Here is a 57,671-nt window from a genome sequence, read left to right as displayed (position 1 = left end):
GGAAAAGCGTGGGGTATCCAAAGAAAGGTATCATTGATAGTCAGGATGATGTGATTCCTGTTGGAGAATCTTCAGCATGGCCTGAATTGGTACAAGGTGTTATTCTGAAGGATTCGGATAATGATGGTATGCCTGATGAATGGGAAAAAAAGTATGGTTTGAATCCGAATGATGCTTCTGACCGAAATGGTAAAACAGTAGATGAGGAAGGAACATATACAAATCTGGAGATGTATATGAATAGCTTGGTACAAAAGATTGTTGAGGAACAGAATAAAGGAGGAGTACAATAAATAAATTTGGTGTATTTTTGTATTATTCCATAAATAAAAATATGAATATGAATTTGATCTTTCGTTGTTTAACCGTTTTATTAACTCTGATCGGAAATGAGGCTGTTTTTGCCTTTTCTGGTATTGGTAACACTCTTGATTTTGGAGAGTTGGCTGCTTTTCCCGGAGCAGAAGGATATGGACGTATGACTACAGGCGGACGTGGAGGTGAAGTGTATATTGTTACTTCTTTAGCAGATGATGGGATGCCTGGCACTTTACGTTATGGTATAGAAAAGTTGGATGGTCCTCGTACTATCATTTTTCAAGTGTCCGGTACAATATTTCTGCATAAAGACCTAAAAATACGGAAAGGGAATTTGACTATTGCGGGACAAACTGCACCGGGAAACGGTATTTGCATAGCGGGTTATCCGGTGACAAATTATGCTAGTAATGTAATTCTCCGTTTTTTACGTTTCCGTATGGGTAATAAAGAATGTGTGCATCCTGACGGTGCAGATGCTTTAGGAGGAAAAGGGGCAAGGAATGTGATTATAGACCATTGCTCTATCAGCTGGTGTACAGATGAATGTGCCTCTTTTTATGAAAATGATGATTTTACTATGCAGTGGTGCATTATTTCTGAAAGTCTTAGATTAGGTGGACATACCAAAGGTCCTCATGGATATGGAGGAATTTGGGGAGGTGAACACTCTTCTTATCACCATAATCTATTAGCCCATCATGATAGCCGGAATCCCCGTTTCGGATTAGGAGCTAAGGTACGTAAGAATGGAGAATGTGATGGTGATTATGTCGATTTTCGCAATAATGTGATCTATAATTGGGGTATGAACAGTTCGTATGGTGGTGAAAGGATGAATATTAATATAGTGAACAATTATTATAAACCTGGTCCTGCAACGGTGACAGGCTCTAAACGTGGACGGATTTTTGCTATAGATGCAACAGAAAATAGGAATGGGGGGTATCTGTGGGGAAAGTATTATATCGATGGTAACGTTGTAGATGGAGGGGCAGATGATAAAAACAGCCAAAAGGCTACAGCTAATAATTGGGAATATGGAGTTTACAATCAATTTTCGAATAATTATAAGAAAGTAGTTACGCAAAAAACTAAAGACTCGATTCGATTGGACAAACCTCATGAATTTGCATCGGTAACAACACATTCTGCTTTCAATGCTTATAAACAAGTGTTGGATTATGCGGGGTGTTCATTGCATCGAGATGATGTGGACGCACGTATTGTGAAGGAAACACGTACGAGAACAGCTGGATATAAAGGTTTGAATGTTCATAATGGGGAAGGAGGTATTTGGAAAAGTGAAGGATATCCGAAACCAGGATTGATAGATAGTCAGGATGATTTGCTCTCGTTAAATACTTCGGAAAATGTTTCCGTATGGCCAGTTCTTTTACAAAGAAGTACCTTGATTGATTCTGATAATGATGGTATGCCTGATGCATGGGAGAGAAAATTCGGATTAAATCCTCATGATGCTTCTGATGGCAATGGAAAAACGATAGATAAATATGGCCAGTATACAAATCTGGAAATGTATATGAATAGTTTGGTGCATGACATTATTGAAAAACAAAATAGCGGTGGAAAGAAGTAATCTGCAAACATCGTATTTAAGAATTATCTTTATCAGGTAAGATACTTTATAGTCAGTTTCACCGGTTTTTATCCGGCATTCATCGGAATTTATACCGGAAATCAACAGAAAAGGCTGTAGAAGCAGTGGGAAATGATGTATCTTTGAACCATTAATCAATTAATAATAGAGACAATGGAAGAGAAACAAAAATTTCCCACTGCTACAGGCTTTTCCGGTAAAATACTGATAGCTTCGCTTTTTATCCTTTCCGGGATTCTGCTGTTTGCCCGTAATATGGGATGGATTACATCTGAAGTCTTCGATATGATCGTGTCCTGGCATTCACTCCTTATTATATTAGGTATATATTCTATGATTCGCCGCCATTTCATCGGTGGAATCATCCTTTTGTTGATAGGTGTGTATTTTTTGATTGGAGGACTTTCATGGTTGCCTGAAAATTCGCAGGCAATGGTATGGCCTATCGCTCTGATAACAGCAGGTGTCTTATTCTTTTTTAAATCCGGCAAGAATAGGCGGGGGCATTGGGCGCATCATCATGCCATGCAACATCGTCAGAAATGGATGAAGATGCATCAGGGACAACCCGGCATGAATTTTGAAAGTGAGCAACAGCAGGCAGAGTCAGTAGATGGTTTTCTACGTGCCGAAAATGTTTGGGGAGCTGCCCGTCACGTAGTGCTTGACGAATTGTTTAAAGGAGCTGTCATTCGCACATCTTTCGGAGGAACGACGATTGATTTGCGCCATACCCATATTGCACCCGGAGAAACATACATCGATTTGGATTGCAGTTGGGGAGGAGTTGAGATATATGTCCCTTCTGACTGGAAAGTCGTGTTTAAATGTAATGCTTTCTTTGGAGGATGTGATGATAAACGTTGGCAGAATGGAAATATAAATAAGGAGAGTGTGTTAGTAATTCGGGGAACACTTTCTTTCGGAGGCTTGGAGGTTAAAGGCTAGCGTATGAAAGCACATCCGATTATAGAATCTCCTTTTCGTTGGATTCCGATGCTGGTGCTGGCATTGATTCTGGTTGCATTCCAGGTAGCTTTGGTCTGTGGATACACCGGAAACGATTATCTTCCCGCTTTGGTAGATGGAATAGTAACGATTGGTTGGCTGGCGGCTATCGCCTATCTGGCATGGTTTGTGGTCGGTCTTGTCTCGTTGTTCCAGACGGATGTAATTATGATTATCGTTGGAAGTCTGCTTTGGCTGGCAGGAAGTTTTATGGTCTGTGACATAATGGTGAGAATTGTAGGAGTGTCCTATGTTCCTTTTGCGCAGACAATCCCTTTCCGGTTATTGTTCGGACTACCGGTTTTAATTGCTATTACTCTATGGTACCGCTTGATAGTCACAAAAGAAGAAGTACAAAATCAGGAACTGGAAAAAGAACTGGCTGTACATCAGGTGAATGTGGCTGAACAGCAGGAAGAATCACCCATTGAATGGATAGATCGTATTACAGTGAAAGACGGCTCCCGGATTCATTTGGTGAAGGCAGACGAAATGATTTACATACAAGCATGTGGAGATTATGTGATGCTGATAACCCCCACAGGCGAATACCTGAAAGAGCAGACCATGAAGTATTTTGAAACTCATCTCTCTCCGGATACATTTGTTCGGGTGCATCGTTCTACGATTGTGAATGTTACGCAGATTTCCCGGGTCGAGCTTTTCGGAAAAGAAACCTATCAGTTATTATTGAAGAATGGAGTGAAACTTCGGGTTAGTCTTTCCGGTTACCGATTATTGAAAGAACGATTGGGGATATAAAATTTGGTCATTTTGATCGTAAAAACTAATTTATCCCCATTATTGGTCAAAAAATGAATATAGATATGAAAGGCTTCCACTACTTTTGTTTCATTATCTAATAATTATGAATGTGGAAATGAAAAGAAAATTAGTTTATGGTTGTCTGCTGATAATGGTTGCGGTAGGAATGATGTCCTTTTCTTATGATATGACCGGAGAGCAGGAGGCAAAGGTTCAGGAAGATAAAGTTGTGGCTTTCCCCGGTGCTGAAGGACACGGCAGATATACGACAGGCGGGCGTGGAGGAAAGGTGTATCATGTGACTTCTTTGGAAGACGATGGTTCACAGGGAACTTTGCGTTGGGCTTTGAAACAAAATGGACCTAAAACCATTGTTTTTGATGTGGCAGGTACCATCCGGTTGAAATCGGAGTTGAGAACAGGCAAAGACAATCTGACTATTGCAGGACAGACTTCTCCCGGTGGCATTTGTCTGGCTGATTATGGCTTTTCCATTAATTCTAATAATGTAATCATCCGTTTTCTTCGTTTCCGTCCCGGAGAGGCAAGTGGAAAAGAACCCGATGGGCTGGGCGGCTGTGATAAGAAAGATATTATGGTAGATCATTGCTCTATCAGTTGGAGTGTGGATGAATGTCTTTCCGTTTATGGAATGGAAAACTCTACAGTGCAATGGTGCATTGCGTCTGAAGCATTAAGAAAAGCAACTCATGTAAAAGGAGCGCATGGATATGGAGGTAACTGGGGAGGACATAAAGCTTCCTACCATCATAATTTGATTGCTCATTGTGAAAGCCGGGTACCGCGTCTGGGACCTCGTCCTTCCACACTGGCTCTTGGCGAATGTGTTGATATTCGCAATAATGTTTTTTATAACTGGGCCGGAAACGGTTGCTATGGCGGAGAGGACCAGCATGTCAATATTGTCAATAACTACTATAAACCCGGACCGGCAACCAAACAAGCCTCCAAACAGGTGCAATATCGCATTGCCAAAGTCGGAGTTTATCCGCAAGCTTACGTCTACATCGATGGAGAACCCAAAAAGAACCTGGCTTTTCAACCATACCTGCAGAAATGGGGAACTTTCTATATTGATGGAAATAAGATAGAAGGTAATAACAAAGTGACTGTCGATAACTGGACGGATGGGATCTATGCCCAACTGAAGAATGATGCAAAAGTAGATTTCCTGTGGACGGAAGAAGCCAAAGAAGCGATTCGCCTGAAAGAACCTCTTGATTTTGGAGTAATCACCACCTATTCGGCTGATAAGGCTTATGAACAAGTGATGAATTTTGCAGGTTGCAGCAATTATCGGGATGAAGTAGATAAACGTATCATCTCTGATACCCGAAAAGGAAAGGCAACTTTCACAGGAGAAGGAAACAAACCCGGATTTATCAATAGCCCCAAAGATACAGGTGATTCTCCCTGGCCGGAACTATCAATAGCAGGTTTTTCGGCACCGGTAGATTCGGACGGTGACGGTATGCCTGACGAGTGGGAAATAAAAAACGGACTTGATCCGAATAATCCTGCAGATGGGAATACAAAAACGAAAGATCCGAATGGACAATATACGAATCTTGAGGTATATTTGAATAGTTTGGTGCAAAATATAGTCAACGCACAGAACAAATAGGTAATCAGCAACTCTCCGTTCAATGCGGTGAATTTAGATGATATGCCCTTCAGGTGTTTGATGATAACACTTGAAGGGCATATCGTTTGGATACATGGCTACACTGGAGGGGCACTTTTTTGCCCCAGTCCGTTTTTTACTCCTTTTCTACTAAATCTTACTCTATCTTCTCTTGCTTAATTCTCAATTTTGCACTGGTGAAAGAACAAAGAATTCACTCTAGCGAAAAACATCATTAATATACAATGAAAATCTAAATAAATGGGAAACATGAAGTCAGCACTTATAATAGCCAATCCTCCTTAGGCTTGCATCTGCCTTTTACAGAAAAAGGGCATAGAATTTTTATTCTTTTAATAATTGTATATCTTTAAATTATATATAAACTAATATTTATGAAACATCTAGCAAGTTTATTTCTTCTGTCATTTCTGCTTTGCTGTTCTTGTTCACAGCAAATGGATGATGAATGGAAACCGAATGAACAACTTCCCAATGTGCCCGAAACCCATCCGGTGGGCGTTTCTTTCAGTAGGGCTAGTCTTGAAACTTTTGCCGAATATGGAATTACCGAGGTCGGTGTTTATGTGTACCTGCAAGATTCCATGGTGTATGGTAAAAATCTCCCTTTAAATGATGGATCTTTAAAAGTAGACCTTCCTTTAGGAGAAAATCTGCAAACCTTTATTGTGGCAAATGCCGATCACCTGGTAGATACAGATAGTCTTTCTAAAGTGGTGGTTTATCAGGATGCATACGCTCAAAAACCGGTTTATATTTCGGAAGTGGTAGGTTTTACTTCAGATAACTCGATCTGTTCGCTGAATGTAGAGTTGAAGCGTTTGGTAGGACAAGCAGTCTTCCAGCCGAAAGAGACGGAAGAAGAATTGAATGCAATCACCCGTTTTGACCAGTTGAATGTTACTTTTACGAATGTAGCAATAGGCTATAAAGTAAAAAGCAAAGAATGTATTACAGAAAATGTAACCATCTCCACTAATCTCTCTACCGGCTTTGGCGCTTCGGTTTATTCGTTTCCCACAGTGAATGGAGATTCCAGAACATCTATCGATGTGGTATATCTGAAAGGAGGCGAGGAGGTGAATCGTATTATCAGTCCTCTCGATACCGGTATAGGCTTTGAGTCTTCCAAGCGTTCTACCGTACATATGAAAATTACGGATGAGAATTACCTGGATGAGCCGTGGCCTTCGGTACGCGCAATGGTGTATAAAGGTATATCCACTCAACCGTTTACAATAGAAGTTTCAGAATTTTAAAAACAGGAGTTATATGAGAAATATATTCTATTCGCTGACAGGATTCATACTCCTGTTGGGAATAACAGCTTGTTCGGAAGAAGAACGATACGCCACCTCGGTAGTAAAAGAGATAGAACTGTTTCTGGATGACCAGCCATGGGCTGTGAACACTGGTGCATCTAACAAACCTCTGTTTATCTATACGGCTGATGGTGAGTATGTAGCCAATTATTCGTCGCTTTATCGTTTTCAGTTGCCTAATGGAAGTTATAACATAATTTCCACTACACAATCCGATTCTATTCCCAGCCCGAGGAATCTGAATGACATTGTGATACATCAGGATCCGACTGCTAAAACAAAGTATGCTATTTCAGCACCGGTGACATACAAATCTCCATTTAACGAACCACTAAGCGTGCGTATGTACAATCGTACAGGTGTACTTCGTCTGAAGTCTACCGATCGTAAATCGGATAAGAGCTATTCGAAATTGCGCGCAGTTGTTTCTTCACCCATTTCGGGTTATAAACTTTCGGACGCGACTTTTGTAAAAACTCCGATAAACGTACAACGTGAGAAGGAAACGACTACTGGCGGAGTGAATTACACCGATGACTTTGTCTTGTTTCAAACTCAAAGTGAAGGCGAACAAGTATCCGTGCGTATCGACTATCTGGATAAAAACAATACAGTGGTTCAATCTAAAGCTATTGATGGAGCATTTTCCATCTTGCCCGACGATACAGTGCAAGTGGCATTTGCGTTGAACAACGTAGACGAACCGGTCATACAAGATTACACGGTAACGATTGCTTCGGAAGGCTGGAACGAAGAAGACATCAATCCGGAAGCTCCGATGAGAATTCCTGACGGATACAGATATGTAAGTCCGGAAGAGAACCTTGAATCAATCTGTAAATCAATGCTGGCGGATGCTTCTGTGGATGAGGTGAAACTTTTCCTGAAAGCAGGTGCTACCTATAAATTAGGTACACAGACCGAAATACCGAAGGCCCTCTACATCATGGGACAGGCACCGGGTGATGGTGAAGAATTAGCATTTATGGAAATGGGCAACATGAGTATCAACTGTCCTGATGCCATTATTGAAGCCTTCCACTTCGAGAATCTGAAAATAAAGGTGACAACTTCCGATTTCTTTAAGTTTAAAAACCAAGCTTTCCATGTATCTACTATCTCTTGGAAGAACTGTGAAATCAGCGATTTGGTACGTACAATGTGGTATCAGGAAGTAAACGCTGCACAGAAACAGATTGCCGATCATATTGTGATTGAAAATTGTCGTTTCTTAGGCTTGAATTCCGGTGGAAGTGGCCTGTTCGGTCTTTCTACCAAGCAGGACGCGCCGGTACACAACTTTGTGTTCAAGAATTCTACGTTCCATGCCAACAATCTCACAAGAGCTTTGATAACCGGCTTGGGTAGTATGACAGGCGAACTGAATGTGACAATAGAGAATTGTACATTTGTGAGTATGGCTCCTGCTGCAATGACCTTCTTCGACTTAAATCCGAAGAATACCTCTTCATTCCACTTGGTTGTCCGTAATAATCTCTTTAGTGGTGTTTGTGAAGCCGGTCAGGGAACCTGGTTTACTACAAGAAACGTCACAAGCAAGACTTTCGAGAATAACTATCGCACCAATGGCTTTGTCGTGGCTAATTGGGGAGTCGATGCTGCTGAAATGCCAGTAGAAACAACTCTCCCGATGGAAACACTCTTCAAAGATGTGGCTGGTAGAGACTTCACGATCACCGATAAAAACTCCGAAGTATATACCAACGGAATCGGTGACCCGCATTGGATTAAATAATCAATAGAGTATTAACAATATAAAGATATAAAACATGAGATATTTTCTATTCATATTGTTGGCCGGATTGTTGAGCGCATGTAGTTCGGATGACGAATCCAATGCGGCTGCGACAGCTGCCAAACTGGAAGTGTCGAAGAATGAGGTGAAGTTGAGCAATGTGGACGGTTCGTTTACAATCAACGTAACGGCTACCTCTGCATGGACTGCCGAAGTGACCTCGACAGACGGCTGGTTGAGTATATCAAAGAACTCTGGAGAGGGAAATGGTGATCTCCGCTTGTTTTTCACTAAGAATACAGATGGTCCTAAACGTACAGGGACAGTAAAAGTGTCCATGTCGGGCGCAGGTTCTGCATTGGAACAGGAGATTAGCGTAGAGCAATTGGGGGCCGATCCTGATATATTGTTCGATTGTTCATCCGACCCTTTGTCATTCAGAGAAGGTACATTTACCTGTAAGGTAGTGGCAAATGTGGAATGGGAATTGGAGATAGCAGAAGAATACAACTGGATTAAGTTGCAGGAAACAACTCCCAGAACTCGCAGTTTTGTGACAGACGAAGTAACATTTGCTGTAGATGCCAATACGAACAAAACCAGAACAGCTGTCCTGGTATTCAAATCCGTAGGAGACTATACTTTGCAACGCGTTCTGAAAGTAACCCAAGACGGTGTAAGCGGTGCGGTGACTATAGAGCAGGATGAGTATATCATTCCTTATAAATGTCGTACGCTGGTTATCTCGGCTCCGCAAGGAGAAAATCCGGTGGATTATGATGCTGTAATATCCGAAACTTGGATTACACAGGACAAGAGAAACTCTACGGCCGATGAAGTCGTATTGAATATACAAGATAATGAAACAGCCTTCCCACGTACGGCAACGGTAGAAATGTTGGATAAAGTGATTACCATCTTCCAATATGGCAAACCTGATACAAGCATCGGTGACGACCATTCTACTTCTATATTGGCTTTCCCGGGTGCCGAAGGCGGCGGACGTTTTACGACCGGTGGCCGTGGTGGAGAAATCTATCGTGTGACAACGCTGGCAGATTATAACAAAAACGAAACTCCTATTGAGGGCAGTTTGCGCTACGGAATTGAAAAGTCCAATCAACCGCGTACCATCATCTTTGATGTATCCGGTATCATCGAATTGAAAAGAGGATTGTATTTGAACGAATTTCCTAATTTGAGTATCATCGGTCAGACTGCACCGGGTGACGGTATCACGCTGAAGAATTACAACTTCACCTTCAATCTCGCTAAAGACCCGGCTCTAGGTGCAGGCTCCAGCCTGAATGCTGTTGTTCGTTTCTTGCGTTGCCGTCCGGGCGATCAGTTTGCTGATTATGGAGAAGATGCTATTGGCGGACGTTATTTCAAAGATGCCATTATCGATCACATTACAGCCGGATGGAGCGTGGATGAGACACTGACTTTCTATGGTGTGCAGAACTTTACCGCACAGTGGTGTATTGCTTCCGAAAGTATGAACCTGTCTAACCATGCTAAGGGTGCCCATGGATATGGTGCTATGTTTAGTGGCGACAATGCTTCGTTCCACCACATACTGTTAGCGCATCACGGTAGCCGCTGTCCGCGTATCTCCGATTTGTCCGCTCCCGGTACACAGGAATCTTATGACTTTACCGGATATTTTGATGTACGTAATAACGTCTACTACAACTGGAGTGGAAGAGGACAGGGCAGTTATGGCGGAAAGTATGCTGCTTTCAATCTAACCAACTGCTATTATAAACCAGGACCCGCTACCGGAACAAACAATCGTTCTTATCGTATCCTGTCAAGTGACCCTACTGCCAGAGCTTATATCAATGGCAACTATGTATTGGGAAATACTGGTGTTACGACTGATAACTGGACAGAAGGCGTTTGGAGTCAATTTGACTCCTCATTGGGTACGGTTCCTGAAGCGGAAAAGCAAGCTATGAAGATGGCAGATTACCAACCTTACAGCAAACTGACCAATCATACGGCTGAACAGGCTTACGATAAAGTGCTCGAATATGCCGGAGCTTCTTTGCGCAGAGATGTGATAGACCAGCGTGTAGTCCGCGAAGTGAAGAATGGTACTTACACCTATATAGGTTCCAAGCCCGAAGAAGATGGTAAAGCCAAACAACCGGGTATCATTGATACGGTATCAGATACCGAAGGTTACATTGATGTGAAATCATTGAAACCCTGGCCCGATACGGATGGTGACGGTATTCCTGATATTTGGGAAGAAGCTTACGGGCTGGACCCTAACGATCCGAGTGATGCACAAAAGATCAGTTCGTCAGTTGATCCTAACGGACGCTATCCGAACATCGAAGTTTATTTCCACAACCTGGTTCAGCATATCATTTACTATCAGAACCAAGGCGGAATAGTGATGGAAAAGAAATAAGGGTGTGGAGCAAATAAATCTATTTACAATAAAAGCATAGAATGATGAATAAAATAATCATAAACATATTTATCCTGCTGTGGGTAGCGGTGGGTGCTATGGCACAGACTGCTACTGTGACCGGTACGGTGACCGACGACATGGGGCCGGTGATTGGTGCCACAGTAACGGTGCAAGGCACTTCGGTAGGTGCCACGACCGATTTGGACGGTAAATTTACATTGACTGGCGTGTCCAATGTAGCCAAGGCCGTGTTGATAGTTCGCTATGTAGGTATGGAAGAAGCAAAAGAACCGTTGAAAGGACGTACCTCGAACATTAATATCCACATGAAAGAAGCTGTCGGAATGTTGGACGACGTAGTCGTAATCGGCTATGGAACGCAGAAAAGAGGTAACCTGACCGGTTCTATCGCCAGCGTATCCGGCAAGATATTGGAGAAAGTACAAACTACTTCTGCTGCCGAAGCTATCGTTGGTAAACTGCCGGGCGTACAGGTGACGGCTGTAGACGGCTCGCCGGATGCTGAAATCAAGATTTTGGTGCGTGGTGGCGGTTCTATCACACAGGATAACAGTCCGCTTATCATATTGGACGGATTTGAAGTGGGCAGCCTGAACGATGTTCCTCCTACCGATATTGAATCTATCGAGGTGTTGAAAGATGCGGCCTCTACGGCCATCTATGGTGCACGCGGTGCGAACGGTGTTATTTTGGTGACAACCAAACGTCCTGTTGAAGGACGGGTTGTCATTAGTCTGAACACTTATGTGCAGACCAAAGAACTTTCTAACAAACTGGATGTGATGGACCCTTACGAATTTGTACTGATGCAATACGAAAATGCGCGTCAGAAAAGTTCGAACCCTACTGCTTTCAATAATAAGTATGGACATGCTTATGAACACTATATCTATCAGGGTAATGCCGGAACTGACTGGCAAGACGAAGTGTTTGGTTCCAATCCGGTGGCTAAATATGTAGACCTTAGTGTGAATGGTGGTACGGATAAAGCCAAATATAAAATTTCCTTTATCCATCAGGATCAGCCAAGTGTGATGGTAGGCAACGGATTGAAGCAAAACAATATGAATGCCTCTTTCAGCTTCAAGCCTTTTAAATTCCTGACGTTGGAATATCGTACGCGTTTGTTGCATAAGGAAGTAGATGGTTCCGGTACGGAGGGGGTCAGCTTGCTTACAGCTTTGCGCGAAGCTCCTACTACTGGCTTGGATGAGTACATGACGCTTCCTGAAGACGATACATACTTTGATCCCGACCAACTGGAAGAGGTGACTCGTTTCAATCCGAAAGAAGAATCGGAAAGAAATTATAAAAAGAGAATCAACAAGTCGCTCAACACAATGGGAGCCGTGACTTGGGATATTATGAAAGGTATGACCTTCCGCAGCGAATTCGGTTTCGAAAATAACTCTGAAGAACAACGCCGTTTCTGGGGTATGGAGACTAGTAAAGCTCGTAGCAACAATAACCAGCCGGTGGCGGAATGGAGCATGAAACAAGGTACCAAATGGCAGCTTACTAACGTGTGGAACTACAACTTTATGCTAAAAGATGTACATGATATCCGTCTGATGTTGGGACAGGAAATCAAGCATAACCAGACTACTACCAAAACTTACTCTACCCGCTTTTTCCCGGAAAATATTACGGCAGAAAAGGTCTTTGATAATTTGTCGCTAGGTACTCCTTACGAGAACTCCTCGTCAGCGGCCTCTCCCTCGCGTATTTCTTCATTCTTTGGCCGTATCAACTATGGCTATAATGATAAATACCTCGCTACGGTAACGCTACGTGCCGATGGCTCTTCCAAATTTGCCAAAGGTAACCGCTGGGGATTCTTCCCGGCAGGAGCGTTGGCATGGCGTATCTCTAACGAGGACTTTTTGAAAGATAGTCAGGTCGTATCCAACTTAAAGTTGAGATTAAGCTACGGTTCTTCCGGTAACGACCGCATCGATGCCGACCTTTATCAGAAATTGTATGGGGTAAGCAGTTCTCGTCCTGCCGGATGGGGAGAAGTCAGCCACTATTACTATAACTTTTATAACTCTAAATATGTGTACAATCCTGATGTGAAATGGGAAACCACCATCACACGTAACATTGGTCTTGATTTCGGCTTCTTTAAAGAACGCCTTAGCGGTACGATTGATGTGTATTGGAATACGGTCAAAGATTTGCTGGTACCTTCGGATATTCCAGGTTACACAGGTTACACTAAACTGATGACCAATGTGGGACAGACATCCAATCGGGGTATAGAACTTCAACTGAATGCCTGGCTGGTAGAGACGAAAGATTTCTCACTGAACGCCACCTTTAATATCGGCCATAACAAAAATAAGATTGACAAACTGGCAAGTGGTGAAAAAGAATGGATTCTCACTTCGGGCTGGCGAAATGATGTGGTGAACTCGGATGATTATCGTGCCTATGTGGGTGGTACCAGTGGTTTGATTTACGGTTATGTCAATGACGGATTCTATACCGTAGCCGATTTTGAATCCTTCGACTCCAAATCAAGAACATGGAAACTGAAAGACGGTGTGGTAGACTCAAGTCCATTGTCCGACACACCGCGTCCCGGTAATGCCAAGTTCAAGAAACTCACTGCGGTAGATCCCAACAGCACCAATCCTTATCAGTTGACAGAAGCCGACCGTACCGTTATTGGTAACACCACTCCGAAATTCTCGGGAGGTTTTGGCTTGAATGCTACTTATAAAGGATTCGACATGAGTATGTTCTTCAACTTTATGTATGATTTTGATGTACTGAATGCCAACAAAATCATGCTAACCACGTGGGCGGACAATAAAGAGAACAACTTCCTGATGGACATCGCTTCGGATAAACGCTGGCGTAACTTCGACGACATGGGTAATGAGATCCGTTATAGTCCGGAAGTACTGGCAGAATTCAATAAGAATGCTACCATGTGGAATCCCACTTCCATCGGACGCCCCATCTGTATGTCGTATGCCGTGGAAGACGGTTCGTTCCTGCGTCTTAATTCAGCTACCCTCGGTTACACCTTACCAAGTGTCTGGACGAAGAAAGTAGGTTTGAGTAAAGTACGTTTCTACGTATCGGGCAATAATCTGTTTACCCTCACCGGATATAGTGGTTATGATCCCGAGGTGAACATCGCTACCGGTTTGACACCCAATATTGATTATAACCGTTATCCGCGTAGCCGCACCTATACATTTGGCGCACAGTTGACTTTTTAATTGAAATCTATAAAATGAAAGAACAATGAATAAGAAACTAATATACTCACTCATTGCCGGAACTCTGTTCACTTTGACGTCTTGCGATGATTTTCTTGATGTGCAGCCCGGCTCCGGTTTTACTCCCGAGTACATATTTTCCAGCGAATCGGAGATGAAAGCGTTGATGACTCGTATCTACTCTTCCATGACGGAAGACGGGTTATACGGAAGTAACCTTGCCAGCGGTTTGAATACGAATACTGATGTGGAAATGAGTTCATTCAAGAACAACACTGTCAGTACCAATGGCTCGGATATCGGCTGTTTTGATTCCCGTCCCACTTGGTCGGTGTTGAACTCCACCTGGAATAATCTCTATTATGCTATCAATTATGCCAACGACTTTTTGCAGGCTGTGCAGGAGTCACCGTTGTTTTCTGATAAAGTAGCAGGTGATACTCCCTCCGAAATACAACAGATGTATGGAGAAGTGAAAACGCTTCGTGCCATGCTCTATCTGGACTTGATCCGTACATGGGGAGATGTCGTGTTTGTAACCAAACCAACGGAAGCGACCGATGATTTCTTCAGCTTGGGTACTACCGACCGCAATGTCATTCTGGAATATCTGATCGACGACTTGATAGCTGTAGAACCGATGATGAAATATGCAGTCGATTTGGATTATGGTGTAGAACGTGCTTCACGCGAATATTGCCAAGCGCTTATTGGACAGTTGGCTCTTTATCGCGGTGGTTGGACTCTTCGTGCCGACAAAGAGGATGTGACTCATGTAGGTTACATGGAACGTGGCGATAACTTTGAGCATTATTATGAAATTGCCGTCACTTATCTGGGAAAGGTAATCAAGGAAAGCAAACACGACCTTACTCAAAGTTTTGAAAGCTTATGGGTGAATGAGTGTAACTGGAAGACAGCCAACAACGATGATGTATTGTTTGCTGTTCCGATGCTGGAAAGTGTCACCAGCCGTTATGGTTATAACATCGGTGTTACCATTGCGGAAGGTAAGCACTCATACGGTAGTGCCCGCAACTATGTGACTTTCTGCGGTACTTACGTCTATTCATTTGATAAAGATGATTTGCGTCGCAATATGACTTGTGTACCTTATAAATATGATAAAGACCTGAATCAGGAAATTGATATGGGAGTGACCGGTATGGGTGCCGGGAAATGGTCCAAGCTCTATATGCAGTCTCCGCTGGGTGCTTCCAGTGGTTCCAATACCGGTATCAACAGCGTACGTATGCGTTTTGCAGATGTACTGTTGATGTATGCAGAAGCAGTGAACGAAATCTACGGACCACGTGACGATGCCAAAGAAGCACTGAAACGTGTTCGTCGCCGTGCTTTCGATCCGGCTCAATGGACGGAGAAAGTAGAAAGTTATGTAGAGAGTCTGACTAACGAAACAGACTTCTTCCAAGCTGTCATGGATGAGCGTAAATGGGAATTTGGTGGTGAAGGTATTCGTAAATACGATCTTGCACGTTGGAATAAGTACGGTGAAGTCATCTATAATCTTTATAATGAAATGACTAATTGGGGACTGGTAGCTAACGGGGCTTACGTGCCGGGTATTGAGAAAGTACCATCTAACATCTATTACAAACAAGTAACGGATCCCGAACATTCTGATCGGAAGGTATTGGATATTGTAGGTATTGACGAATATGGTCCGGGTGTAGGTCGCCCTGCCGGTTACACGGTATTGGAGTATGCGTTGGGATGGAGAGTGTTGAACAAAGAAACACAGCTTTATGAAACATTGGATGCCATTTCATGGAGTTTCCGTGGATTTATCAACAAGAACAACGATCAATTAGTGAAACCTACCGATCCTGTGAGATACTTGTGTCCTTATCCGGCAAAGGTCATAACAGACCATCGCGGATTGATTCGGAACTATTATGGATACTAATCAGTAAAAAGATAAACGTTATGATAAAGTTATTACGAAAACTTGCAACGGCTATGCTGCCCGCATTCCTTTGCGGTACCCTGTTCATAGGCTGCGAGGCAGATGATAAATATACGAAAGTGGACGACCTGTTCCAGCCCCGGTTTGTATTGGAGAAACCGGAGGTGAAAGCAAACTCTGTGACATTGGTATGGTATCAAGTGAACGATGCTATCTCTTATACGGTACAACTGCATCAGGATCAATATTACACCAGCTTGTTTATGGAGATAGAAACCACTGATCCTTATGTGTTTATTGATGATATTCCTTACGGAACTACTTTCTATATTCGTGTACGCAGCAATGCTGCCAAAACTACCAACAACTCACAATGGAGCTACGTTAGTGCTTCTACTGAAGCTCGTCCGGAGTATGCCAGGCTGGTGGAAGATGTATCTAAAACCGAGATTACGGAATCATCCGCTATCATTCGCTGGAAGAAAGACAACAAACAGAACCCGGTGGATAGTATAAGCATTATGCCTATGATGAATACGACTCTGCCCGGCGTTAGCCGCTATCTGACCATTGAAGAGATGATGCAGGGATATGCTGAAGTGGATGGATTGACCAAGAATACATTATATGCCGTCAATCTGTATGATACCAGTAAACCTCGTAAATATGACAAACCTTACAATCAGGTAACATTCCGCACAGCCGGTCCGTCGGCCATGTCTATACAAGTTGGCTTGGAAGATGATTTGTCCGCGATGTTGTTGAACAACGATGTCGATCCTGAAGTGCCCGAAGGTACGGAATACTACTTGCCCGTAGGTTCTTCTTACCGCGTCACTCCGTTCTCTTTGATGAAGGGCTTCCGTTTGGCCGGTAGTCGTGACGGTGTTAAACCTGTTGTTGTCCTCGAAGGTAGTTGGAGCATTGCAGAAGGTTCTTATCTTTCCAGCTTAGAGTTCGATAATATCGAATTCCGTCATGAAGCAAACAATAATTACTTTATGAATACCAGCAAGGCATACACAATAGAGAATGTCAGCTTTGTAAATTGCGACTTTATAAGTCTTCGTCGTGGTTTCTGGCGCCATCAGTCAGCTAATGCCAAGTACATTATGAATCTGGAGATGGAAGGCTGTCGTTTCGAAGGTTGTGGATGGCAAACAAGTGCGTATGGTTTGTTCAACCTTCAGTCTTTCGACAAAGATAACGGAGTGTCTTATGACCAGGTAGACCGTGCCATCTTCCGCAACTGTACGTTTAGCAACGACAATGACGGTACCAATGGCTATGGTTGGGGTAACCTTTTCTATGCGCCTTATATGGATAAACCGATCGAACTGGAATATAAGAATGTGACTATCTACAATTACAGCCGTAACCAACGTTTGATTAACATTGAATCTGCCGTAGGTTCCAAATTGGTAATGCAGGGCATCTTGTTGGCATCTCCTTGCGGTGATTTGTATGCTATCGGCGCTAATACCACCACCACATTCTCCGACAACTATACCACAGCAGATTATGCGTTGGGTGGCAGCAAGATGAATGCGACAGACCTTGAGATTACAGCAGACAAACTGTTTGCCGATCCGGTTAATGGAGACTTGACGATTAAGGATACCTCTTCTCCGATCGTAAGCAGTCGTGCCGGTGATACTCGTTGGTTGCCTTAAATTAGAGTTGAGAGTATGAATTTACATGATTAGGAATAAAATTAAAATAGAATATTATGAAGCTGAAACATTTATTTTTCTTTGCGGTTGCCGGAACATTGGCAGTAGCTTGTAGTGAAGTTAATGAAAATTCTCTTACTGATGGCGATGGTCAAAGAATGCTCCGCACGATCAGTTCGGGTAACGACCGTTTTTCTACACGATTGAATAGCGAAACTAGTGAATGGGAGAACGGCGATGCTATCGGTATATATATGTTCGATACAGAAGATAAGAATGTATTGAACGATGCCCTTAATGTGAAATATACTACGATTGGTGAGGGACTGACGGTGAATTTCTCGTCCGACCCCGGAATAGCAATCTATGATATGCCTACAAATTTCGTAGCCTATTATCCGCATGCCACATCTGCGGATGTTATTGACGCTACGGCAGCACTTTATAAAGTAGATATAAGCGATCAGTCTAATGGTATCTCTGCCCACGATTTAATGTGGGCAAAGGCTGCCAACCAGTCAACGGAATCATTGTTGGCAGGAGGATTGGCGTTCACTTTCCATCATCAGTTAGTGCTTTTGCGTGTCAACATTACGAATGAAAATGTGTCGAATGTAACAAGTGTTACGGTAGGGGGGATAAACACTACGGCTACTTTTAATCTGATAGACGGTACATTAAATAATATAGGTACACAGAAATCCGTGGCTTTGCAGAAAAAGGATAATAAGTCTTTCATTGGCATCATGTTGCCTACTGAAGAGTTGAAAAATAAGTTGTCGCTTACTATTCTGGCAGATGGTGGCAAATATCAGTATACAGTGCCCGAAACCAGCAAGATTGATAAATTTGTAGCAGGCAATGAATATACGTTCGATATTACTGTCGGAAAAGAAACGAGCGGAGAAGTAGGTGGCGGCTCCGGTAGTAACACACCTTGGGGTGATGGCGGAAACGAAGAAGGTAATGGCGATAAAGTATCTGAAAATGAAGCTATACCTGCCGACTATGCACAGAAAGCGATTACTGCGGAGACTGACTTATCTACGGTATTGTCCGGTGCTTCCGGTAAGGCTGCTTTAGTGTTCGCTGCCAATGCGGATGGCTATACCTTTAGCGATGTAATGGTTGTGCCCGAAGCTGTTACGGAGTTGCTGCTGATTGGAGACACCGAAGAACAAGTGAAAGTCAACCTGAAACAGATACAGTACACCAGTCTTCAAAAAATTGCATTGAACAATTTGGATATAACAGGCGATAACTCAACTGCTTTGCTGACAAACAGTGAAACTGCCCAACTTGCTACTGATGCCGTTGTAGACTTCAAGAAATGTAATTTTACTAACATGAAAACGGTTTGTGACTGGCCAAGCGGAGATAATGGAGCACAAAACTTACTTTCTGCCGTACTTATCGACGACTGCCAATTTGTGAACATGCAAAGTGTTTTCAACTATTATGGTTCTAAAGCAATCACTATCACCAACTCTACTATTTATAAAATGACAGAACGTGTCATTTATGTGAAAGATGCCAACAGTGTAGTTATTACGGTGGAAAACTGTACATTGGCAGATTTGGCTAAGACTCCTTTTGAAAGTAGATATGGTAATGGTAATTTGTACTATAAGAATAATATTTCAGCCTGCTTCGTGACGAGTAATCCTAATATCGGTTATAAAATGGATGTACGGGAGTTCTCCGGTAATTATGCAGCTGCTGCTACCGAAGCCGGACAATTAGCAGTGCTCAATGTGCATGGAAAAGCAATTGATACCAACACTTTCCCGAATGCCTGGACAGATACATCCAAGACTGTTGCCGAACTTTTCGAAGACGCAGCAAACGGCAACTTCAAACTGAAAATGGATGCTGAAGCAGGTGACCCGCGTTGGTATAAGAATGCCCGATAACCGTTGAATTATTTTTGTAGTACTGATTAAACAATCCAATTATGAAATTATTTCATTCATTAATATATCCCTTGTTAGGCGGTTTGCTTTGCCTCTCTTGTTCGGATGACGAGCAAGATACGGGCACGAAACAACCTGCTACTACGGGAGAGGTTACCTTCGGTGTAGACCTCACAGGTTTCTCAACCCGCGTCACCCAAGACGGTTCGTCGTGGAATAATGGGGACAAGATTGGAGCATACGTGCTGGATATGAAAACCCTTGAGCCTGCCACAGAGGCAGCTAATGTACCTTATGTTTGTTCGGAAGAGGGGGCATCGGTTTCTTTCGCTTCCACCACACCGCTCAAAGTGCAAAATGACGGAACACCGGTGAAGTTTGTGGCATACTATCCATACAATGCCGATATACGCGATTTTAACTATCCCGTGCAATTGGCAGCTCAAGAAAGAGGGAGTACCGCTTGTGACTTACTGTATGCTGCCACGAACGAGGAATATACTTATGCCCCGGAGAACGAACCTCATATCGCACTCAACTTTAGCCATCGTTTGGCTAAAGTGATTCTGAAATTTGTGGATTTGGAAAAGAATCCGTTGGAAGTCAGCGATGTACGGATTGAAGGGATGCAAACTGAAGCCTCGTTCAACGTACAGACTGATGTACTGACGGTTGACGAAAGCTCTGTTGCTACAATCACCCCTTATCACAATGCAACAACGGGATTCTACGAGGCTATTATTCTTCCTTCGGCGTTGAAGGATAGCTATAAGGTGTCTTTTGTATTGGACGATAGAGAGACAGAGTGGATATTTACCAATCTGGACATTGCGCTGCCGCAGTTCCACAAAGGTTACAGCTACACCTTTGCACTCTACATAGACGATAGCGGCTTTGTAGAAATGGGACGTCTCGAAAATGTGGATGGCGGAAACTCATCGGCTCCCTGGGAAGACGGAAGCAGTGAGGATGGTACGGCCGAAGGTGACAAGAATCCTGTATCAGGATATGCTTTCACACCTGCCGACGGAACGCAGCAAGCACTTGCGGACACCGAACTGAAAATTACATTTGAAGGCACTGCACCCGAACTTGGCACGAGTGGTTGTATCCGTATCTATCGTATGAGCGACCATAAACTGGTAGACGAAATCAATATGGCAGAACGCAGACAGTCTATCGTGGATGGGGTTACCAAACTGAATACATGGATGGATATTATCGGTGTCACGCCTACGGGTTCTTCCGTCAGTCGTCGTATCGTCAACTACTATCCGGCAAGAGTGGAGGGTAACAACTTCATCATCAAGCCTCATCAACAACGTTTGCAGCATGATACCGAATACTATGTAACCATCGAACAGGCCGCCGTGAAGCAAACAGATTTCAAGGGAGTATATGGTCGTGCATGGACATTCAAAACCAAGTCTGCGCCAGCCGTGACCGGACCGAACTATGAGGTGAAGATCAGTCATACCGACCCCAATGCCGACTTTTATACTTTGCAAGGTGCCATCGACTTCTGTGCCGCACGGGTCGATTTGAATGCACCCAAGACTTTCCGGATGGATGATGGTATCTATCAGGAGATTATTTACTTGCGCGATCAAAGCAATATCACGATAAAAGGAAATACCAGTGATAATACCGCTGTCAATATTCAATATGATAACAGCAATGATATTAACGGTGGTATAGGTGGTGGAACCAATATCGATCAGTTTGCTCCGGCAGGCACTATTGTACCTTCTTCCGGAGGGCGTTCGGTGGTGATACTGGATGGCAATAGTGATAAAATCCGCTTTGAAAATGTGACGATAGAGAATGCTTATGGTTGGACGCTGGGCAAGAATGGCCAGGCCGAGGCACTCTATATTAACAACAAATCGGCAGCTTTCATCAATTGTCGTGTCTTGAGTTTCCAGGATACTTTGCTTCCGGGTGGCGGTTACAATTGGTTCAAAAATTGTTTCATAGCCGGAGCAACCGATTTTATCTGGGGTTCGGGTAAGGTCGTTCTGTTTGAAGATTGCCAGCTCCATGCACCTACCGGCACACGTGCTGTAATGCAAGCGCGGGTCAGAGCGGGTTACTTGGGTTATGTATTCCTGAATAGCCGTTTCACGGTAGGCGAAGGCGTCACTAACTCTACTTTGATTTATCAGTTCGAGCCGGACAACCTGACCTTCTTGAATTGTACGTTTGCTGATGTGTATGGTCCCAACTTTGTAGGCGAGAATAAACCGCTGACTCCGGCTGTGCCTACTGTTGCTACCGGTTGTAAACTATACAACTGCAAGACGGAATCGGGTTCCGATATTTACCAATCTATTCCGGCGGCGGTGCGCAATACAGTACTGCAACTTAGTAAGGAGCAGTATGACCAATATTTCGGTACGCGTGAAATCATCATGAGTTGGGATGGCTACACTGATGCGGCTTGGTTCAAATAATAAAATATTTAAGGTAAAAAGAGACAATGAGTAGATTGAATCAAATGGCTGGTTTGGCACCGGTCATCTTAGGACTATTTTGTGCTTGTCAGACTACTGCCAAGCAGGTGGATATGGAGACTGATTTGAAGGCGATGTATGCAGACCTTCCTTTCTCCATGCCCACGATAGAGCGTCCCGTCTTTCCCGATTATCAGGTGAATATCTGCGATTTCGGAGCAAAAAGTGATGGTGTGACGCTGAATACGGAGGCTATTAATAATGCAATCAAAGCGGTGCATGATAAGGGAGGTGGCAAAGTAATCATTCCGGAAGGCTTGTGGCTGACAGGACCTATTGTTTTGCAGAGTAACGTCAATTTGCATGCGGAAAAGAATGCGTTGATTGTATTTAGTAGTGATACTTCATTATATCCGATCATTACCACTTCGTTTGAGGGACTGGATGCCAAACGTTGTCAGTCGCCTATCTCGGCAATGAATGTGGAGAACATAGCCATCACCGGTTATGGCGTTTTTGATGGGGCGGGGGATAGATGGCGTCCTGTGAAGAAGGATAAGATGACGGACAGGCAATGGAAGAATCTGGTAAACTCCGGCGGCAAGGTGGATGAGAACGGAAAGGTGTGGTATCCTAATGAAGGAGCGCTGAAAGCCTCTGTTCTCATGGCCGGCAGCGGAGATAAACGGACTGAAATCACGAGTGAAGAATGGGAAGATATGAAGAGTTGGTTACGTCCCGTACTGCTAAGTATCGTAAAGAGCAAAAAGATTCTTCTGGAAGGTGTGACCTTCAAAAACTCTCCGAGTTGGTGTCTGCATCCGCTTTCGTGTGAATCTTTGATATTGAATGATGTAAAAGTATTCAATCCCTGGTATTCACAAAACGGTGACGCGCTGGATGTGGAATCATGCAAGAATGTATTGATTGCCAACTGTTTCTTTGATGCGGGGGATGATGCTATCTGTCTGAAGTCGGGCAAAGATGAAGATGGGCGCAGAAGGGGTGAACCTTGTGAGAATGTGATTGTAAGGAACAACACCGTTTTGCATGGTCATGGCGGATTCGTGATTGGCAGTGAGATGTCCGGTGGTGTGAAAAACGTGTATGTGTCCGAATGTTCTTTTATCGGTACGGATGTCGGCTTACGGTTTAAAAGTGCCCGTGGACGTGGTGGTGTCGTGGAGAATATTTATATCAATAATATAAATATGATTGATATTCCTAATGATGCCTTGATTGCCGACTTGTATTACGCGGCCAAAAGCGCTCCCGGTGAACCGATTCCGAGTGTGAGTGAGGAGACGCCTGCTTTCAGAAACATCTATATCTCGGATGTATTTTGCAGGGGAGCAGGACGGGCAGCGTATCTGAACGGACTTCCCGAAATGCCGATTGAGAATATTTCCATCAAGAATATGGTGGTTACAGGTGCTAAAGAGGGTATTGTAGTGAATAAAGTGGCAAAGCTCAACATTGAGAATGTGGAAATTGACACTCCCGATCAATCTATGATACAGATAGAAAATACGACGGATATCACCATTAACGGAAAAGAGTTGGGAACCATTTCGGAGAAGCGGTTACTAACCAAAAACTAACTATACTAGTTGTTTTTATACTGTTTTTATTGTCAATCTGTCAGGATGGCAGTTAAAGATGTGAATTACAGTATAATACATGCTGACAATAGAAGCTGACAATAGGCTGACAATAAGAATTGAGTATTCTATTGTCAGCCTGTTTTTTTATTGTTTGGCAAGTAAGGATACAAGTCTGTCCATTCGTATATTATAGTATTGATAGGCTGATGAGGCATATATCAATATGCCTATATCGTTCATTGATACTTTCATATCATTTATTAATATACCGATATAGTTATGCGGACATCTTGGAATTATTGTTTCAAGGTTTTGATGTAGCTGCATTAATATGCCTGTACAGTTGAGCAAGTATGCCTGTATCGTTTGGTTAGTGTGCCTGTATAGTTGAGTAAGTATGTCTGTATAGTTTGGTTAGTGTGCCTGTATAGTTGGGCAAAGGTGCCGCTATCTTTACCTTCCCACGGTCGTGGTAATATCTTCTCACGGCTGTGGGAAGATCCTACCACAGCCGTGGAGAGATCTCGTCACGGCCGTGGAGAATTAACAATATCGGTGCTTTAGGAGAACAATAGCGGCATCCTGGCTGAACAATAACGGTGTCTTAGCGGAATAATGCAGGCTTGGTAAATAAGGGATAATAGCTGCATAGTGTAGTTTTAAACAATAATAGGCTGACAATAAAAGACGGAAATCTTTATTGTCAGCCTATTGTCAGCTTCTATTGTCAGTGCGTAATGGCTTGAAAACGATTACTTTATGAAACCATAACTCTTGGCCTGACAATAAAAGCCATTTTTTATAAATTCTCAATGTAGCCTAAGTTCAACTTAGCCTCAAATTATATATGGAATGGTATTACCTATTGAATCTGAATACTGCACGTTTGCAAGTCATTTTCATTTGAACTGTTTCCGTAAAGTATCTTATATGTTCCGCTTAAAGGACGTATGGTATTGGTCGCTGTATCAAACCATTCGAAAGAATCGTAAGGAAGCTCTATATTGACATTCTGCGTCTTACCTTTAGCAATGTTGACCCGTTGGAAACCACGAAGAGTTTTTTGTGGACCTCCTTTGTCGTCAGGACGGCAGATATACACTTGCACCACTTCTTCACCGTCTCTCTGTCCGACATTACTTACCGGGATAGTAAGGATCGCTTTTTCGCCTTTGGCTAGCTTCGATTGGTTCAGGCTAGCTTTTCCATAAGAGAAACGGGTATAACTTAAACCGTAGCCGAATGGATAAAGGGGAGTTTCTGTCATAAAACGATAGGTACGTCCTTTCATCGAATAATCTTCATAATCCGGTAATTGTTGTATGCTTTTATAGAAAGTGATAGGCAGACGTCCGGCAGGATTGTAATCTCCGAAAAGAACATCGGCAACGGCTGTTCCACCTGCCTGTCCGGGATACCATGCTTGTAGAATCGCATCACAACTTTGAGTTTCGGGTACGATAGCCATCGCCGAACCGGAGAAATTGACAAATACCGTTTTCTTTCCATTCTTTTTCAGCAGAGCGAGCACTTCGCGCTGGATGGCGGGCAATTCGATTTCTGTACGGTCACCACCTTTGAATCCGGGATCAGATACCCGCATCGATTCTCCTTCCAACAGGGGAGAGATACCTCCGGCGAAGATGACTACATCTGTATTTTTCAACTTGTTTAGAATATCGCGCGCATCCATTGGAGTCTGTTTAGCCAGATCGAAATGAAGTGTAGGGTTGTCTTTTACCTGAATAAAATGCAATTTAATATCATAACTCTTTCCAGCTTCATAATTGAACGAATACAGGTTGGTGTGATTCTTGATATTGGTTGCTTCCGCTATCTGCTTGCCGTTGAGGAATAAAGTAACTCCTCCGTTCGTCATCACGCGGAAAGTGGCGGCGCCGGAATCCGTCGGACGGAAAGTAGAACGATAGATGGCGGTGAAATTCTTCAATCCCACACCCGGAGCAAATACGGTAGAACCTTCTGCGCTGAAATGGAAAGGAGTAGTCAGACGGTCGGTTGCGGCAATCTTACCTTTATATTCGCGGTTATTCCAGTAAGTGGCGTTGAATCCGGCCTTTCCGTCGATGCTGCACTGATTGAACAAGCTGTGCAGGGTGGTATCGTTCGTGTATCCGCACACTGGTTCGTAGATGATTTGTGCGTCGGGAAGTTTGGCGCGTATTCCTTCCAGTAAAGTTACGGTGTGTGAAGGGAAACCGTTGTAATTACCCCATTGCATCACCGAGTCGTTGGCGTTGGGGCCGATCACTGCGACTTTCATTTGACGGTTTAATGGAAGGATATTGTTCTTGTTTTGAAGCAATACCAGACTTTCATGCGCCATTTTCAGTGCCAGTTCTTTATGTTTGGGGCAGTCGATAACAGAATAAGGAATGTTACTCCACGGATGAGTCGGATTCATTTCTCCCAGTTCGAAGCGGGCTTTCAGCAATCTTTTGATTGATGTGTTGATTTTTTCTTCCGAAATCAGACCTTTTTTTACGGCATCGGTGATACTTTTGAAGTTACCGCCACATTCGAGGTCTGTTCCGTTTAAAACAGCGTCGGCAGAAGCGTGGGCGGCATCGGGATGCGTTTCATGTTTTTTGCGTTGGAAGAAATCTCCGATTGCTCCGCAGTCGGTTACTACGATTCCCTTGAATCCCCAATCGTTACGGAGAATTTGGGTTAACAGGCGATTGCTGCCACAACAGGGATCGCCCTCAAAACGGTTGTAAGCGCACATCACTTCTTTTACTCCTGCCTTTTGTACCAGTTCTTTGAAAGCTGGAAGGTAAGTTTCCCATAAATCTCTGGGAGCAATGTTTTCTGCATTGAAGCTGTGGCGGTTCCATTCCGGTCCCGAGTGAACAGCAAAGTGTTTGGCACAGGCGTGAAGTTTGTCATATTCGGCATCTTCCGGTCCTTGCAGACCTCTGACGACTGCCATTCCCATGCGTCCGCTCAAATAAGGATCTTCGCCGTATGTTTCCTGTCCCCGTCCCCAGCGAGGGTCGCGGAATATATTGACGTTGGGAGTCCACATGGTCAGTCCCTGATAACGTTTATACTGTCCTCTTTCATTGAACTGGCGGTTCTTGGCGCGTGCTTCGTCGGATACGGCATCAAAGACTTCATATAGTAATTCGTCGTTGAAAGAAGCTGCCATACCTATGGCTTGCGGAAAAACAGTAGCCAGTCCGGCACGGGCAACGCCATGAAGGGCCTCGTTCCACCATTCATACGGCTTAATGCCAAGCCGGGGAATAGCCGGCGAATTGTTTTGCATCAACGCTACTTTTTCTTCTAATGTGAGGCGTTGAAGTAAATCGTCTGCCCGTTGTTCCGCAGTTAATTTCGTGTCCTGATAGGGATACTTGCTGGGTTGTTGTGCCTGTACATTTACCCCTTGAATTCCGATAAGACAGGCAATGATCCATTGCTTTTTCATTTTCTAGTTCTTTTGGTTTTTAGATTTGAGGCTGCAATAGTACGCGCTTTTTATTATTTTTGTGGGGATTATCCGGTAGAAAAGGAGGAATTCTTCACTTTTTCCTCTCTTTGTATTCTGATGGCGTAATTCCTATCACTTTCTTGAAGCATTTGCTGAAATACTTCGGATCGTTGAACCCCGTCATATATGCTACCTGCGAGAAGTTGTATTCGTCGCTGTCAATCAATTGGACGGCACGTTTGATACGTATTTCCCGTATAAAGTCCACAGGCGTCAGTCCGACGATTGATTTTAATTTCCGGTAGAAGATGGTGCGGCTAAGCATCAGTTGTTCTGCAAACTGGTCAATGGTTAGTTCGGCATTGTCCATCTGCTCTTCCATGTATGCCATTACTTTCTCCATAAATTGCTCGTCGTACGGAGTAATTTGCGGTTGCGAAGGAGTAAGAAGATCTGGAGAAGAGGCAGTCTTTCCTTCCATCAGCCTGTTCATATAAATTTCCTGCAATGCTTTGCGCTGGCGTAGCAGGGAGGCGATACGGGTTTTTAGATAAGTGGCACTGAAAGGTTTGGTGATGTAATCGTCAATACCTTGTTCCAATCCGGCGATGCGATCGTCCAAAGAAGCCTTCGCAGATAACACAATGATAGGGATATGGCAAATATTATTGTTCTCTTTGATTTGCCTTATCATCTCTAAACCATCCATCACAGGCATCATGACATCAGTGATAATCAGGTCCGGCAAATCGTCAACAGCATGCTGCAATCCTTCTTCACCGTTGGAAGCGGTTATCACAGTGTAGTTCTCCGATAGAATGTTCTTCAAAAATGCTTTCAACTCTTCATTATCTTCTACCACCAGTATGGAGAAGCCATCCGAATTATTCTCAAGGTCTTCTTTTTCCTCCATCTCTTCCGGTGCTTTCATGCTGTCAACCGGATGAGGCGTTGAACTTTGGCTGTCGTTCAGGATAAACTCTACCTGCACATCTTCTTCGAAAACCTCCCGTTGTAAAGGCAAACTTACCGTGAAACGACTGCCTACTCCCGGCTGACTGTCCACTGTAATAGTGCCATGATGCATTTCCACCATCTCTTTCACCAAAGATAATCCGATGCCGGAGGAAGGTTGCAGAATATTCTGTTTGACCAATGATTCGAAACGTTGGAACAAAGAATGTTGCTTTTCTACTGCAATTCCGATTCCTTCGTCTGCCACCTCTATCTCTATCGTCTTTTCTTTCGTCGTCATATTGACCGTTATTGATTTATCGGCAGGTGTGTACTTGAACGCGTTGGAAAGCAAATTGAAAAATATCTTTTCAAATTTATCTCTGTCCACCCAGCAATACACCGATTGGATGGTAGAGGTCAACTGATAGTTTATATTCTTTTCTTCGGCTATCGATTTAAAACTACTCATCACCTTTTGCAAAAGTGGAATCAAATCGGTCTCTTCAATCAATAGTTTCATCTTTTGATTCTGAATCTTGCGAAAATCCAGAATCTGATTCATCAGCCGGAGCATGCGTTCTGTATTCTGATGTACCAAAGTTAAGTGTTCACGGGCGGAAGGAGAAAGAGGTTCATTCTCCAACACCTCCGTTACAGGGCTGCTGATTAATGTCAGCGGAGTGCGTAACTCATGAGATATATCAGTAAAGAATCGTAGTTTGATATTTGCTAATTGTTGCTCCATATCTACTCTGTGGCGTAACCGGTAGATGTAAAACAACACATATACGATACTTGCCGTGAAAAGTATAAACAGAATGAAATAGAGTAACCATGCCCAATATGTTTCCCAAAAGGTGGGGAGTACATGTATTTGCAGAGTCCGTACATTGTCTACCCAAACTCCCTCACTGTTTGTAGATTTTATCTGCAACTGGTACTTGCCGGCAGGCAAATTGATGTAACTTGCAGAACGATTATTGTCAGCTTCATTCCATTCATCTTCTAGCCCTTGCAAACGATAGGCATATAGAATTCCTTTCGGATTGACGTAATCAAGTGCAGCAAACTGGAAAGTAACATTCCTTTGTGATGGCTCCAGCTCCAGTTCTTTCAGATTGTCGATGGAATGAGCGGTGGAATGTCCTTGAATCTTAAGTCCGGTAAAAACAATAGGAGGGACATAGCCACTCTTCCGCATCTTCTCCGGAGAAACTTCTAGAAAACCTTTGTCAGTTCCCAATACAATTTGATTGCGGGCGTTGATAATAGGAAGAGCTTCGGAGAAGTTGAACTCCTGGTAGATGGAACTCAATTCATAATTCTCAAATGTTTCTTTGACAGGATTGAATTTGGAAAGAGCAATTTCCGAAACAACCCATAATTGATTCTGCGCATCTTCAATCATCGATAGTGCCAAGTCGGAAGCCAATCCGTCGTTCTTGTCATAGTTCTTGAATTGGATATTCTCGCTAAGCAAGTTGGGAGATATCACTTTGTTTACGCCTCCGGTAAAACTAATCACATAAGTGGTTTTATTTTTGTCTGTATAAATGTGCATGATATCGTTGGCATTAAGACTGTTTTTATCTCCCGGTCTGCGGATATTCCGGTAGAATTTAATCTCTTCCAGCCGTTCGAAGTTGTTTGAGAATGTAAGCAATCCATTGGTCGTTCCCACTAGAATGACTCCTCCCGGAGCTTCGGTGATATTACGTACTTTCATTCCGTAAGCTATGGGGTAGTTTCTTAATTCATTATTGCTATGGATAAATGAGGTTTTTCCATCTTTAGTTTGTGTCAGCAAATTTAACCCGCCTCCATAACATCCCACCCAGATATTATTGCGACTATCCTGAAAGATTGTATAAATGCTGTTGCTGCTTAAACTGTAAGGATCATTGGGCTGGTGCTCAAAATGGTGGATAGAGTAATGATTTTCTCTGGCTTTTTGGTTTACTCCTATCTTTAGGGAAACTCCTGTGCTTTTTAGTTGGAAGAGACCGATATCTTTTGTCCCCAACCAGATATTTCCTTCTTTATCTTCCAGAATAGAATATACTCCGTTAAAGAAAGCTTGCTTTTCTTTTGTGATATTCCCTTGTTTGGATAAATATCCCACCAGGCTGCCATCCGGTGCAAATATTTGAATATAATTAGACTTTGATGCGGTCCAAAGGCGATTATGACTGTCTTGCAGGAATGCCCGTGTTTCCGCCTCGTAATCAGTCAAATTGAATTGATAACTTTGTGGAAAGAAACATAACTTTTCTACGCCGCGTGCTGTTGCAAACCAGCAGTTTCCCTGATTATCCAATGTATAATACCTGACTAACGGGCTGAAAATGGATTTGGGATTATTGATGTCTGTAAGAAGCGGTTTGAGAGTTTTTTCTTTTCTGTCGTAATAGCAGAAGTTTCCTTCTGTGGGGAGTAGCCATAGGTTGTTGGCATTATCTTCAAATATAAGTTTGCGACTTTTGCGTCCATGTTTGATAATTTCATCTTTGGGAGTGAACAGATGTGCTTTCTCGTTGGTCGCTAGATTAAGACGGACGATACCAGGATCTTTTGAAAAGATCCAGATCTCTCCTTGACAATCCTGATAGACGGATTCTACAAAGTTAGAAGTCTGTGTAGCGGTGCGGATATCGATTTGCTGGAAACTGTTTTGGGGAATAGAATACAATATCAGTCCATTGTCTGTTCCCAATGCCAACATATCTTTCCCTATCGTAGTAACATTGTTTATCTTATCGTGCGGATAAGGAATATCTACGAATTTCAGCTTTTTAGTATGAAAATCATACCTGGCTAACTTATCATTCTCTGCGATCAGATAGATACTTTCTTTTATTTGAGTGATAAATTGAAAAGGAAAGTCGGTATCCAACGTTTTCTTTCCTATGATGGAAACGCCTTTGTCCGTTAATATCCATTCGTCTTCTTCAGAGTCTTGGTAAACGTTAAATATCTGGTCACCTTTCAGGTTATGATTCGAAGGTGCATAAAGGGTGATACCTTCTCCCTTTTTACATAGTTGTTCGTCTACTCTGAAGGCATATCCGTTTTCACAGAGAATCCAGGCAATCCCTTTCTCCAATGAATAGATACGTGTAACATAATTAGTTTGTTTCGTGGAAAGTTCAATAGGTTGAAGCACATCAATAAACTTCTCGGACTCTACATCAAAAAGGCAAGCTTGCCCATCGTAAGTGGGGCACCATATATCTCCGTATTTGCTTTCAGAAATAGTTCCCATACGATTACTTCCGAATGCGTATTTGCTCTCTTGTGAAGTTTTGTAAGTCTTAAACGTGTAGCCGTCAAACTTGTTAAGCCCATTCCAGGTACTAAACCAGATGAGTCCTTTCTGATCTTGCAATATGTTCATTACTACTCCTTGGGCAAGACCGTCACTCACCGAAAAATGTTTCACCTGGCAGATCGGTTGAGCAATTAGAGTGATCGCTATTGTTAGAAAAAGAAATAAAGTATGGAGCCGTTTCATAGTAGTTGCTTTAATGTTTATAGCAAAAATAGATAAAACAATGCAGAATAGAAAGTTCGATAAGTGGTTTGAACAAATTATACTCGTTTTTGCTTATTTTTTCCTCTTCTTACTATATAGTATTGATCTCGCTTCTTTGTTTTGGAAAAGTGAAATGAATAATATTCGTTAAAAAAATCCTCTTTATAATCTTATTCAGAATATAAAGAGGATAATTTTATTGACAAGAGTTGCATGGGGTATGGTGAGATGAAATCATAATTGGGGAATAATTGCACAAGACTTTCACAAGTATCCTCCTGCCAATGCCTAAAATCATTACAAAGTTAATTAAATAGTTTTTTGAATAGCAATGTTTATTAATTTATCTTATGGAAATTATGAATTTTTTAATATATTGAAGATATTTTGTGTCAACTTTCCATAACTCGCTGATTTTGCTTATGTTTGTAAGTAAAATAAAGAAAGAAGTGAATGAACATGTCTACGCAGCTATTATATAATGATTTCCCTACTTTTTTGCGGAAATATTTTCCTTACAAGGTACAAAAGATTTCATTGAACGCAGGTTTCACTTGTCCTAATCGTGACGGAACAAAAGGATGGGGCGGATGTACATACTGCAATAACCAGACTTTTAATCCGGATTACTGCCGGACAGAGAAGTCTATCACTACCCAATTGGAAGAAGGGAAATGCTTTTTTGCCCATAAATATCCGGAAATGAAATATTTGGCTTACTTTCAGGCCTATACCAATACGTATGCCGAACTGGAAGGCTTGAAGCGTAAATATGAAGAAGCGTTGACGGTAGACGGGGTGGTCGGACTGGTGATAGGTACACGCCCCGATTGTATGCCGGAGAGTTTGTTGCGTTACTTGGAAGAATTGAACAAACATACTTTCCTTATGGTTGAATATGGGATCGAGAGCACTTGTGACGAAACCTTAAAACGCATAAACCGGGGGCATACTTATGCCGATACGGTGGAAGCCGTCCGACGGACAGCTGCCTGTGGTATCCTGACAGGCGGACATATCATCCTCGGACTTCCGGGAGAAACGCATGATACGATGGTGGCACAAGCGGAAATACTTTCCGACCTGCCTTTAGCTACACTCAAGATCCATCAGTTACAATTGATTCGTGGTACACGAATGGCGCATGAGTATGATGAAGCTCCTGATGGTTTTTATTTGTTTAACGAGGTGGAGGAATACATTGATCTGGTGATTGATTATGTAGAACATCTCCGTCCCGATATAGTTGTGGAGCGTTTTGTTTCCCAATCTCCTAAAGATTTATTAATAGCTCCGGACTGGGGATTGAAAAATTATGAATTTGTAGCGCGTTTACAAAAAAGAATGAAAGAAAGAGGTGCTTATCAAGGTAAGAAGTATAGGGATTCGGAAAAAAGGATTATTTTTGCAGACGATAAACTTACCACTGAATAAATAGCTGTTTGAGCGGAATATAGATGGTGGAAGAAATATAAATGGATTTGAAGAATGGAACATAAAACAAGAATTAAAGGAAATGTCCACTATGTGGGAGTGAATGACCGTAACAAGCACAGATTTGAAGGGATGTGGCCATTGCCCTATGGAGTTTCATATAACTCTTATCTGATTGATGATGAAATGGTGGCATTGGTGGATACGGTAGATATTTGTTATTTTGAAGTCTACTTGCGTAAGATTAAGCAAGTGATTGGAGAACGTCCCATTAATTATTTGATTATAAACCACATGGAACCGGATCATTCGGGATCTATCCGACTGATTAAGCAACATTATCCGGAAATTATTATCGTGGGTAACAAGCAGACATTCGGTATGATTGAAGGTTTCTACGGTGTAACCGGCGAACAGTATCTGGTAAAGGAAGGTGATTTCTTAGCTTTGGGACATCATAAACTGCGTTTTTATATGACTCCGATGGTGCATTGGCCGGAAACGATGATGACTTTTGATGAAACGGACGGCGTTCTTTTCTCCGGCGACGGATTCGGATGCTTTGGCACTGTAGATGGCGGATTCCTGGATACGCGGATCAATGTGGATAAGTATTGGGGGGAAATGGTTCGTTACTACTCTAACATCGTAGGCAAATACGGAAGCCCCGTGCAAAAAGCTTTGCAAAAATTGGGCGGACTACCTATTTCTGCCATCTGTTCTACACATGGTCCGGTATGGACAGAGAATATTGCCAAGGTAATTGGTATCTATGACCGTTTGAGTCGTTATGATGCAGACGAAGGTGTTGTTATTGCTTATGGAAGCATGTATGGAAATACGGAGCAAATGGCGGAAGCTATTGCAGAAGAGCTTTCGGCACAGGGTGTTAAGAACATTGTCATGCATAATGTGACAAAGAGCCATCCTTCTTATATTATAGCGGATATTTTCCGTTACAAGGGATTGATTATCGGTTCTCCCACTTATAGTAATCAGATATTCCCGGAAGTGGAAGCGCTGCTCTCAAAGATTCTGTTGCGTGAGGTGAAGGGACGCTATTTGGGTTATTTCGGTTCTTTCACATGGGCAGGTGCTGCTGTGAAACGTCTGGCAGAGTTTGCGGAAAAGAGCAAATTCGAATTGGTCGGTGATCCGGTGGAGATGAAACAGGCAATGAAGGACCTGACTTATACTCAATGTGAAAATCTGGCACGTGCCATGGCGGATCGTTTGAAGAAAGATCGTTAAAACTGTGAATGAGATAATAATTTATTAACTAACCTATAAAACAATCGACTTATGAGACTTATTATTCAGCCGGACTATCAGTCCGTATCTCTGTGGGCTGCACATTATGTTGCTGCTAAAATAAAAGCTGCCAATCCAACCCCCGAAAAACCATTTGTATTGGGCTGCCCCACCGGATCTTCTCCTCTGGGTATGTATAAAGCTTTGATCGACCTGAATAAGAAAGGAATCGTTTCTTTCCAGAATGTGGTAACATTCAACATGGACGAATATGTAGGGTTGCCGAAAGAACATCCGGAAAGCTATTATTCTTTCATGTGGAATAACTTTTTTGGTCATATCGACATCAAACCGGAGAATACGAATATTCTGAATGGTAATGCTCCGGATTTGGATGCAGAGTGTGCACGTTATGAAGAAAAGATCAAGTCATACGGCGGCATCGACCTGTTCATGGGCGGTATCGGTCCTGACGGACATATTGCGTTCAACGAACCGGGATCTTCATTGACTTCACGCACTCGTCAGAAAACATTGACGATGGATACCATCATTGCTAACTCCCGTTTCTTCGATAATGACATCAATAAGGTTCCTAAGACCTCTTTGACAGTGGGAGTGGGTACTGTGCTTTCTGCAAAGGAAGTGATGATTATTGTAAACGGTCATAACAAAGCTCGTGCTTTGTATCATGCAGTAGAAGGTGCTATCACACAGATGTGGACAATCAGTGCATTGCAAATGCATGAAAAAGGTATTATCGTTTGTGATGATGCTGCTACGGCGGAATTGAAAGTAGGTACTTACCGTTACTTCAAAGATATCGAGTCTGCTCATTTAGATCCGGAATCTTTGATTAAGTAAGCATAAAATTGATTCTATAAAAAGAGAATGGGCTGCATCAGTGTTGAATTGATTGCAGCCCATTTTGTATGTTAGAGATAGCTGTCTGCGGAATTAATTCTCTTCCAGCCAGCCTTTTCCCTGTCGGACGATTTCCAGTTCGTTATCCGTGCATTTCACTACCGTTGAAGGTTCTATACCTCCGATACCGCCGTCAATGACCAGATCAACGATGTCGCCGAACTTTTCATCTATAAGCTCGGGATCAGTCATATATTCCAAGTCCTCGTGCTCTTTGTATGGCAGTGTGGTGGTCATAATGGGAGCGTCTAGCAGGCGTGCGATTTCACGGATGATGTTGTTGTCCGGCATACGGATACCTACTTCTTTCCGGTTGCGGAAGATTTTCGGTAACCGGTTGGTGCCGTTCAAAATAAAGGTAAATGGCCCCGGAAGATTATGCTTCATCAGTTTGAATACGTTATTGTCTACTTTCGCGTATTCGCTGATACTGCTTAAGTCATAACAGATGATAGACAGATTGTTTTTTCGAGGGTCTATCTCTTTAATCCGGCAGATCCGTTCTATGGCACGTTCCTTCAGACCATGACAGCCGATGGCATACATCGTATCGGTAGGATAGATGATAAGTCCGCCGTCATTCAGGATATCGATGATTCGTTGTAAATCCTGCGGATTATTGTTTTTATCATATAGTTTCAGTAGCATATTAAAAGCTTCATCCCTTCCCTCTCGCAAAGGAGAAGGAGGAGGGACGAGTGGGGTTAAATGGTTATTATTTTCTCTTTTTATTTGAGTTTCTTTTTTAAGAAATCCAATGCCTTTTCCGCAGCTTTCTCTGTGACTTTCTGTTTGATTGAGTCTTTGTTGGCGGTAGCGGCAGAGTCCAGGCCAAGTTTCTGTCCGAGTTTGCTGATTGCTTCATCGGCTACGGCTTCGACAGCTTGGTTGGCCATGCTTTTAGTATCTACGCTGACTTTCGGAGAGGTGAACGAACCTCCGATTTTCAAGTCAAGAGTCATTAACTTAGAGATATTGCCTACGGATGCGGGCAGTTTCACTTTACCGGAATAGTCGATGGTTTGATCGAGTCCTGTGCTGCCGGAAAGATTCAGTGTGTAGTCTCCCATCTTGATATCAAACGGTTTGGTTTCTACGCGGCCGTCTTTGATGGTGAAATCCAATGTCATGTCTTTCACTTTCATGTCTTTCAGACTGGGTTGCTTCACGGCATCGGCTATCTGGTCGATTGCTTTTACTCCGCTTAAACTAAGGTCGCGGGTGGAAAGGCTACCGTCACCCTGCATCGTATTCAGTACGGGGCTCATGGCTGCATCCAAATCTGTCAGGACGTTGATGCTTCCGGAGAAATTACCTTTCAGGTTTTCGAAGATAGGAGCCATTTTCTGCACCATATCCAGTTCTTTGTAAGCTTGCGCAAAACCAATATTGGAGAGTTTGAATCCGGCTTTCATTTCCGGCTTCTTTACGTTGGCGGTGGAGTAGTAGCCGTTCATCACTACATTACCACCCATGGTGTTCATGGACAGGTTTTTCATATCCACTTTGCCATCTTTTACAACAAGTTTGCCATTCATATTATTGAAAGACATCTTGTCGAATAACACCTGTTTCAGGTTAGCGTCCATTTGGAAGTCGATGTTACGGGGAACTTCAACAATACCTGTGGCGGCTGTAGCTACAGAGTCAGTGGACGCAGCTTCTGATGTGGAGGCTTCATCGGCAGAAGCGGTTATGAAGTCGTTCAGATTGAAGTAGTTGGAACGAATATTCAGGTTTCCTTTCAATGTGCTACCTTTCAATACATAACCAATGTAGTTTTCAAACCGGCTGTCGGCGGTGATATCGTTCTTTCCGATGTTGACGGTTGTTTCACTCAACTGGAGGTATTTCGGAGTGAAGGTGAAGAGAGACTTTTTAATCTCTACATCCGGCATATCTTTCATTTTGAGTTTCATGCCCGTCAGTCCGATAGTACCCGAAGCTTGTATACGTTCGTATTCTTCTTTTTCGATAGATGAGAGGCGTCCCGACATTTGCATATCGGCATCGATGGTACCGTTCAACTCCATGTCTCCAAGCGGGTAGACTTGTTTGATCATACCTAAGTTGAGCACTCCTTTCGCTTCTGCTTTAAAATCCGGATCACTGATCGGCGTTTTCACAGTAGCTGTCAGGCTAAACGGATTTCCGGCAAGGCGGAAACTGAACGGATTGATGTTGACCGTAGTCAGGTCTATATTTCCTCCGGGATTTTGAACGTTGGCACTGATGTTGATTTGATCTACTCCTGCCGGTAGAGCCGGATAGCGGAACATAGCATCCTTGACTTGCATGTCAATATTGAATGCCGGAACGGTGTCTCCTTGCAGGATACCTTTGGCCGTTGCGGTAAGCGTTGCAGTTCCGTCTGTTTTCAGACTGGAGAATTCTGTGGCGTAAATGGCGGGAATTAATGACAAAATTTCCTTGAAGCCTATATCATTCGTGTTAAGTTTCAAGTCCATGTCGATAGCCGGGTCTTTCAAGGCTACCCAACCGTCGATGCCTGCCTGAATGGCGTTGAGACGGATAGTGTTGTCTTTCAATGTGTATTTGTTGTTGGCAAGGTCGGCATCTACGTCCATCTTGGCGGAGATATTGGCATTTGCCAGGAAAGGGATTCCATTCATCTTGTAGGTGAGTGATTTGGTTTCCGCTTCCAGTTTCAGAGTGGTACGTTCGCTTCCTAAGTCTCCGGCACAAACAGCGTTGAAGTCGCGGATATCAGCATACATCTTTCCTTGTTGATCGTCATAAATCAGATTCATGTTTTTGATAACAAAGCGTTGCAGCTTGACTTTGAAAGGAGAAGAGGCTTCTTCTTCTGCAGGCGTTTCGACTGTTGCTATTGTATCCGGTTTCATGATATCCCAGTTGGTACGTCCGTCCGGCAAGATAATGGCATGTAACTTCGTGTCTTCAATAAATATTTTAGAAATATCGTAACCGCTATCTCCGAAAAGGGAGAATAAGTTGACTGCGGCGGTAACTTCTCCGGCTTGTACAAGGGTGTCATTGGCAAATTCACCCGTACCTTTCAACCAGAAATCTTCGAGAGTGACAGAAGCCTGTGGAAAATTGCGGAACAGACTAATGTTAAGGTTCTTAAAGTCAAATTGTGCGTTAAGCATCTTGTTGCCTTCTGTTTTTACAATGTCGGCTATCTTTCCTTGGAAGGCGAAAGGAAGAAGGAACATCAGAATGATAATTACTCCTACGGTGATAGCTGCGATTTTCAAACCTTTTTTCATTTGCTTCTATTTTAAGAGTTTGAGATATAATGAAGAGCAAAACTAATAAAACTTTTTGATAATAAGAGATAAAAGAGAAATTTTTAGGGATTCTTCTTTTTCTTCAGTTCCTCTGCAATTCTCCATTGTAACGCAGCTTCAACTTCTTTTCCGGCTTTTAACAGGGCATCCCCGAAAAGTTCGTGTGCGCCGGCGTGTTCGGGTTTCAGGCTGGTGGCTTTGTCCAGGTCGGCGATGGCGCCTTCTGTGTTTTCTGTTTTTAGTCGGAGCTTTCCACGGTTATAGACTGCTTTAAAGTTTGCAGGATGGAGGCTGACTGCGGTGTTGAAACAGTTTTCAGCGTCGAAGTACTCTTTGTTGTTGAAGAGTGTGATTCCTTTTCTTATCCAGGCATCTATGTAGTTGGGGTCGAGACTAAGGGCTTTGTCGTAGTTGGCAAGGGCGGCACGTACGTCGTGGGCTTGGGTGATACATTCGTTTCCCATTAACAGGTACTCGTGGGCGTATTGTCGTATACGTTCCTGTTGTTCGCGCATCTGTTCTTTGAGCTTCTTGTTCTGTTCTTTCAGTGTATTGATAATGCCGAGTTTACGGCGGATCAAACGACGGGGAACAGGTTTCTCAATATCGTAGCGTGAATGGATGGCACGGAAAAACTGTTCCAGACATTCTTCCATATCCCCTTTGTCGAAGGCACGTGAAGCGGCGGCATATTGTACATCGGCTTGTGCTTGTTTCAGGGCTTTGTCGATGGCTTGGCGGTTGTTGAAGCGTCCGGCAAAGTTGACGATTTCGGGACGGACGAAGACATCGGCACGGTTGACAGGCTTTTTGAGCTGGATGCCGTCCAGTGAGGTACAACGGCTAAGTGCTACGTATGCTTGTCCTCCGGCAAATACACCGCCGGTGAAGTCGATGACTACACGGCTGAAGGTCAGTCCCTGGCTTTTATGAACAGTGATGGCCCATGCTAACCGGATAGGGTATTGAGTGAAGCTGCCTAATACTTCTTCTTCTATTTCTTTTGTTTTTTCGTTGTAGTGGTAGCGGATATTTCGCCATGATTCCAGTTTTACGTCACATTCTTTTCCATCGTCGGTGATGACGTAGATGGTTTCTTCTTCCTCATCAATTCCGGCAATGACACCAATCGTACCGTTTACCCACCTGCGATCGAAGTCATTTTTGATAAAGATGATTTGTGCACCGGGTTTGAGTACAAGCTCTTGTGAAGTAGGCAGACTGCTTTCCGGAAAGTCTCCTTCGATAACCCCTTCAAAAGTAATGGGTTCTCCGGGGAGTTCTGCTAATTTCTTCTCATTAATGGAGTCGACCGTATCTCTTCGGGTGGCGAGTGTGATGTACATATCTGCTTCAGATTCTTCAATCTGGCTTCCGTAGCGGGTGTTAAGTAGTTGCAGGTCTGCAGCTCCGGCTGTATTGGTGCGGATATGGTCGAGGACACTGACGAATACAGGGTCTGTCTGTCGATATACTTTTTGAAGTTCGATGGAGACGAGGTCTATTTGTCCGAACACTCTGGCAGAGAAAAAGTAAGGAGTGGGATAGAAGCGGTTCAATATTTCCCGCTCATCGTTCTTTACAACGGGTTCCAGTTGGAAGACGTCTCCTACCAATAAGAGTTGTTTTCCACCGAAAGGTTCGCGAAGATTATGTGAATAAACTCGTAAGATACGGTCGATGGCATCGATGATGTCTGCCCGTACCATAGAGATTTCATCGATAATGACCAGTTCTATTTGTTCCAGCAACTTACGATGTGGCTTGGTGTATTTGAAGAACTCATGAATACGGCCACGTTGGAGACTTAAATTAGGATCATCCGGCAATAGCGGATAGAAAGGAAGCTTGAAGAAACTGTGCATGGTACTTCCACCGGCATTGATTGCGGCAATTCCGGTCGGTGCAAGTACAACATGCTTCTTCTTGGTATGCTCGCAGACATAACGCAGGAATGTAGATTTTCCCGTACCGGCTTTTCCTGTCAGAAAAACCGATTGACGGGTATATTGAATCAGATTCAGTGCATCCTGAAACTCGGCGTTGTTAGTGTCTACGCTCATAATATAATAATATGCAAATTTGTTGATGTGCTAATTTGCCAATACGTTGTGTCATGAAATCGCAGGATAATAGTTTTTTGGCGTATTGGTAAATCGGCACATTATTAAATAATTCCAAAATGTTTCATTGCCTTACTTATTCCGTCCTCGTCAATGGGAGCCGTAACGTAATCGGCAGCGGCTTTCACGTCTTCCTTAGCCTGTCCCATAGCAACTCCGATAGCTGCGTGGCGAAGCATAGTGATATCATTTCCTCCATCTCCGAATGCCATTGTTTCTTCCAGCTTTATGCCGAAGTAACGGATGATTTCATCAATACCTTTCTGCTTGGTGTCTCCTTTGGCTGTTATGTCTGCGAATGAGGGATACCAGCGTCCGATTTCGCAGGTGGGGATAGACGGACGGATTTCTTTTTCTTCTTCCTCTGTGATAAAAGGAGTCATCTGTATAATTTCCTTGCTTGTTGCTTCTTCAAAAGATACAGTAGGAATTACATTCACATGCAGAAAATCGTAGAATATCTTTTTCACCATATCATCAGGTTGGCAGACAGAAATATGATGTTCCTCTACGAAAATGCAGGGAACACCTTTCTTCTCGCAAAAAGCTGCCATTGCTTTCACTTCTTCCTGTGGTATGGCACTTTTATAAATAACCTGTTCACCGACAAAACAATAGGCTCCGTTCATGGTTATATATCCATCGATAAGGTTCCGGTCCTGCAATTCGGAAAGGTTGTTGATAATGGCTTTCGGGCGTCCGGTAGCAATAAATATCTTCAGCCCTTTTGCGTGGGCAGCTTCCAACACCTCGATGGTAGAAGACGGTATACGGTGAGTTTCAAAACTGACCAGCGTTCCGTCTATATCAAAAAATAAAGCTTTCGTCATAAATTCCTTTTTGAATTGAGTACAAATGTACTACTTTTGTCTCACATAACATAAAAACATTATGCAGTATGAACTATAATTTTGATGAAATAATAAACCGTAACGGTACAGATTCCGTAAAATGGGATGCTGTAGAAAGCCGTTGGGGACGCAATGACTTGATTCCAATGTGGGTAGCTGATATGGATTTCCGTACGGCTCCTTTTGTAATAGAGGCTTTGAGAAAACGGCTGGAACATGAAGTGCTCGGATATACTTTTGCTTGCAAAGAATGGTCGGAGTCTATTGTTAACTGGGTGAAAGAGCGTCATGGCTGGACGATCCGTGAAGAGATGTTGACTTTCACTCCCGGTATTGTCCGCGGATTGGCTTTCGTTATTCAATGTTTTACGCAAAAAGGTGATAAAGTAATGGTCATGCCTCCTGTTTATCATCCTTTCTTTTTGGTAACACAGAAGAATGAGCGTGAAGTAGTATACAGCCCATTGGTACTGAAAGATGGACAGTATTATATCGACTTTGACCGTTTTCGCCGGGATGTACAAGGATGCAAATTATTGATTTTAAGTAATCCCCATAACCCGGGCGGACGCGTATGGACAAAAGAGGAACTTTCTCAAATAGCTGATATCTGTTATGAAAGCGGTACTCTGGTGATCTCGGACGAGATTCATGCCGACTTGACCTTACCACCTTATAAACATCCTACTTTTGCTTTGATTTCGGAAAAAGCACGGATGAATTCACTTGTCTTTATGTCTCCGAGCAAAGCATTCAATATGCCGGGGCTGGCCAGTTCTTATGCAATCATAGAAAATGACGAACTTCGCCATCGTTTCCAAACCTATATGGAAGCAAGTGAATTTAGTGAAGGGCACCTGTTTGCTTACCTTAGTGTAGCGGCTGCTTACAGTCATGGAACGGAATGGCTGGATCAAGTGGTAGCCTATATTAAAGGAAATGTAGACTTCACGGAAACTTATTTGAAGGAGTATATTCCCGCCATTAAAATGATTCGTCCGCAAGCCTCTTATCTTATTTTCCTGGATTGTCGTGAGTTGGGACTCGATCAGAAAGAACTGAACCGCCTTTTCGTAGAAGATGCTCATCTGGCATTGAATGACGGAACAACATTTGGCAAGGAGGGGAAAGGGTTTATGCGATTGAACATTGCTTGTCCGCGTGCGGTGCTGGAACAAGCATTGAAACAATTGGAACAAGCAGTAAACAATAGATAGATTTATTTATTCTCAACTGTACTTATCCCTATGAGAAAAAATACTCATACCTATGAGAATATATTTCCATTGGTATGAGAATCTTTTCTCATAGGGATGAGAATAATCTCTTGTCTGCATGGAATGAAACAGCGTTTATAATCACTTGTCTACTAGCTTGTAACTACCTGAAAAGGTTGATTACTTTGAAATTTGTACGGAAAATATGTAATATTAGACTTTATCAGCCGAGATGAGGCGTTTTATCTCTTCTGCAGTCTCCGTGATGTATTGAGGCGCAAATTCTTCCAGTTCTGTGCGCGGTCGAAATCCCCATGTCACTCCGCAAGCGGTTACACCGGCATTGGCTGCTGTTTGCATATCTACACCGGAATCGCCTACATAAAGAACATCTTCTTTTCGTACATTGGCAAGTTTTAATATATCAAGAACGACTGTCGGGTCGGGCTTGACATTCACTCCTTCCCGCTGCCCGAAAACAGCAGTAAAGCGGATTTCCGGGAAATAATGAGCAACGAGTTTCTCGGTAGCAGCCTGATATTTGTTGGAAGCTACGGCAATCTGAATACCTGCGGATTGCAGATACGACAATAACGCTGAAATACCCGGATAGGGACAACTATCGTCTGCATTGTGAATATCATAATAAGGAATAAACTCGTTGCGAACGCGGAGCACATTTTCTTCCGTCTTTTCCCCTTCGGGTAATGCACGTTCAAAGAGTTTGTTGATGCCGTTTCCTACCATGAAATTATACTTTTCTATTTCGTGTGTAGGATAGCCTAATTTATTTAAAGCGTAATTTGTACTGTGGGCAAGGTCGGCGATGGTATTCAGCAATGTTCCATCCAGATCGAATATAACTAGTTTCTTCATTGAGTTTTTGGTTTATTGTTTATCCTATATAGACTATCTTTTAGATGCAAAGGTAGAAATAAAAAATGGATTAAAATGAAACGAGGGTGCCTTGAAAGTAAAAACAGTCTATAAATATGAAATTATTTAGGCACGGATTTCACGGTTCTTAAATTAGCTAAAACCGTGTAATCTGTGCCTAAAAGACAGTTGTTGGAGACTTTTGACATCCTCATTAACTATGCTTGTTCAGAATAAAGCTGCTTACTTCTTGGTGATACGGAACCAGTCTACATCTGTCCATCCTCCGTCGTTAGTAACGATGGCAGGACGTGTGCAGAACATACCGACCTTAGCGCCGATCCATTGTCCTTCTTTTGCCTGGAAAGGATTACCCAATGATTCATACTTCTTTCCATCGAGGCTATAGCTGAAGTTGCACATCACAATGAGGTCATGTCCGCCTTCGCTACCCTTGATTTTCTTGCCATCACAACTGAAACGAACTTTCAGGTAAACTGTATTTTGAGAAAGATCAACAGAAGCATTTGCCTGTTCCGGTTTTCCTTTATCCGCTCTTTTACATTCAACTTGAGATAAGATCAAACCTTTATCTGTATTTTCCAGAATGATTCCGGCATAATCCCTGCCCATAACAACAAGTCCGGTGCGTTCACCTTTAAGTTTAGGGTTAGGGCTGAACGTAAGTTTCATTGTTGCGGTGAAATTATCAGAAGGAGTTTTTTGCAGGAGCAGGTTGGCTACATCCCACAAATTCTTATATTCTTTTAAAACCGGATAAGAATATAACCTCACATAACTCTTGTCGCCTGCGTAATAGGCCCATTTCTCATTGATGTTAGCGTGCCATTGCCATTGCGGAGAAAGTGTATATCTGTCGAATTCGTCACTTTCCTGCGGAGTGCAGATAGGATATGTCTGACCTACATTCGGCTTCTTGTAAGTCAAGACAGGTTCACCACAGCCGTCACCGTCTTTATCGATACCGATCACAGGCCAGTCGTTCACCCACTTCATCGGTTGGAGATGCATAATACGTCCGTAAGCGCCGACATCCTGAAAGTGGAGGAACCAGTCTTCTCCGGTAGGAGTATCTACCCATGCACCCTGGTGAGGACCGTTGACCGGAGAGTTGCCTTGCGCAAGTACTGTTTTCCATTCGTAAGGACCGTAGATGTTTTTAGAACGTAGTACGACCTGCCAACCTGTCGGTACACCACCGGCCGGATGGAAGATATAATAATAGTCGTTTCTCTTATACATTTTAGGACCTTCGCAAGTTTGATGTGCTTCGTGACCGTCGAAGATAATACGAGAAGGGGTGATCGCTGCATTTGCTTCCGCATTCAGTTCGCAGATAGTGATTACACTTTTCAGTCCGGCACGGCTTCCTGCGTATGCGTGTACCATATATACTTTCCCGTCTTCATCCCAAAACGGACAAGTGTCAATGATGCCTTTTCCTGCTTTCACCAAGACCGGTTCGCTCCACGGACCTTTCGGATCTTTGGCTTTCACCATAAAAGCTCCCTGATCGGGATCTCCCCAAAAGATATAGAACTCACCGTTGTGGTGACGGATAGCCGGAGCCCAGACACGATTGCCGTGTTCCGGCCGTTCCGGAGTTTCAATAGGAGAGAGGGCATTGGGAACTGCGGCACCGATGATTGTCCAGTTGACTAAATCTTTGGAATGAAGGATTTGCAGTCCCGGCAAACAGTTGAAACTGGATGAAGTCATATAGAAATCATCTCCTACGCGACAAGCGTCCGGATCGGAGTAGTCGGCATAAAGCACCGGATTTTTGTATTTACCGTTTCCGAGGTCGGAAACCCATACTTCAGATACATAGTTCTTCTGTGCTACTGCGGTAAAAACCGTTAATAAGCAAAAGGCTAAAGTCTGTGTCAATCGTTTCATGTTATAGATAGATTATTTTATAGATATGATTCGTTGGTTTAATCCGATGGCAAAGGTAAATAAAAAGACTCTGCACAAGGAGGAATATTTGTGCAGAGTCATAGAAAAATTGGTAGATACCTCGTAATTTTTGTTTAGTTGTATTTGTTTCTACCCTATTTATTGGTGCGGTTATCTTTTATTCTCACTGTCACCGGATGAGCCAGCTCTTCTTTCCATTCGCGGAGATGAGCAAACCATGCTTCCGGTGTTTTATATCCGAATGTCTCTTTCATCGAAGTGAAAGTAGTGTGATACTGGAAATATTTATTTCCCGGAGCGGTGATGGTATAAAGGAAATTGGCTTTATCCTTTTCTTCCGATTTCACATAACGTTGAGGGATACAAGTGCCCAGCCCTACAGTTTCTTTGGCATATTTCACGGTGTCGTTGACCGGCCAGTCTGTTCCCCAACTTCCTACGAGCCCTTTATGATCGGAGAAAGATTTGGAAGTACCTACGATGTCTTGCACACCTGTGCAGAATACTTCTTTATTGAGCGGTTCATCAAAGAATGTTTCGATATGAAGATCGCGATGTCCGGCATAAAGCGTGTAGCGTGTCATCATATCCAGTTCTTGATCCTGATATTTCCATCCGGTCACTTCAATTTCTGCAATCACCCGCACCGGTCCATAAGAGATGATACGTTCTGTGCGAGTGTCCACCGGAGTGATATGCGTCGCTTTTTGTCCATCCCAACCTTTCAATGCGCCCGGTCCGCAGCTGTCGAACACACGAAGTACGTCGTCTCCGAATCCTTTAGCTAACTGCTCATCCGTCGGGTAGAACTGTGATTCTTTGATCTCCAGTCCTTTGTTGAATTTGCCGTAAATATCCGGTGTCTGTTTCTCATTGAAATAAAGACGATAGCCCACCAACTCCGATTCCAGAACCGGACCGTGCGGACGTACCATGCTGTATATATTGCTAGTACCGGGAACGGTGATGGCCTGCACCCGTTGATGTTTGCCTTTTCGGTTGTCTACTATAAACATATCGGCATAAACCCTTTCCGGATAAGTCTTCGCGCTTTTCTCCGAAGAGAGTGTAACCTGGAATCTTTTTCTGCCGTGAGCAGGAAGGTCGGTCACAAAGGCCAGTTCGTCCATCTTGCGGTCTCTGTTCAAATCGTCCAGCTGCGAAGGTATTTCCTTTGTTCCTTCCATGACAACGGCGGATTTTACTTTGAAGCCAGCGTGCAACTCATGCAGATTGATAACAACCGGAGCATCCGCTTTGGCTTGATTCCAGTTGTTTTGTACTTCAACTGTGATGGTTTTCTCCTGTTTCTGCGCCTGGGCAGACAGACTGAAAACTCCTAAAAGGAAAGTAAAAATAAAAAGATTCTTCTTCATGATTTTCTAAGGCTGAAATTATACGTCGTATTTCTCCTTGCAAAAGTAACAGAAAAAAATAGCAGACTGTCTATCTTTTGAAAAGATTATAGTCTGCTATTTGAGCTTTTTACTCTATATAATGATATTGTGGTTTTCTATGTAATGAACCTTATTTGAGACTTAAAATTTCTTCTTTTGCTCCCAGTTCTTCATAAACCTTCCCGTCTACGGTCAGATTCTTAGCATTTTTGACATTTAATATATTGTTGCCTTTGGAAGACTCTACATATACATTCTCCAAAGTAACTCCGTCAACCTGACTGATAACAACGCCATCCGTAGCTTCCGTCATCACGACATTCTTAACGGTAATATTGCTGATCGGCATTTCCGGCAAACCATTGAAGAACATGGCACGTCCCGAACCTCTGCAAACAATATTAGAGATATGAATATTGCGGAAAGCAGGTGTTTCTTCCGTTACCGGAGGAATACTTGTCTTCATGCGGTTCAGCAAATCCTCTTCCGATTCTTCGCCGGCACCTTTTCCACCGTAGAACAAGTCGAACAACAGCGGTTCGTTCGGAATGTTAATCATGTTGATATTATTAATGTAGATGTTTTCTACCACACCGCCACGTCCGCGAGTGCTCTTGAAGCGCAAACCTACGTCTGTGCCCATAAATGTACAGTCTTCCACATAGATATTCTTCACGCCACCCGACATTTCACTACCTACTACGAATCCACCGTGTCCGTGCAGTACTGTATTATTTTTCACGATAACGTTCTGGCAAGGTTCACCGCGACGGCGGCCGTCTTCATCTTTACCGGATTTGATACAGATCGCATCATCTCCCGCATCGAATACACTATTAATAATCAACGCATTCTTGCAAGATTCCAGGTCGATGGCGTCACCATTCTGGGAATACCAAGGATTGATGACCATGATATTATTTACTGTGAAATCTTCGCAGGACAAGGGGTGCAGACACCAGCTTGGTGAGTTTTTGAAAGTAACACCTTCCAGCAGCACTTTCTTGCTTTGGACAATGCTTAACAATACCGGACGCAACCACGGACGGATTTCAGCCCATTCTTCGTCTGTATTGATACCTTCGGGTACATTGAAATCTTTACAAGCCATTGCCCCTTTCAGTGAACCGGCCGTGGGGTACCATATCTCTTGTTTTTCATCAAGAACACCTCCTGAATTTACCAGCTTTTTCCATTGTGAAGCAGTCAGTTTGCCTTTTTTTACCGGACGCCAGCAGTCGCCGTTTCCGTCAAATGTGCCGTATCCTGTGATAGCGATATTTTCTGCATTGCGTGCGGAAATAGGCGATTGGCAACGACGGGTTTCCAATCCTTCAAAAGAAGTGGCAATGATAGGATATGCCTCAAAATCACCGGTAAAGAGTACCAATGCATTCTGTTCCGTATATAAATTCACGTTGCTCAACAGTTCGATAGGTCCTGTCAACCAGATACCTTCCGGGATAATCACTTTACCCCCTCCGTGCTGATTCACCTCTTTAATAGCATCGTTGATTGCTTTTGTATTCAGGAACAGACCATCGCCTTTGGCTCCGAATTTCTCAATGTTTACCTCGTAAGCAGGAAAAACCGGTTGCTGTACTTTGGGCATTTCAAAAGGTAGATTCTGGTAAAGAGCGTCACTGATGGAGCTCTCTTTTACGACAGCCTTGCTTTGTTTACATCCCGATGAGATAAACGGTAAACAGCATAGGGCCATCCAGAAGAGTCTTTTTGTCAATGTGTTCATTTAGTAACTTATTTCTATAGGGTTATACATCTATTGTTTTTCTTGGTAGTTGGGTGATGATTAATGAGGGAGATTTCATAATTCTTATGTCCTTCCGCAGGCGATCTGTCGCAGGCAGCCTGCAGGAGAGGAATAAGACAAATTCATGTTAACCTAATTCTAACCTTAAATAAATATTATGAAAAAACCTCTTAATTATCGATTGCAAAGATAGGTGGCAAACTCCAAGAGGATGTGGACTAATTGATAGATTACGTGTATTTTTTGTCATTTCTGTCTATTATTTGCACACTTCTCGTGTTTTTATGCAGAAAGTTCCTATCTTTATTACTCTACTTGAATATCAGGATGTTAGAAAGTTGGTTATTAAATATCGTGCTAAATTTCTCATTCAAACCACTACAAAGATATATTTTTTACCCCTATTCATCGATAATTTTAGGAAAGAATTTACTAGGATTATATTAATTAGCTAAATTTGTAAATTACTAAACTGGAAAAAAACAAAAGCCAGCTATCATCTCGATAACTGGCTTTTAATTTTACTCATCAGTAGAAGTGCTTTGAGATTGTGTGAACTGCTCGTAGAAATTGTTAAGAAGACGATTTATAATGGTCTCTTTGGTATCACCACCTCGCTGCCCTTTGGCTTTCTCTATCTGCTCTGCTTTCTCTTTGTTCAAACTTGAAAAGAAGCCAACCAGACTGTTAATCACACTAACTTTTTGTTCATCATCTGCTTCTTCGTATTCCTTGATAGCCCAATCAATGAGAGTTCGACTTTTAAGAACCTCTTTAGAGAGGTGTTCGGATGCCGCTTTTAATAATCTCTCACCCCTTTTCAGACCATTAGTTTTCCGTAATTTGTCACTTATCTTACCCGCCATTGCATCTGCCATAATCTTTTTAGTAATGTCGCCTTTGAAAGTAGCCCATTTGGAAGCTGTTGGTAACGGGTAGCCTTCATCTGTAAGCTTCTCTATGAAGTCTAATACTGGAAGCGGTTCTTTACATACCATTTTAGCTCCTTTTGTGAAATCACCACCTTTCCAAGGATTTGTACAGACGTTAATTTCTGAAAACATTCTCGAGACTGCAATTTCTTCATTCAAAGCATAGATAAGATAGAACTCACCTTTGTACTTCTCTTCATCTTTTAAGTCCTTGTTAGCTTCCAGAAGATTTAGATGACCTTTGTAACGGTGGTTTGCATCCACTAACACAACGTACCGGGCTGCATCAGCTGCGCTAATGATTTCTCCCGTTTCAAAATCTACAATTTCCAATCCGGCTTCTATAACTTTCTTTGCATCCACTATGATAGCGGGAACTAACATTCCATTTGCCTTCATGGACTTCATTTTGGCTTTAACCACCTTTTCGTCAAAGTTACGATTACCTGATAGCCTAGCTATCTTGATTCCTTTACTTGCCAGCACTGCTAGTGTTAAAACTTGAAGTGCTAATTCGTTTTTTTTATTCATAATTAAAAATCAGACTGCCCAGTAGAAACATTTCTACTTTCGTTCCTTTCTGGTGGCAAAATTACAATGGAAATATGAATAAAGGCAATGTTTTGAGAGGTGGTAAGAGGGGTAAAAACAGCCCAATAAATTTACCCCTCCTTGATGAATCATTTATAAAATTTGTTAGCTCTAAGAATTTCATAATCTTTGTAAGATTTTATCTGGTCTTTTATGAAGTTAGGACACAGCTTGCTATTTTTCTCATCAACTCCCGTATACCGTTTGTCTTTGGATAGGTTAGTCAAATAAACAAGTCTTGAAATTAATAGTGTCTTATTCAAAGAAACTGTACTATATGCTTTTGCAGATTTACTTGTATTTGTTTTGGGCAATAGTTTAAAGAAACTCTTCAATAATTTATAGAACATTGCTACTAGAATAGTTTTATATTCTGTGTCTTTGCCTTTTCTATCTATTCCTTGTGTATCAAATCTTGTTGGCTTATCATTACTGAAATAGTCCTTCCCTGCTTCATATACAAGATAAATGTAAGCTAATGATATAGGGTCGTCAATTTCTATAGAGCGATGTTTTTCCTGTAATTTTAATGTTAGTGTCATTGGTTTTATAAAAGATAATATACAGCCACTATTACCAATATTCTTCCCAAGCTGTTGCATGAGTTTCTCCACTAATACTCTTGAAGTTTCTTTAACCTTAATTCCTTCCAAACAACTTCCATAAATGTAATCAGAAACAAACAATAATAGATACCAGAATTTTTCTCTATCTATATTTAGTGCTTCCAAAGTATTTTGTATATCCTTATACTGTATATATTTCTCAAATGTATAGCGAGCATTAAGCACTTTTGCATTGTACCGTTTCTTAAATTCTTGTGTTACAGTTGTACCCATGAATACGTACTTTGTTTCTTCTTCTTCTTCTGCTGCTGCTTGTTGTTCTGTTGCTTGTTGTTCTGTTGCTACTTCTGTTTCATTTGTCTCTGTTCTATCCTCTATCTCCTTTTTAACCCTTATGAAATCATAGTCAGGGTGACATTTACAACCCAACATTTCTACATATTCTAGCAAATCATCTTCTTCTTTTACATATTTGTCTAATGTAAACTTATCTATTGGCTTTATATCTTCCATATCTCTAATCTTAAATTATGCCTTAAAGATAGAAAGAATTAGATAAAAAAATAAGGCAGTAAATGAAATTTCACTTACCACCTTATCAATGACTTAGTTTCATCATATCTCACAGGCACAAAAAATAAAATCACAAATATCTGGTATGAATCAGTTACAAGAATTGCTTTGCTTGCTACCTCAAATCGAATCCTTTTGAAGATATACGCACATATATTCCAATAATCCAAAATATATATCTTGTATTAGATTTACCTGATTCTTATCAATAACTTTGCCGTAGATAAATCAATTACCAACCTATTTATTTCTACAAAAATATGCAAGTAACACCAAAGAGGAATAACACAATTCATTATTTACCACAAGAGATTAGAGAGACTAGATTAACAGAAGTAACATACTTACCTATTACAAGGGAAATGTTAGAACAACTATTCTCAAATTCAACTAAGAAGGATAAGCATAAATTAGTTAAGAAGAGAAGGAAGTAATAAATAAGGCAGCAAGTGAATTACTTCAAATGCTGCCTTTCTTCTTTTTGATTACATGTTATTGTTTACCTTCTCCATTTAAGATTTGTTCCTTGGTAGGATTATAACCATTAGAATATGTTGAAAAAGTACCTTGATATGAAGTTAATGCTTGCTTCAAAGGAGTGAAGTCTTCTAGCTTGTAACACCCTTTTATTTTGAATTCACTACCTTCTACAGTTTCTAAATTTGTTAACGCACTAATATCAGATAATCCCCAAAAACTATCTTCAACTTCAATAGTGAAATCTCCTTTTATTTGTCTCAAATTCTCTAATCCTGCAAAAGATGTAAACTTGGAGAAGTCACCATAGTTAATACTCATTCGAAAGCCACCAATGGATGATAAATTGTTGAAGCCTTGAAAGGATTGTATATTACTAAAACTGGTATAAGTGCTAACACTACCAGCAGAACTCACCCCTGTTCCCCATATTAATCTTCCACCAATTGTAGTCAAATTTTCGAATCCTATAAAAGATTGCAAATTATTTCTTTCACTACTACCAATATCAAATATCAAATCTCCTCCCACAAATTCCAAGTTTCCAAGAGGCTCAAAAGATTCTATACCAGAACAGTCGATTCTTAAATCCTTACCAACATAAGTAATCGAAGAAAGACCATTCAGAATTTCTTGTGCATTTATACTCCCAACTTTTGATGCTGTTACTCCAATATATAATTTTTCATCAATCCTTTTTAACTTGAGAGCATTGAGGATTGTATAGGATTTACATTCAAAACCTCCCAATTTTTCAAGATTTTCAAGAACAAGATTCATCCGATTTTTATTTCCCATATAGAAACCATTTCTCATATAGATATAACCATTTATCTGCTTTAGGGTAGGTAATTCAATTGTATTTAATTGAGCAATTTCATACTCTGGAGCATATATTTCAAAGTTACCACCTATGCTTGCTAGATTAGTTAAATTGTTTAAAGAGGAAAGTTTCTTAAATGTCACATATTTATCATTTCCTTCAGAAGAAATTTTAAAGCTCCCTCCAATAGTAGTTAATCTTTCCAACCCTTCAAATGATTCTAATTCGTTAAACGAAGTATAGTAATAAGGAGAATTTTGATATCGAAAATATCCTAATCCAATGAGTTGGAAATTGCCACCTATCTTCTTAAGATTTTCTAATCCTTTAAAGTCCTTTAGCCGTGAAAAATTACTATTTACAGTAGATTTTTCACCGTTATATGGTAATCTGTCTTTCATTATAAAATCTCCACCAATCTCATCAAGATTATCTAGCCCATTAAAAGACTCTATTCTATTAAAATTATTCAGCGATTCAATCACAAAATCCCCTTGTATTTTTCTCAATTGATTCAGTCCATTAAAGTTCTCAATATCACAATTATTAAGTATTAAGTCTCCATTAATTTGTGTAATTGAGTTTAAAACCTCTAAAGAGGTTATCATATCTTCTTTGTTATTATTAAAACAAAGAATATCAAGATTTCCATTTATTTGTTTATATCCTCTTTCCCCTATCTCTTGCAATTTCTGATTTCCCCTAATAGAAATATTTCCTTCATGAATGTATGATTCTTGTTCAACTGTAATAATTGATTCCGTTTCTTCATTTTCACTAATAATTTTTATTTCTCCAGTCCGCTTATCACCATTGTTTTCAGATATAAAGAAAGATAAGATATCTTCTCTAAAGCCTCTTGTTTGTGGTTGAGTTATCCATTCTTTTGCATCTCCAAGAATTTCCACTGTATAATTAGTATTGGTGGTCAAGGAAACGGAGATTTCTCCACCTTTAGGATAAGTATGATATGTTTTGCTGCTAGGCGACAAGCTTGGTACACCTAATTGACTAATGAATACTGTGTCCGTGACATTACTCTGTGTATGTTTTATTGCAACTTTGGCTGAACGTCCATAAGTAGAGGTATTCTCATTTATTTTTAGATATACTTTATGAGAAATAAGACCTCTAGTTTGAATAGTAGTTATATTCTCTATCCATTTACTTGCAGCACTGGGAATAGAAACCTTAAAATCAATATTTGAATTTACTTCAAATTCGATTGTATTTTCTTTTGAGTTTACTTCATATTCTTTCTTAGATATGATAATAGCATCCTTTTGCGCTTGTATAATTTTTAATGTATCTGCAAGTTTGACATTGCTCTTATCATAAAAAATGATTTCACTTTCACGACTATCATATTCCTCATTTGGACTGATTATATAATAAAGAGTGTGACTGGACATTGATTTGGTTGAAGGTGCAATAGAAATCCAATCCACATTAGGCATTTTAACCTCAAAATTAAAATTGCTTTTTATGTCTACAGCAATAGTTTGCTCCTTATCACTTATAAAGTATTCATTTTTAGTCAACATGACAACTCCACCACTAGCTTGGTAGACGTGCACAGTTTCTGTTAGCTCACCATTTGTAATATAAATTACTCCTTCTCGTTTTTCATATTCTTCATTGGGAGATATATTAAAGGTTAACGTGCTACTTGATAAAGCTCTAGTATTACTACTTACCTGTTTTATCCACTTTTTGTCTGTTTCATTTATTGTAACAGTATAGTTGATATTGGTTTTTACCTCCAAATTAATCTTGCCACCTTTGTTGTCTAACTCAAATTTGTTTGCAGTCAGCAATATAGCATCCTTTTGCTTTTGAGTTACAACAATTGTTTTCTTTATATTTCCAACAGTGAGAGTTAGGGTGACATTTCTATCATCATATCCTTTATTCTCAACTACATTCACAGTAAATCCACCCTCTCCTGCTTTGCCATTTGCAGGAGTAACAGTGCACCATGTCTCTCCTCCAATTGTATTAGCTACAGAAACGTTCCAGTCTCCATTACAAGTAAATTCTATATTTTCACTTCCAGATTGTGAAGTAAAAGTTAGCCCATTATCGAAATATCTTTGAGAATTTCCCAAAGGGGTAATAGTAACGACTTCATCATTTTTCTTATCGCTATCATCGTTACTACAAGCGATGATACTCATACATGAGATAATGCTTAATAAGGTTATTGATAAAAAATGTAATGCTTTCATAATCTGTTATTCTTTATTTAAAATACATTTCTCCATTAAATTAAAGACTTCTTTTTCATTCTTGTCATCGTAAACAATTTCTCCATTTGTAAGTACACCTAATTTAAGCCTTTCAAGCTCTGCTATAAAATGAGCTAACGCTTCTGCATCACACCGTTCTGGGGAAATTATTAGTTTGAATTTCTTTTCCATGTAATCATAGTTATTTGTAATCTTCTCATTCCCTTTAAAGATAATGGTTTATTGATAAAGTGGGGAACTCACAGCAAAATACTGTCACTTCATATTAAATCATTGATTCTACTACATTTAAGTGCTGATAAGTAATAACTGTTTTTCTTTTTGTGTCTATAGAATATTTATTATAGCCAGCGTTCCCTGCTGACTGTTATACAATACAAAAAGGTGTGGGAACTATATTGTCTTATCCTACATTCAGGTCTTCGCATTACCTATGGCACGGATAAAACAATAGCCCACACCAATCTGATAATATCTATAAACCTTATATAACATATAAGATAGGTATATATCAAATGATGTGGTGCTATTGCTATCATCTTCGTGCCAATATCAAAGTTGCGAAGTTTGAATGTAGAAGATAATTTCAATAACACCTTTCGTTAATATGTCCTTCCAACAACTTAACTCTCTAAGTTCTTGGAATTGCCACAAAGATAATGAAAGGTATTTATTTTACAATTAAATCTGCCTGTTAAAATGAGAGTTGAGAGCTATTTCTACTTCATATTTTTGTGATTTGAGACAGAACTATTCAGAGCATAAACAAAAAATCTCTGGTTTATCCTGTCCCAAATCTCAATTATCAGAAGCTAAGACAATCATAGGTATTAAGTAGTTCCTCTTGCCTTAATCCCAAGTATCTCTTAGTAATTGATACACTGGAATGATTGAATAGCTCCATGAGCTTAACAAGTGCAAGCTCTGAATTATCGTTATTCATGTTGTAGACCTGTCTGCCAAAGGTCTTTCTAAGAGAATGACACGAAAAATTGCCTATTTGTAGCCTGTATTTTTTCTTAATCTCTTTCAGCATGACATTGATTCTTTGAACTGTGTACACTGTTCCCTTCTGACTTATCAATACAGGTGCATTTATGCCAACTGGATTTATATGCTCATAACAATCTCTAATATGTTGCTGTAGCTGCATATTAATCCTAATTGTCCTTTGCTTCCCTGTCTTAATCTCTGTAATGGTAAATTCTTCCGTATCTAATATCTGATTCCACCTCAAAGCAAGAATATCAGAAATTCTTAGACCTGTGAAGCAACCCAAAGCGATAAGAAGTGACATCTTATAATTACTATCCCTTGCCAACTTTCTTACTAAGTTCATCGCTTCGCTCCATTGCAGATAATCTGCTGTTGTACTTGAATATTTAAGTGACATAACGTTCTGTTTTATAGTGAAACTAATAAAAGTGAATATTAATTTTGAGTTGGAATATCTAACCTACTGATTACTAGCTAAACATTCACTAATTAACAAAGTGAACATTTTTATAAAGCAAGGACACCAAGTAAATAATGTCCTTACTTCATTCAACCTATATAAAAGGTAGGTGAGCTTCATCCAACACGCCACTGTCAACTATCCGTTTGCAAAGTTCGTGTGATGCCTGATTCCTAAGGTCTGTACCATAGTCCTTACTACCAACCATACGAATAATCTCTACTATGGTTTTCATTAATTCCTGCTGTAGTGTACGGTGGTAACACTTTGTACTTTCAGCAAACCTTTTAGGATTCCAACCATAATCGTTCAAGGCTCTTTCAAGTTCTTGCGCTGCCTTGTATTCGCGACTGCCTTCTATTACCATATTCCAAATATTTAAGAGGTTTATAAATAGAAAGAGCACCTGTATGGATGCTCTTTGTTTTTTCTGCATTTTAATGTACTACTTCATTGTAATAATCTTGTATATAGTCCAAATAATCATCAAGAAGAATACAATAGGTGAGATTGCACACGCAATAAAGTACATGATAATCCAAAATGTAACGACTACTAACGTTTGTAACATAAATCTTTGATTATTAATAAGTGATATAATAAAGAAAGGACACCTATACTTTATTATATAAATGTCCTTTTTCTGTATTTGACAATCCTATGTATTCTCAAATACCACTAACTAAGAAACCACTGATAATTATCATCACCATGTAAAGCGGAACATATACCCGTTGCAAGTTCTGTTGCATTATAGGCTCTATCCAAAAATGAATCTATATAGCTACTCTTATTTGCACCTGTGAGCAAGTTGTAGAACTTCCACATAGACAAATCATTTCCCAAGCTACCAAAGTTCTCGTCATTGATATACGCTTTAGCCACATTGTTAACCTGTGTATCAGTAAGCAACATTTTAGGTATATCTTTCTGATAGCCTTGCGGTAATGACTGATAAAGTCTCATTCTTCCAAGTAGTTGGCAGAACTGATGCTCTGTCATACTGGTATTGCCTAAAGATTGCATCAAATGTATGTGTTTGGCTGCATCGTATTTGTGGAACATCTCCAATACCGCTTGATATAAATCCCTTGTATTGGTAACTTCCAAGCAACTAAGATAACCGTCCGTAGATACACATAGATTTGTACAAACCTTACAAGTAAAGCCAATAAACACTTTAAACCGCTCCGCGCCTTTCTTTGAATAAAGATTGGTGTGGTTATAAGCTCTGACCCCGCCAATAGTAAGGGTTAGCCTGTTACCGTGTACTGTCTCATAGATAGTAGGAAC

Annotated in this window: 35 protein-coding genes (1 of these 35 running past the window's edge); 18 read left to right on the top strand and 17 right to left on the bottom strand. The window is 41.6% G+C overall.

Annotation, left to right across the window (positions count from 1 at the left end):
* The 14 genes from DW862_RS01600 to DW862_RS01535 all read left to right on the top strand — a co-directional run.
* Window positions 1-293 carry the 3' portion of a pectate lyase gene (locus DW862_RS01600; RefSeq protein WP_117683320.1) on the top strand. The gene continues 1,348 nt to the left of window position 1, outside the view, so 293 of the gene's 1,641 nt are visible here — the last part of the coding sequence; its start codon lies beyond the left edge, outside the window; its stop codon occupies window positions 291-293.
* A gap of 47 nt (window positions 294-340) precedes the next feature.
* The gene (locus tag DW862_RS01595) at window positions 341-1,918 is read left to right on the top strand and encodes a polysaccharide lyase family 1 protein (RefSeq protein WP_074908847.1); all 1,578 of its coding nucleotides are present in this window, start codon (window positions 341-343) and stop codon (window positions 1,916-1,918) included.
* Between the two features lie 174 nt (window positions 1,919-2,092).
* On the top strand, window positions 2,093-2,887 hold the full coding sequence (locus tag DW862_RS01590) for a LiaF domain-containing protein (protein WP_074908826.1): 795 nt from the start codon (window positions 2,093-2,095) through the stop codon (window positions 2,885-2,887).
* A 3-nt stretch (window positions 2,888-2,890) separates the two neighbouring features.
* The gene (locus DW862_RS01585) at window positions 2,891-3,709 is read left to right on the top strand and encodes a LytTR family DNA-binding domain-containing protein (RefSeq protein WP_008020767.1); all 819 of its coding nucleotides are present in this window, start codon (window positions 2,891-2,893) and stop codon (window positions 3,707-3,709) included.
* Window positions 3,710-3,827: 118 nt separating this feature from the next.
* Window positions 3,828-5,357: a pectate lyase gene (locus DW862_RS01580; RefSeq protein ID WP_120067241.1), complete on the top strand. Its 1,530-nt coding sequence runs from the start codon at window positions 3,828-3,830 to the stop codon at window positions 5,355-5,357.
* A gap of 395 nt (window positions 5,358-5,752) precedes the next feature.
* Window positions 5,753-6,637, top strand: coding sequence for a hypothetical protein (locus DW862_RS01575; protein WP_120067173.1), 885 nt, complete (start codon window positions 5,753-5,755; stop codon window positions 6,635-6,637).
* A 13-nt stretch (window positions 6,638-6,650) separates the two neighbouring features.
* Complete coding sequence (locus DW862_RS01570; RefSeq protein WP_120067172.1) at window positions 6,651-8,456, top strand: DUF5123 domain-containing protein; 1,806 nt, start codon at window positions 6,651-6,653, stop codon at window positions 8,454-8,456.
* A 34-nt stretch (window positions 8,457-8,490) separates the two neighbouring features.
* Window positions 8,491-10,878: a BACON domain-containing protein gene (locus tag DW862_RS01565; RefSeq protein WP_120067171.1), complete on the top strand. Its 2,388-nt coding sequence runs from the start codon at window positions 8,491-8,493 to the stop codon at window positions 10,876-10,878.
* 44 nt (window positions 10,879-10,922) lie between these two features.
* Complete coding sequence (locus DW862_RS01560; protein ID WP_120067170.1) at window positions 10,923-14,135, top strand: TonB-dependent receptor; 3,213 nt, start codon at window positions 10,923-10,925, stop codon at window positions 14,133-14,135.
* A 25-nt stretch (window positions 14,136-14,160) separates the two neighbouring features.
* On the top strand, window positions 14,161-16,062 hold the full coding sequence (locus DW862_RS01555; protein WP_120067169.1) for a RagB/SusD family nutrient uptake outer membrane protein: 1,902 nt from the start codon (window positions 14,161-14,163) through the stop codon (window positions 16,060-16,062).
* Window positions 16,063-16,082: 20 nt separating this feature from the next.
* A complete protein-coding gene (locus DW862_RS01550; protein WP_120067168.1) occupies window positions 16,083-17,735 on the top strand; it encodes a DUF5123 domain-containing protein in 1,653 nt (550 codons plus the stop codon).
* 56 nt (window positions 17,736-17,791) lie between these two features.
* Complete coding sequence (locus tag DW862_RS01545) at window positions 17,792-19,648, top strand: fimbrillin family protein (RefSeq protein ID WP_120067167.1); 1,857 nt, start codon at window positions 17,792-17,794, stop codon at window positions 19,646-19,648.
* Window positions 19,649-19,689: 41 nt separating this feature from the next.
* Complete coding sequence (locus DW862_RS01540) at window positions 19,690-22,101, top strand: pectinesterase family protein (RefSeq protein ID WP_120067166.1); 2,412 nt, start codon at window positions 19,690-19,692, stop codon at window positions 22,099-22,101.
* Window positions 22,102-22,127: 26 nt separating this feature from the next.
* The gene (locus DW862_RS01535; protein WP_120067165.1) at window positions 22,128-23,702 is read left to right on the top strand and encodes a glycoside hydrolase family 28 protein; all 1,575 of its coding nucleotides are present in this window, start codon (window positions 22,128-22,130) and stop codon (window positions 23,700-23,702) included.
* Between the two features lie 865 nt (window positions 23,703-24,567).
* On the opposite strand, the gene xyl3A is transcribed toward DW862_RS01535, so the two are convergent.
* Both xyl3A and DW862_RS01525 read right to left on the bottom strand, forming a co-directional pair.
* Window positions 24,568-27,159, bottom strand: a complete 2,592-nt coding sequence (gene xyl3A / locus DW862_RS01530) for a xylan 1,4-beta-xylosidase (protein WP_120067164.1) — start codon at window positions 27,157-27,159, stop codon at window positions 24,568-24,570.
* Window positions 27,160-27,253: 94 nt separating this feature from the next.
* Window positions 27,254-31,630 carry a response regulator gene (locus tag DW862_RS01525; protein WP_120067163.1) on the bottom strand — a complete coding sequence of 1,459 codons (4,377 nt, stop codon included), beginning with the start codon at window positions 31,628-31,630 and terminating at the stop codon, window positions 27,254-27,256.
* A gap of 474 nt (window positions 31,631-32,104) precedes the next feature.
* Here DW862_RS01525 and DW862_RS01520 point away from each other — a divergent pair, with 474 nt between their 5' ends.
* From DW862_RS01520 to nagB, 3 genes are read left to right on the top strand one after another with little or no spacing between them, the layout of a single operon-like run.
* Complete coding sequence (locus DW862_RS01520; RefSeq protein WP_207895133.1) at window positions 32,105-33,085, top strand: TIGR01212 family radical SAM protein; 981 nt, start codon at window positions 32,105-32,107, stop codon at window positions 33,083-33,085.
* 54 nt (window positions 33,086-33,139) lie between these two features.
* Window positions 33,140-34,336 carry an FprA family A-type flavoprotein gene (locus DW862_RS01515; protein WP_008020770.1) on the top strand — a complete coding sequence of 399 codons (1,197 nt, stop codon included), beginning with the start codon at window positions 33,140-33,142 and terminating at the stop codon, window positions 34,334-34,336.
* Window positions 34,337-34,387: 51 nt separating this feature from the next.
* Window positions 34,388-35,200 carry a glucosamine-6-phosphate deaminase gene (nagB, locus tag DW862_RS01510; RefSeq protein ID WP_004301540.1) on the top strand — a complete coding sequence of 271 codons (813 nt, stop codon included), beginning with the start codon at window positions 34,388-34,390 and terminating at the stop codon, window positions 35,198-35,200.
* 93 nt (window positions 35,201-35,293) lie between these two features.
* Here nagB and DW862_RS01505 read toward each other — a convergent pair whose 3' ends face one another.
* The 4 genes from DW862_RS01505 to DW862_RS01490 form a co-directional block, all read right to left on the bottom strand.
* Window positions 35,294-35,908, bottom strand: coding sequence for an L-threonylcarbamoyladenylate synthase (locus DW862_RS01505; RefSeq protein WP_120067240.1), 615 nt, complete (start codon window positions 35,906-35,908; stop codon window positions 35,294-35,296).
* An 80-nt stretch (window positions 35,909-35,988) separates the two neighbouring features.
* Window positions 35,989-38,514: an AsmA-like C-terminal region-containing protein gene (locus tag DW862_RS01500; protein ID WP_120067161.1), complete on the bottom strand. Its 2,526-nt coding sequence runs from the start codon at window positions 38,512-38,514 to the stop codon at window positions 35,989-35,991.
* 83 nt (window positions 38,515-38,597) lie between these two features.
* Window positions 38,598-40,598 (bottom strand): tetratricopeptide repeat protein, encoded by a 2,001-nt coding sequence (locus DW862_RS01495; protein ID WP_004316728.1) that lies wholly within the window; start codon window positions 40,596-40,598, stop codon window positions 38,598-38,600.
* A 104-nt stretch (window positions 40,599-40,702) separates the two neighbouring features.
* Window positions 40,703-41,488, bottom strand: coding sequence for a Cof-type HAD-IIB family hydrolase (locus DW862_RS01490; RefSeq protein ID WP_120067160.1), 786 nt, complete (start codon window positions 41,486-41,488; stop codon window positions 40,703-40,705).
* Between the two features lie 68 nt (window positions 41,489-41,556).
* Between DW862_RS01490 and DW862_RS01485 the strand changes: the two genes are divergently transcribed.
* The gene (locus DW862_RS01485) at window positions 41,557-42,726 is read left to right on the top strand and encodes a MalY/PatB family protein (protein ID WP_120067159.1); all 1,170 of its coding nucleotides are present in this window, start codon (window positions 41,557-41,559) and stop codon (window positions 42,724-42,726) included.
* Between the two features lie 213 nt (window positions 42,727-42,939).
* Here DW862_RS01485 and DW862_RS01480 read toward each other — a convergent pair whose 3' ends face one another.
* The 11 genes from DW862_RS01480 to DW862_RS01430 all read right to left on the bottom strand — a co-directional run.
* Window positions 42,940-43,602, bottom strand: a complete 663-nt coding sequence (locus tag DW862_RS01480) for an HAD family hydrolase (protein ID WP_117683313.1) — start codon at window positions 43,600-43,602, stop codon at window positions 42,940-42,942.
* Window positions 43,603-43,845: 243 nt separating this feature from the next.
* The gene (locus DW862_RS01475; RefSeq protein ID WP_120067158.1) at window positions 43,846-45,522 is read right to left on the bottom strand and encodes a glycoside hydrolase 43 family protein; all 1,677 of its coding nucleotides are present in this window, start codon (window positions 45,520-45,522) and stop codon (window positions 43,846-43,848) included.
* 155 nt (window positions 45,523-45,677) lie between these two features.
* Window positions 45,678-46,919: a DUF4861 domain-containing protein gene (locus DW862_RS01470; protein ID WP_120067157.1), complete on the bottom strand. Its 1,242-nt coding sequence runs from the start codon at window positions 46,917-46,919 to the stop codon at window positions 45,678-45,680.
* Window positions 46,920-47,070: 151 nt separating this feature from the next.
* On the bottom strand, window positions 47,071-48,690 hold the full coding sequence (locus tag DW862_RS01465) for a glycoside hydrolase family 28 protein (RefSeq protein ID WP_120067156.1): 1,620 nt from the start codon (window positions 48,688-48,690) through the stop codon (window positions 47,071-47,073).
* Window positions 48,691-49,232: 542 nt separating this feature from the next.
* On the bottom strand, window positions 49,233-50,174 hold the full coding sequence (locus tag DW862_RS01460) for a hypothetical protein (protein ID WP_087306244.1): 942 nt from the start codon (window positions 50,172-50,174) through the stop codon (window positions 49,233-49,235).
* Window positions 50,175-50,323: 149 nt separating this feature from the next.
* Entirely contained in the window at window positions 50,324-51,313 is a 990-nt protein-coding gene (locus DW862_RS01455; protein ID WP_087306246.1) for a hypothetical protein, read from the bottom strand.
* Between the two features lie 552 nt (window positions 51,314-51,865).
* Window positions 51,866-54,901, bottom strand: coding sequence for a BACON domain-containing protein (locus DW862_RS01450; RefSeq protein WP_087306248.1), 3,036 nt, complete (start codon window positions 54,899-54,901; stop codon window positions 51,866-51,868).
* 6 nt (window positions 54,902-54,907) lie between these two features.
* Window positions 54,908-55,093, bottom strand: coding sequence for a hypothetical protein (locus DW862_RS01445; RefSeq protein ID WP_004321167.1), 186 nt, complete (start codon window positions 55,091-55,093; stop codon window positions 54,908-54,910).
* 634 nt (window positions 55,094-55,727) lie between these two features.
* Complete coding sequence (locus DW862_RS01440; RefSeq protein ID WP_087306250.1) at window positions 55,728-56,315, bottom strand: tyrosine-type recombinase/integrase; 588 nt, start codon at window positions 56,313-56,315, stop codon at window positions 55,728-55,730.
* Between the two features lie 157 nt (window positions 56,316-56,472).
* Window positions 56,473-56,745: a hypothetical protein gene (locus DW862_RS01435; RefSeq protein WP_120067239.1), complete on the bottom strand. Its 273-nt coding sequence runs from the start codon at window positions 56,743-56,745 to the stop codon at window positions 56,473-56,475.
* Between the two features lie 311 nt (window positions 56,746-57,056).
* Window positions 57,057-57,671 (bottom strand): DUF3871 family protein (locus tag DW862_RS01430; protein ID WP_120067155.1); only part of this gene is annotated, 615 nt, incomplete at its 5' end.

It is taken from the genome of Bacteroides sp. AM37-9 (genome assembly GCF_003603455.1).
GTDB classification, from domain to species: Bacteria; Bacteroidota; Bacteroidia; order Bacteroidales; family Bacteroidaceae; genus Bacteroides; species Bacteroides xylanisolvens.
The sequence above is the reverse complement of the archived record's forward strand: the minus strand, read 5'-3'. Positions and strand labels throughout refer to the sequence as shown.

Coding starts and splice junctions, on each gene's coding strand:
- DW862_RS01595 (WP_074908847.1), top strand. CDS start 341: ATGAATTTGATCTTTCGTTGTTTAACCGTTTTATTAACTCTGATCGGA.
- DW862_RS01590 (WP_074908826.1), top strand. CDS start 2,093: ATGGAAGAGAAACAAAAATTTCCCACTGCTACAGGCTTTTCCGGTAAA.
- DW862_RS01585 (WP_008020767.1), top strand. CDS start 2,891: ATGAAAGCACATCCGATTATAGAATCTCCTTTTCGTTGGATTCCGATG.
- DW862_RS01580 (WP_120067241.1), top strand. CDS start 3,828: ATGAAAAGAAAATTAGTTTATGGTTGTCTGCTGATAATGGTTGCGGTA.
- DW862_RS01575 (WP_120067173.1), top strand. CDS start 5,753: ATGAAACATCTAGCAAGTTTATTTCTTCTGTCATTTCTGCTTTGCTGT.
- DW862_RS01570 (WP_120067172.1), top strand. CDS start 6,651: ATGAGAAATATATTCTATTCGCTGACAGGATTCATACTCCTGTTGGGA.
- DW862_RS01565 (WP_120067171.1), top strand. CDS start 8,491: ATGAGATATTTTCTATTCATATTGTTGGCCGGATTGTTGAGCGCATGT.
- DW862_RS01560 (WP_120067170.1), top strand. CDS start 10,923: ATGAATAAAATAATCATAAACATATTTATCCTGCTGTGGGTAGCGGTG.
- DW862_RS01555 (WP_120067169.1), top strand. CDS start 14,161: ATGAATAAGAAACTAATATACTCACTCATTGCCGGAACTCTGTTCACT.
- DW862_RS01550 (WP_120067168.1), top strand. CDS start 16,083: ATGATAAAGTTATTACGAAAACTTGCAACGGCTATGCTGCCCGCATTC.
- DW862_RS01545 (WP_120067167.1), top strand. CDS start 17,792: ATGAAGCTGAAACATTTATTTTTCTTTGCGGTTGCCGGAACATTGGCA.
- DW862_RS01540 (WP_120067166.1), top strand. CDS start 19,690: ATGAAATTATTTCATTCATTAATATATCCCTTGTTAGGCGGTTTGCTT.
- DW862_RS01535 (WP_120067165.1), top strand. CDS start 22,128: ATGAGTAGATTGAATCAAATGGCTGGTTTGGCACCGGTCATCTTAGGA.
- xyl3A (WP_120067164.1), bottom strand. CDS start 27,159: ATGAAAAAGCAATGGATCATTGCCTGTCTTATCGGAATTCAAGGGGTA.
- DW862_RS01525 (WP_120067163.1), bottom strand. CDS start 31,630: ATGAAACGGCTCCATACTTTATTTCTTTTTCTAACAATAGCGATCACT.
- DW862_RS01520 (WP_207895133.1), top strand. CDS start 32,105: ATGAACATGTCTACGCAGCTATTATATAATGATTTCCCTACTTTTTTG.
- DW862_RS01515 (WP_008020770.1), top strand. CDS start 33,140: ATGGAACATAAAACAAGAATTAAAGGAAATGTCCACTATGTGGGAGTG.
- nagB (WP_004301540.1), top strand. CDS start 34,388: ATGAGACTTATTATTCAGCCGGACTATCAGTCCGTATCTCTGTGGGCT.
- DW862_RS01505 (WP_120067240.1), bottom strand. CDS start 35,908: ATGCTACTGAAACTATATGATAAAAACAATAATCCGCAGGATTTACAA.
- DW862_RS01500 (WP_120067161.1), bottom strand. CDS start 38,514: ATGAAAAAAGGTTTGAAAATCGCAGCTATCACCGTAGGAGTAATTATC.
- DW862_RS01495 (WP_004316728.1), bottom strand. CDS start 40,598: ATGAGCGTAGACACTAACAACGCCGAGTTTCAGGATGCACTGAATCTG.
- DW862_RS01490 (WP_120067160.1), bottom strand. CDS start 41,488: ATGACGAAAGCTTTATTTTTTGATATAGACGGAACGCTGGTCAGTTTT.
- DW862_RS01485 (WP_120067159.1), top strand. CDS start 41,557: ATGAACTATAATTTTGATGAAATAATAAACCGTAACGGTACAGATTCC.
- DW862_RS01480 (WP_117683313.1), bottom strand. CDS start 43,602: ATGAAGAAACTAGTTATATTCGATCTGGATGGAACATTGCTGAATACC.
- DW862_RS01475 (WP_120067158.1), bottom strand. CDS start 45,522: ATGAAACGATTGACACAGACTTTAGCCTTTTGCTTATTAACGGTTTTT.
- DW862_RS01470 (WP_120067157.1), bottom strand. CDS start 46,919: ATGAAGAAGAATCTTTTTATTTTTACTTTCCTTTTAGGAGTTTTCAGT.
- DW862_RS01465 (WP_120067156.1), bottom strand. CDS start 48,690: ATGAACACATTGACAAAAAGACTCTTCTGGATGGCCCTATGCTGTTTA.
- DW862_RS01460 (WP_087306244.1), bottom strand. CDS start 50,174: ATGAATAAAAAAAACGAATTAGCACTTCAAGTTTTAACACTAGCAGTG.
- DW862_RS01455 (WP_087306246.1), bottom strand. CDS start 51,313: ATGGAAGATATAAAGCCAATAGATAAGTTTACATTAGACAAATATGTA.
- DW862_RS01450 (WP_087306248.1), bottom strand. CDS start 54,901: ATGAAAGCATTACATTTTTTATCAATAACCTTATTAAGCATTATCTCA.
- DW862_RS01445 (WP_004321167.1), bottom strand. CDS start 55,093: ATGGAAAAGAAATTCAAACTAATAATTTCCCCAGAACGGTGTGATGCA.
- DW862_RS01440 (WP_087306250.1), bottom strand. CDS start 56,315: ATGTCACTTAAATATTCAAGTACAACAGCAGATTATCTGCAATGGAGC.
- DW862_RS01435 (WP_120067239.1), bottom strand. CDS start 56,745: ATGGTAATAGAAGGCAGTCGCGAATACAAGGCAGCGCAAGAACTTGAA.